50 protein-coding genes, 1 tRNA gene, 2 pseudogenes and 1 riboswitch (2 of these 54 running past the window's edge) are annotated in these 55,976 nt (G+C 72.0%); of the genes and pseudogenes, 11 read left to right on the plus strand and 42 right to left on the minus strand.

The annotated features are described in order from the left end of the window. The 3 genes from ACFWBY_RS22080 to ACFWBY_RS22090 form a co-directional block, all read left to right on the plus strand. On the plus strand, window positions 1–747 hold the 3' portion of the coding sequence (locus tag ACFWBY_RS22080; protein WP_385333533.1) for a S8 family serine peptidase. 69 nt of this gene lie to the left of the window's left edge; 747 of the gene's 816 nt are visible here — the last part of the coding sequence; its start codon lies beyond the left edge, outside the window; its stop codon occupies window positions 745–747. After that, window positions 744–1,379: a GAF domain-containing protein gene (locus ACFWBY_RS22085; RefSeq protein ID WP_385333530.1), complete on the plus strand. Its 636-nt coding sequence runs from the start codon at window positions 744–746 to the stop codon at window positions 1,377–1,379. The genes ACFWBY_RS22080 and ACFWBY_RS22085 overlap by 4 nt, the downstream gene beginning before the upstream one ends. An 82-nt stretch (window positions 1,380–1,461) precedes the next feature. Next, window positions 1,462–2,751: a helix-turn-helix domain-containing protein gene (locus tag ACFWBY_RS22090; RefSeq protein ID WP_385333527.1), complete on the plus strand. Its 1,290-nt coding sequence runs from the start codon at window positions 1,462–1,464 to the stop codon at window positions 2,749–2,751. A 22-nt stretch (window positions 2,752–2,773) separates the two neighbouring features. Here the strand turns inward: ACFWBY_RS22090 and ACFWBY_RS22095 are convergent, their stop codons facing one another. The 5 genes from ACFWBY_RS22095 to ACFWBY_RS22115 form a co-directional block, all read right to left on the minus strand. Further along, a complete protein-coding gene (locus ACFWBY_RS22095; protein ID WP_385333525.1) occupies window positions 2,774–4,621 on the minus strand; it encodes a S9 family peptidase in 1,848 nt (615 codons plus the stop codon). After that, a complete protein-coding gene (locus ACFWBY_RS22100) occupies window positions 4,611–6,047 on the minus strand; it encodes an NAD(P)/FAD-dependent oxidoreductase (RefSeq protein ID WP_385333522.1) in 1,437 nt (478 codons plus the stop codon). The genes ACFWBY_RS22095 and ACFWBY_RS22100 overlap by 11 nt, the downstream gene beginning before the upstream one ends. After that, window positions 6,044–6,364, minus strand: coding sequence for a PqqD family protein (locus tag ACFWBY_RS22105; protein ID WP_385333520.1), 321 nt, complete (start codon window positions 6,362–6,364; stop codon window positions 6,044–6,046). Before ACFWBY_RS22105 ends, ACFWBY_RS22100 begins: the two co-directional genes overlap by 4 nt. Continuing rightward, entirely contained in the window at window positions 6,345–7,844 is a 1,500-nt protein-coding gene (gene stsB, locus ACFWBY_RS22110; protein WP_385333517.1) for a StsB family radical SAM/SPASM domain sactipeptide maturase, read from the minus strand. Before stsB ends, ACFWBY_RS22105 begins: the two co-directional genes overlap by 20 nt. Before the next feature lie 74 nt (window positions 7,845–7,918). Further along, window positions 7,919–8,182, minus strand: a complete 264-nt coding sequence (locus tag ACFWBY_RS22115) for a StsA-related sactipeptide RiPP (protein ID WP_214956904.1) — start codon at window positions 8,180–8,182, stop codon at window positions 7,919–7,921. 313 nt (window positions 8,183–8,495) lie between these two features. On the opposite strand from ACFWBY_RS22115, the gene ACFWBY_RS22120 reads away from it, so the two are divergent. Continuing rightward, entirely contained in the window at window positions 8,496–9,248 is a 753-nt protein-coding gene (locus ACFWBY_RS22120; RefSeq protein ID WP_385333514.1) for a BTAD domain-containing putative transcriptional regulator, read from the plus strand. Between the two features lie 32 nt (window positions 9,249–9,280). On the opposite strand, the gene ACFWBY_RS22125 is transcribed toward ACFWBY_RS22120, so the two are convergent. The 3 genes from ACFWBY_RS22125 to ACFWBY_RS22135 all read right to left on the minus strand — a co-directional run bounded on the left by ACFWBY_RS22125 (window position 9,281) and on the right by ACFWBY_RS22135 (window position 12,714). Next, a complete protein-coding gene (locus tag ACFWBY_RS22125; RefSeq protein ID WP_385333509.1) occupies window positions 9,281–10,555 on the minus strand; it encodes a glycosyltransferase in 1,275 nt (424 codons plus the stop codon). Between the two features lie 287 nt (window positions 10,556–10,842). After that, window positions 10,843–12,015 carry a hypothetical protein gene (locus ACFWBY_RS22130; protein WP_385333507.1) on the minus strand — a complete coding sequence of 391 codons (1,173 nt, stop codon included), beginning with the start codon at window positions 12,013–12,015 and terminating at the stop codon, window positions 10,843–10,845. A gap of 625 nt (window positions 12,016–12,640) precedes the next feature. Beyond that, window positions 12,641–12,714: transfer RNA gene (locus ACFWBY_RS22135), tRNA-Pro, on the minus strand. A 183-nt stretch (window positions 12,715–12,897) separates the two neighbouring features. Between ACFWBY_RS22135 and ACFWBY_RS22140 the strand changes: the two genes are divergently transcribed. Then, entirely contained in the window at window positions 12,898–13,599 is a 702-nt protein-coding gene (locus ACFWBY_RS22140) for a transketolase (protein ID WP_385333505.1), read from the plus strand. Window positions 13,600–13,655: 56 nt separating this feature from the next. Beyond that, window positions 13,656–14,555: a transketolase family protein gene (locus tag ACFWBY_RS22145; protein WP_385333502.1), complete on the plus strand. Its 900-nt coding sequence runs from the start codon at window positions 13,656–13,658 to the stop codon at window positions 14,553–14,555. A 57-nt stretch (window positions 14,556–14,612) separates the two neighbouring features. Here ACFWBY_RS22145 and ACFWBY_RS22150 read toward each other — a convergent pair whose 3' ends face one another. The 10 genes from ACFWBY_RS22150 to ACFWBY_RS22195 form a co-directional block, all read right to left on the minus strand. Next, window positions 14,613–14,984, minus strand: coding sequence for an MmcQ/YjbR family DNA-binding protein (locus ACFWBY_RS22150; protein ID WP_385333500.1), 372 nt, complete (start codon window positions 14,982–14,984; stop codon window positions 14,613–14,615). A 107-nt stretch (window positions 14,985–15,091) separates the two neighbouring features. Then, window positions 15,092–15,637: a GAF domain-containing protein gene (locus ACFWBY_RS22155; protein WP_385333497.1), complete on the minus strand. Its 546-nt coding sequence runs from the start codon at window positions 15,635–15,637 to the stop codon at window positions 15,092–15,094. 65 nt (window positions 15,638–15,702) lie between these two features. Beyond that, entirely contained in the window at window positions 15,703–16,305 is a 603-nt protein-coding gene (locus ACFWBY_RS22160) for an ATP/GTP-binding protein (protein WP_385333495.1), read from the minus strand. Then, window positions 16,283–16,708 carry a DUF742 domain-containing protein gene (locus ACFWBY_RS22165; RefSeq protein WP_385333493.1) on the minus strand — a complete coding sequence of 142 codons (426 nt, stop codon included), beginning with the start codon at window positions 16,706–16,708 and terminating at the stop codon, window positions 16,283–16,285. Before ACFWBY_RS22165 ends, ACFWBY_RS22160 begins: the two co-directional genes overlap by 23 nt. Then, window positions 16,705–17,136, minus strand: coding sequence for a roadblock/LC7 domain-containing protein (locus ACFWBY_RS22170; RefSeq protein WP_385333490.1), 432 nt, complete (start codon window positions 17,134–17,136; stop codon window positions 16,705–16,707). Before ACFWBY_RS22170 ends, ACFWBY_RS22165 begins: the two co-directional genes overlap by 4 nt. 38 nt (window positions 17,137–17,174) lie before the next feature. Next, entirely contained in the window at window positions 17,175–18,920 is a 1,746-nt protein-coding gene (locus tag ACFWBY_RS22175; RefSeq protein ID WP_385333488.1) for an ATP-binding protein, read from the minus strand. A 282-nt stretch (window positions 18,921–19,202) separates the two neighbouring features. Further along, window positions 19,203–20,429: an MBL fold metallo-hydrolase gene (locus ACFWBY_RS22180; protein ID WP_385333485.1), complete on the minus strand. Its 1,227-nt coding sequence runs from the start codon at window positions 20,427–20,429 to the stop codon at window positions 19,203–19,205. A gap of 198 nt (window positions 20,430–20,627) precedes the next feature. After that, window positions 20,628–21,413 (minus strand): SGNH/GDSL hydrolase family protein, encoded by a 786-nt coding sequence (locus tag ACFWBY_RS22185; RefSeq protein WP_385333482.1) that lies wholly within the window; start codon window positions 21,411–21,413, stop codon window positions 20,628–20,630. 147 nt (window positions 21,414–21,560) lie between these two features. Beyond that, entirely contained in the window at window positions 21,561–22,712 is a 1,152-nt protein-coding gene (locus ACFWBY_RS22190) for a winged helix DNA-binding domain-containing protein (RefSeq protein WP_385333479.1), read from the minus strand. A 360-nt stretch (window positions 22,713–23,072) separates the two neighbouring features. Then, window positions 23,073–24,167, minus strand: a complete 1,095-nt coding sequence (locus ACFWBY_RS22195) for a peptidoglycan DD-metalloendopeptidase family protein (protein ID WP_385333476.1) — start codon at window positions 24,165–24,167, stop codon at window positions 23,073–23,075. Window positions 24,168–24,171: 4 nt separating this feature from the next. Then, a riboswitch (cyclic di-AMP (ydaO/yuaA leader) is annotated at window positions 24,172–24,366 on the minus strand. Window positions 24,367–24,679: 313 nt separating this feature from the next. On the opposite strand from ACFWBY_RS22195, the gene ACFWBY_RS22200 reads away from it, so the two are divergent. Then, window positions 24,680–25,486: a tyrosine-protein phosphatase gene (locus tag ACFWBY_RS22200; RefSeq protein ID WP_385333473.1), complete on the plus strand. Its 807-nt coding sequence runs from the start codon at window positions 24,680–24,682 to the stop codon at window positions 25,484–25,486. Window positions 25,487–25,577: 91 nt separating this feature from the next. On the opposite strand, the gene ACFWBY_RS22205 is transcribed toward ACFWBY_RS22200, so the two are convergent. From ACFWBY_RS22205 to ACFWBY_RS22275, 15 genes are all read right to left on the minus strand, one after another. After that, window positions 25,578–27,002: an aspartate aminotransferase family protein gene (locus ACFWBY_RS22205; RefSeq protein ID WP_385340779.1), complete on the minus strand. Its 1,425-nt coding sequence runs from the start codon at window positions 27,000–27,002 to the stop codon at window positions 25,578–25,580. After that, complete coding sequence (hpnH, locus tag ACFWBY_RS22210) at window positions 26,999–28,030, minus strand: adenosyl-hopene transferase HpnH (protein ID WP_385340777.1); 1,032 nt, start codon at window positions 28,028–28,030, stop codon at window positions 26,999–27,001. The genes ACFWBY_RS22205 and hpnH overlap by 4 nt, the downstream gene beginning before the upstream one ends. 5 nt (window positions 28,031–28,035) lie before the next feature. Further along, window positions 28,036–28,701 carry a 1-hydroxy-2-methyl-2-butenyl 4-diphosphate reductase gene (locus tag ACFWBY_RS22215; RefSeq protein WP_385340775.1) on the minus strand — a complete coding sequence of 222 codons (666 nt, stop codon included), beginning with the start codon at window positions 28,699–28,701 and terminating at the stop codon, window positions 28,036–28,038. Next, window positions 28,701–30,710: a squalene--hopene cyclase gene (gene shc / locus ACFWBY_RS22220; protein WP_385340774.1), complete on the minus strand. Its 2,010-nt coding sequence runs from the start codon at window positions 30,708–30,710 to the stop codon at window positions 28,701–28,703. The genes ACFWBY_RS22215 and shc overlap by 1 nt, the downstream gene beginning before the upstream one ends. A 115-nt stretch (window positions 30,711–30,825) precedes the next feature. Beyond that, window positions 30,826–31,920, minus strand: coding sequence for a polyprenyl synthetase family protein (locus tag ACFWBY_RS22225; RefSeq protein WP_385340772.1), 1,095 nt, complete (start codon window positions 31,918–31,920; stop codon window positions 30,826–30,828). 101 nt (window positions 31,921–32,021) lie between these two features. Then, entirely contained in the window at window positions 32,022–33,395 is a 1,374-nt protein-coding gene (gene hpnE, locus ACFWBY_RS22230) for a hydroxysqualene dehydroxylase HpnE (RefSeq protein ID WP_385340770.1), read from the minus strand. 91 nt (window positions 33,396–33,486) lie between these two features. Continuing rightward, entirely contained in the window at window positions 33,487–34,458 is a 972-nt protein-coding gene (gene hpnD / locus ACFWBY_RS22235; protein ID WP_385340769.1) for a presqualene diphosphate synthase HpnD, read from the minus strand. After that, window positions 34,455–35,438: a squalene synthase HpnC gene (hpnC, locus tag ACFWBY_RS22240; RefSeq protein WP_385340767.1), complete on the minus strand. Its 984-nt coding sequence runs from the start codon at window positions 35,436–35,438 to the stop codon at window positions 34,455–34,457. The genes hpnD and hpnC overlap by 4 nt, the downstream gene beginning before the upstream one ends. A 331-nt stretch (window positions 35,439–35,769) precedes the next feature. Continuing rightward, window positions 35,770–36,549, minus strand: coding sequence for an ABC transporter ATP-binding protein (locus ACFWBY_RS22245; RefSeq protein ID WP_385340765.1), 780 nt, complete (start codon window positions 36,547–36,549; stop codon window positions 35,770–35,772). Then, the gene (locus tag ACFWBY_RS22250; protein WP_385340764.1) at window positions 36,542–37,471 is read right to left on the minus strand and encodes an ABC transporter permease; all 930 of its coding nucleotides are present in this window, start codon (window positions 37,469–37,471) and stop codon (window positions 36,542–36,544) included. Before ACFWBY_RS22250 ends, ACFWBY_RS22245 begins: the two co-directional genes overlap by 8 nt. Before the next feature lie 94 nt (window positions 37,472–37,565). Further along, window positions 37,566–38,420: a glycosyltransferase gene (locus ACFWBY_RS22255; RefSeq protein ID WP_385340787.1), complete on the minus strand. Its 855-nt coding sequence runs from the start codon at window positions 38,418–38,420 to the stop codon at window positions 37,566–37,568. Window positions 38,421–38,455: 35 nt separating this feature from the next. Further along, complete coding sequence (locus ACFWBY_RS22260; protein ID WP_385340762.1) at window positions 38,456–39,235, minus strand: CDP-alcohol phosphatidyltransferase family protein; 780 nt, start codon at window positions 39,233–39,235, stop codon at window positions 38,456–38,458. Beyond that, window positions 39,213–40,274, minus strand: coding sequence for an iron-containing alcohol dehydrogenase family protein (locus tag ACFWBY_RS22265; protein ID WP_385340760.1), 1,062 nt, complete (start codon window positions 40,272–40,274; stop codon window positions 39,213–39,215). Before ACFWBY_RS22265 ends, ACFWBY_RS22260 begins: the two co-directional genes overlap by 23 nt. Beyond that, the gene (locus tag ACFWBY_RS22270; RefSeq protein ID WP_385340758.1) at window positions 40,262–41,014 is read right to left on the minus strand and encodes a sugar phosphate nucleotidyltransferase; all 753 of its coding nucleotides are present in this window, start codon (window positions 41,012–41,014) and stop codon (window positions 40,262–40,264) included. The genes ACFWBY_RS22265 and ACFWBY_RS22270 overlap by 13 nt, the downstream gene beginning before the upstream one ends. After that, window positions 41,011–42,807 carry a DUF5941 domain-containing protein gene (locus ACFWBY_RS22275; protein ID WP_385340785.1) on the minus strand — a complete coding sequence of 599 codons (1,797 nt, stop codon included), beginning with the start codon at window positions 42,805–42,807 and terminating at the stop codon, window positions 41,011–41,013. The genes ACFWBY_RS22270 and ACFWBY_RS22275 overlap by 4 nt, the downstream gene beginning before the upstream one ends. 436 nt (window positions 42,808–43,243) lie before the next feature. Here ACFWBY_RS22275 and ACFWBY_RS22280 point away from each other — a divergent pair. Further along, a pseudogene (locus tag ACFWBY_RS22280) lies at window positions 43,244–43,960 on the plus strand (class I SAM-dependent methyltransferase); the annotation flags it as partial. 183 nt (window positions 43,961–44,143) lie between these two features. Next, the gene (idi, locus tag ACFWBY_RS22285) at window positions 44,144–44,743 is read left to right on the plus strand and encodes an isopentenyl-diphosphate Delta-isomerase (RefSeq protein ID WP_385340756.1); all 600 of its coding nucleotides are present in this window, start codon (window positions 44,144–44,146) and stop codon (window positions 44,741–44,743) included. A 60-nt stretch (window positions 44,744–44,803) separates the two neighbouring features. On the opposite strand, the gene ACFWBY_RS22290 is transcribed toward idi, so the two are convergent. Further along, the gene (locus ACFWBY_RS22290) at window positions 44,804–45,322 is read right to left on the minus strand and encodes an ATP-binding protein (RefSeq protein ID WP_385340783.1); all 519 of its coding nucleotides are present in this window, start codon (window positions 45,320–45,322) and stop codon (window positions 44,804–44,806) included. 142 nt (window positions 45,323–45,464) lie between these two features. Beyond that, a pseudogene (locus ACFWBY_RS22295) lies at window positions 45,465–45,854 on the minus strand (HdeD family acid-resistance protein); the annotation flags it as partial. A 31-nt stretch (window positions 45,855–45,885) separates the two neighbouring features. Between ACFWBY_RS22295 and ACFWBY_RS22300 the strand changes: the two are divergent. Next, window positions 45,886–46,638 carry an enoyl-CoA hydratase/isomerase family protein gene (locus tag ACFWBY_RS22300; protein ID WP_385340754.1) on the plus strand — a complete coding sequence of 251 codons (753 nt, stop codon included), beginning with the start codon at window positions 45,886–45,888 and terminating at the stop codon, window positions 46,636–46,638. Here ACFWBY_RS22300 and ACFWBY_RS22305 read toward each other — a convergent pair. Both ACFWBY_RS22305 and ACFWBY_RS22310 read right to left on the minus strand, forming a co-directional pair. After that, the gene (locus ACFWBY_RS22305) at window positions 46,613–47,251 is read right to left on the minus strand and encodes a DJ-1/PfpI family protein (protein ID WP_385340752.1); all 639 of its coding nucleotides are present in this window, start codon (window positions 47,249–47,251) and stop codon (window positions 46,613–46,615) included. The genes ACFWBY_RS22300 and ACFWBY_RS22305 overlap by 26 nt on opposite strands. Window positions 47,252–47,363: 112 nt before the next feature. Next, entirely contained in the window at window positions 47,364–48,341 is a 978-nt protein-coding gene (locus ACFWBY_RS22310) for a GlxA family transcriptional regulator (protein WP_385340750.1), read from the minus strand. Window positions 48,342–48,477: 136 nt separating this feature from the next. On the opposite strand from ACFWBY_RS22310, the gene ACFWBY_RS22315 reads away from it, so the two are divergent. Then, the gene (locus tag ACFWBY_RS22315) at window positions 48,478–50,115 is read left to right on the plus strand and encodes an ABC-F family ATP-binding cassette domain-containing protein (RefSeq protein WP_385340748.1); all 1,638 of its coding nucleotides are present in this window, start codon (window positions 48,478–48,480) and stop codon (window positions 50,113–50,115) included. A 45-nt stretch (window positions 50,116–50,160) separates the two neighbouring features. Here the strand turns inward: ACFWBY_RS22315 and ACFWBY_RS22320 are convergent, their stop codons facing one another. The 5 genes from ACFWBY_RS22320 to ACFWBY_RS22340 all read right to left on the minus strand — a co-directional run. Next, window positions 50,161–50,934 carry an SDR family NAD(P)-dependent oxidoreductase gene (locus ACFWBY_RS22320; RefSeq protein WP_385340746.1) on the minus strand — a complete coding sequence of 258 codons (774 nt, stop codon included), beginning with the start codon at window positions 50,932–50,934 and terminating at the stop codon, window positions 50,161–50,163. 21 nt (window positions 50,935–50,955) lie between these two features. After that, a complete protein-coding gene (locus ACFWBY_RS22325; RefSeq protein WP_385340745.1) occupies window positions 50,956–52,137 on the minus strand; it encodes an MAB_1171c family putative transporter in 1,182 nt (393 codons plus the stop codon). Further along, complete coding sequence (locus ACFWBY_RS22330; protein WP_385340743.1) at window positions 52,127–52,690, minus strand: hypothetical protein; 564 nt, start codon at window positions 52,688–52,690, stop codon at window positions 52,127–52,129. The genes ACFWBY_RS22325 and ACFWBY_RS22330 overlap by 11 nt, the downstream gene beginning before the upstream one ends. Before the next feature lie 241 nt (window positions 52,691–52,931). Continuing rightward, window positions 52,932–55,418: a Tex family protein gene (locus tag ACFWBY_RS22335; RefSeq protein ID WP_385340741.1), complete on the minus strand. Its 2,487-nt coding sequence runs from the start codon at window positions 55,416–55,418 to the stop codon at window positions 52,932–52,934. Window positions 55,419–55,539: 121 nt separating this feature from the next. Beyond that, window positions 55,540–55,976, minus strand: the 3' portion of a protein-coding gene (locus ACFWBY_RS22340; protein WP_385340739.1) for a hypothetical protein. Its footprint extends 427 nt past the window's final position; only the last 437 of its 864 coding nucleotides appear in the window; its start codon lies beyond the right edge, outside the window; the stop codon is at window positions 55,540–55,542.

The following is a 55,976-nucleotide window of genomic DNA, read 5'->3' on the forward strand; positions in this document are numbered from 1 at the left end:
ATCGACTCCCGCTGGGCCTGGGAGGGCGCGACGGGCGAGGGGGTTCGCGTCTGTGTGCTCGACAGCGGGGTCGAGGCGGACCATCCGCTGGTCGGGCCGGTCGAGCGGGCGTGGCACGTGGTGACGGCCGAGGGCCGGGCGCCGCGCGTGGAGGAGTGCGAGCCGCTCGACAGTGCCGGGCACGGTACCGCCTGCGCGGGGATCATTCGCGGCATCGCCCCGCGGGTCTCGCTCAGTTCGCTCAAGGTCCTCGGTGACGGGAGGTCGGGCAGTGCCTCCGCGCTGATCGCCGGCCTCGCCTTCGCGATCGAGGAGGGGTTCGACGTCATCAGCATGAGCCTGTCGACGAACAGGATCGAATTCCGCGACCGGCTGGGCGAGTTGTGCGACCGCGCGTACTTCCGCCGGACGGCGGTGGTGGCGGCGGCGCACAACATGCCGATCGAGAGCTTCCCGTGGAACTTCGCGTCGGTGATCTCGGTGGCCAGCCACGCCGAACCGGACGGCATGCGCTTCTACTACAACGCCGCGCCGCCGGTCGAGTTCCGAGCCCGGGGGGTGCGCGTACCGGTGGCGAGCCCGGGCGGCGGCACGGTCCGCAACACCGGCAACAGTTTCGCGGCGCCGCACATGGCCGGGATCGCGGCTCTCGTCCTGAGCAAGCACCCGTGGCTCACGCCGTTCCAGCTCAAGAGCGTCCTCTACCACTGCGCCGCAAACATCTCGGTCCAAGGAGGCGGAGCATGAAGCCCTGGCCGCACGATCTCATGGCCACCGAACGCCAACTGCTGCAGTCCGTCGTCTCGGTGGCCCGGTACATCTACGGAGCCGCCGCCTCGTCGGTGTTCATGGTGAGTCCCGACACCGGCGAGCTGATCTTCGCGGCGGTCGCGGGGGAAGGCGAGCAGGGCCTGGTCGGCAAGCGCTTCGAGCCCGGTACCGGCATCGCCGGCTGGGTGGCTGCCAGCGGTCAGCCCATGATCACGGACGACGTGGCCGGGACCGACCGGTTCGCCCGGGACGCCGCGGCTTCCACCGGCTACGTTCCCGCGAGCATCATGGCCGCCCCGCTCATCGCGGACGGGGAGTGCATCGGCGTCCTGGAGGTGCTGGACCGCCACACCCGCGACCCGGACGCGCCCGGCCGGGAGCTCGACGACATAGAACTGCTCGGCATGCTCGCGACGCAGGCCGCGCTGAGCCTCGCCCTGCTGCGGCGCGGCGAGTCCGCGAGCGCGGCGCCGCGCATGGGCGATCTGGTGGCACGCCTGTCGGAGCACGCGGTCATGGACTCGTCCGACCCGCTGGCCGTCTCGCTGCTCAGCATCTCGCTGAGCCTGCTGGACCGCGGTGCGCACCCCAGTTCGAAGCCGGGCTGACGGCCGACGGAGACGGATCGCAGACGTGCCGGCGACGCACCGGAGACGCGGACGGAACGGGCCCCGCCTACGCTCCTGGCCCATGGTCCACAGTGCCGAGGCCGAGGCTTCGCCGTTTCCCGAGCTGCTCCGCTTCAAGCGCGTTCAGGCCGGACTCACGCAGCGAACGCTCGCCGACTTGTCGACGATCAGCCCGCGGACCATCCGCGCCCTGGAGTCGGGCCGGGCGAACGCCCGGATCCAGACGGTCCGCCTGCTCGCGGACGCCTTGCGGCTCGAGGGGCTGCCCCGGGAGCTGTTCATCAAGGCGGGGGCGGGCAGCCAGCGGCAGGGGCCGAACGGGGTCGATCCTTGCCTCACGGTGCCCAGGCCGGTCAACGCCCTCCTCGGGCGCGACGTCGAGGTACGGGCGATGGTGGGCGCCCTGGAATCGGACCACCGCCGGATGATCTCCCTCTCCGGGCTCCCGGGAGTGGGGAAGTCGAGGGTGGCCGCGGAGGTGGCGGCCCGGCTCAGCTCGCGCCGCGGCTGGCCGGTGCTGTGGATCGGGGCCGGCACGGCGGCCCTCGACGGTCACGGAACGGCCTTCGGATCCCTGCTGAAGTCGTTGCGCCTGCTCGTCGAATCGGGTGCGGAGGACGTCTCGACGGTCTGCCGGCTCATCGGCCGGCACGAAGTGCTGCTCGTGCTCGACGGGCTGGCCGACGTGAGGACGCCGGTCGGTGTGGAGGAACTGCTGGCGTACTGTCCGGGCATCCGTGTGGTCAGCGCGTCGCGTGCGCCCTGGCACGTCGCGGGCGTCCAGGGGACGGTGATCTCGCCGCTGGCCACGCCGGCGGCCGAGGGGGACGCGGGGGGTTCCCTCGACGACCTCACCTGCGTGCCCTCGGTACGGCTGCTCCTGGACAGGCTCTGCGAGGTCCGGCCGGGCTTCGCGCTCGGCCGGGCGGACGCCGGGGCGGTGGCCACGCTCTGCCGCAGGCTCGACGGTCTGCCCGTCGCCCTGGAGGCGGCGGCCTCCCGGTTCCGGGTGCTGAGCCTGCGACAGCTCGCGGACACGCCCGCTCCGGACCTGCTCGACCTGCCGGCTCCGACGCGCTCCGCCGGTGTCCCCGAGACGGTCGGCCGCCTGATCCGGTCCGGCTTCGAGCACCTGGACCTCGCCCACCGCGCGATCTTGTCGGAACTGGTGCGCTTCGACCGGGCGTTGACCGTCTCCGAGGCTGCCGACGCGCTGCACCGGCCGCTGCACCAGGTGGTGGACGAGCTGGGCACGCTGATGGGCCGCGGACTCGTCCGGGCGTCGCACGAGGAGGCGGAGACCCGCCTGCACCTGCCGAACCTGCTGCGGGCCGCTCTGACCCGGCAGTGACGGACCCGCTACCGCGGACCCGTCATGCCATGTGCTCGGCGAGGAACCGTTCGACCGCCGCGTAGTAGGTCTGGCGGTTGGCGGGCCGGGCCAGGCCGTGGCCCTCGTCGGGAAAGAGCAGGTACTCGTGCGCGAGACCCTTGGCGGCCAGCGCCGCGACGATCTGCTCGGCCTCCTCCCGGGGCACCCGGACGTCGTTCGCCCCCTGGACCACCAGGACGGGGATGCGGATGTCGTCGACCCGCGACAGCGGAGACCTCTCCCACAGCATGTCGCGCTCGGTCTGCGGATCCCCGACGTGCGCGTACATGAACGACCGCAGCGGAGTCCGGTAGGGCGCCCCGGCGGCCAGCAGCGTCAGCAGGTTCGAGGGACCGCAGAGGTCTATCGCGCAGGTGAACACCTCCGGGGTGAACGCCGCACCGACCAGCGCGGCATAACCGCCGTACGAGCAGCCCATGATCGCGACCCGCGAACCGTCGACGCTCCCGTCGGAGACGAGATGGGCGAGCGCGTCGAGCAGATCGTCCTGCATCGCGGCACCCCACTGCTTGGCGCCCAGGTTGCGGAAGTGCTTGCCGTAGCCCGTCGAACCGCGGAAGTTGACCTGCACGCAGGCGTACCCGCGGTTGGCCAGGAGCTGCGCCTCCTCGTCGAACGCGAACGTGTGACGGGCCCAGGGTCCGCCGTGCACGTTGACCACCGCCGGAAGGCCCCGGCGCTCGGCCCCGGGCGGCCAGGTCACGTAGCCGTGCACTTCGACCCCGTCGCGCGCGCAGAACCGGAAGGGCTCCATCCTGGCCAGCCGGTAGCGTTCGAGCTCCGTCTGGTGGCTGAAGAGGTAGCGGAGCCGGCCGGCCGCCCGGTCGTAGACGTAGTAGAGGACCGGGCCGGCTCCGGTCACCACGGAGACGGTCCACAGCCGGTCGCGGCGGTCGGTGCGGTCGAGGTAGACCTCGCCGTCGATCGCCTGGAGCGCGAGCTCGCCGCGGATCCGCCCGACGTCCTTGCCGAACTCCTCGTCGAGGAAGACCCACTCGTCGCGGTCCTTGGCGAACAGCACCGCTTGCGGCCGACGGGTCACCGGGTCCATCTCGACCTGCTTGACGTCGTACACCGGGTCGGCGGCGAGCAGGGTGCGCCGCCCGGTCGCGACCTCGACCTCGAAGAGCCGGCCGGCGTTGGCCCCGATGGAGGACAGGAGGTGGCACGTGGCGCCGTCGCGGGAGAAGCCGATGACCCGCGTCCCCACGGCGTCCTCGTACGGCACGTCGAGCCACGGGGGCGCTCCCTCCGGCGCGTCCGGCGGGTCGAGGAAGACGGACGTGCCTCCGTCGGGCTTCATCGCCGTGCCGCCGCGGACCCGCAGGTCGGTGTCGATGATCCAGCTCAGGTAGCCGGGATTCTCCGCGACCATGGTGAGTCGGCCCGTCACCAGGTCCAGGGCGTAGACGTCGTGCAGGCCCGGCCGGTCCTTGTTCAGCCCGATCAGGACGGTGGTCGGGTGCCACCGGTTGTGCGCCAGTACGCGTGCCTGGACACCGTCGAACGGTGTGGCGCAGCGCTCCTCGCCGGAGACGAGGTCGACGAGGTACACCCGCCAGCTCTCGTCGCCGTTCTCGTCCCGCAGGTAGAACAGCGTGCGGTCGTCGTGGCACAGGCCGTACGTCCGGATGCCGCGCCCCCGGTCGTGCGTCACGACCGTCGCCTCGTGCGGCCGGTCCACCGGCGCCACCCATACGTTCAGCACGCCGTCGTCCGGAGCCAGGTAGACCAGGCGGGTCCCGTCCGGGGAGATCTCGGGTACGAGGTACGAGGGGTTGCCGAAGAGGACGGAGTGCGGGATCAGCGGTACGGCTTCAGTCGTCACGGTTCTCTTCCCGGGTGGGTCGGTGGTGCCGGGGCCCCGAGAACCACCACTCGCGGAGGCCGGGGAACTGGGCGACCGCCTCGTCGGTGTCGCGCGGCGGGTTCGCGTCGCCGGACACCCCGCTCGGCAGGGGCGGCTCCGCGGCCCAGAGCGAGGGGACCGGTACGGGGGCAGGCGCGGAAACCAGCGTCTGCGAACGGAAGAGCTGCGTCATCAGAGCCGGACTGGTGAGCACTGCCTTGGAGACCCTGGCCCTCATCCGGTGCCCGGCGTCGGACGCGGAACCGTGCGCTCCGGCCCGCGCGCGCACCCGGTCCTGGTCGGTCGCCATCTTCCATGACCCGGCCGCCACGTGCGCCACCGCGGCCTGGAGTCCGGGGAGGACGCGCGGGTCTGCGCCGCGCCGTGCAAGCTCTCGGTCCAGTCGCACGGCGCTGAGCAGGGCGACGGACATCCCGTGCGAGTAGACGGGGTTGACCGCCGTCAGCGCGTCGCCGACGACCAGGAAGCCGTCGGGCATCGCCGCGCGTTCGTAGAACCTCCTGCGGTTGGCGGTGGCCCGGTACGGCCGCACTCCCCCGAGGGGTTCGCCCGCGCCCAGGAGCTCCGCCACGATCGGCGAGCGCAGCGCGCGGGCGCAGCCCGTGAACCCCCGCTCGTCGGTGGGCGGGGCGGCGGCGCGCGTGCCGGTCAGCGTGAAGATCCACCGGCCGCCCTCGATGGGGAACACCGTCGCGCCGAAAGCGGGCCGGCCGTTCTCGGGACGCGGGTGCACCATGACCGCGGGGATGCCGGCGGCGAGGCCGGGGGGCGCCCGGTAGATCCGGGTGGAATACGCCTGGCCCGAGTCGACGACCTCCTCCTCGACGCCGGGCCCGCCGATCGCGGCCAGCCAGCGTACGGCCCGCGACCGCCGGCCCGTCGCGTCGACCACGATGTCGGCGTGCAGGGTCTCGGCGGAGCCGTCCTCCCCCGCGACCACGACACCACTGACCCGCGACGCGTCCCCCACGAGTCCCAGGACCCGGGTGCGCTCCCGCACGGACACCGCGCCGTCGGCCAGGGCCCGCTGCCGGATGACGTGGTCCATGAGCCACCGGCTGCACGAGACCAGGAAGGCCCCGGTCTCGTGGCGCCGGAACCAGCCGTCCGCGCTCAGGATCAGTGCGCCGTCCGCGAGGCCCCGCCGGTGCGCTCCCTGGTCCAGGAGCGCCCGCAGTGTTCCCGGGAGCACCGTTTCCAAGGCTTCGGCGCCGGCGGTCACGAGCACGTGGCTGTGGAACGCCTGGGGCAGCCCCGTCCGGGCCCCCGGGCCCACCGGGTACCGGCCGCCCTCGACGACGGTGACCTCGTCGACGTGCCGGGAGAGCACCTTGGCCACCAGTACGCCCGCGAAGCCCCCGCCGAGGACGACGGCCCTGGTCATGACCGCGCGGCCGGCTCGCTCCGCGTCTCGGCCCGCATGTCGGCCGGCGTCTCCTGGATCAGATCGGCCTCGACCATGGAGCTGATGAACGCGTCCACTTCGGCGCGGATGCGAGCGGTCATCACGGTGTTGTGACCCGCGAACAGGAGGGACAGGTTCCTGATGACCGTCTCCCGGTCCCCGTCGCTCTCCACGAGCGCCCAGATCTGGGCGGCGGTCGAGTTCAGGGTGCGGAAGTCGCCGGACTCGCTGTGATAGAGCGAGATGCCGTCCGGGGTCTCCTGCCAGATCACCGCGTCATTTATGCGCAGGGACATCGCCCAGCCTCCTGTTCACCGGCATGATGGGAATCAGTTCACCGACCTTGATCCCGGGCACGGGCGCGGGCGGGCGGACGTAGGTCTTCCACTGGTCGTGGACCGCGTGCACCTCGCCGGTGGCGACCATCCGGGGGATCGTCATGTCGAGGTCCTTCTCGGCGAGCTCCGCGCGGGTCACCCCGGTCTCCTGCCACAGCTGCGTCGTGACGCCGTGCCGCAGGATCCGGCACAGGTGCCGGCTGTTGCGCCGCAGGTCCCCGGACTCCGACATGTGCGCGGCCCGGCATCCGCCGCCGCAGTTCGCCTTGATGTAGCACTTCTCGCAGTCGGAGTGGAACTCCCCGCCGTACACGGTGCTCTGGCGCATCGCGCTCAGCACCGGACTGGCGAAGATCTCGGACAGCCGCTGCTTGCGGATGTTGCCGGCGTACTCCCCCTTGCCCGTGATGAGCTTGCACGGGTAGACGTCACCGAGGGAGTTGATGTAGATCTCGTTCCCGCCCATGCCGCAGTTGCCCTTGACCGAGCACGGGGTCACCGGCCTCGGGCCGTCCGGCTTGAACTTCCCGGCGACCGGCGAGGTCCAGACGAGCTGCTGCACCCGCAGGTGGTCCTGCCAGCCGAAGTCGTAGTCGTCGCCGACGCCCCGGCCCAGGTCGTTGTGGTTCATCAGGCGGACGCTGTGGATCTCGATGCCGTCGAGGAAGGAGGCGAAGTCCTCCAGCTCGTCGACGTTGTCCGAGGTGACGATGTGGTTGATGGCCGGCGCCACGCCGACGTCGTTGAGCAACTGGATCGCCCGGTGCGTCTTGGCGAACGCGCCCTTGCCGCGGGTGCGGTCGTGCGTCTCGGCCGTGCCTCCGTCGAGGCTCACCGTGACGGCGTCGAACAGCTCGGCGAACCGCTTCGCCGTCGCCGCGCTCCGGATCATCGTCGCGTTGGTGATGACGTTGGCCTTCAGGCCGCTGCGCTTGGCGTGCTCGACGATCTCGAACAGGTCCTTGCGGAGCATCGGTTCGCCGCCGGTGAAGATGATGGTCTTGGTGCCGAAGTCGGCGATCTGCGAGACCAGGTCCAGCGACTCGGCGGTGCCGAGCTCGCCTGGAAGGCACTTCTCCGACGACGCGTAGCAGTAGGGGCAGCGGAGGTTGCAGCCGTCGGTGATGGCGTAGTAGGCGACGTTCAGGGGCGGTTCACCGAGCTTGACCTTGGGCCTGTTGCCGTTGAAGTACACGATCCAGTTCAAGATGAGCTTGGCGAGGACGCGCTCCGTCTCGTCGTTCGCCTCCAGTGACGCCTGCTCCCCGCGGGCCTGGGCGGCGGCCAGGGCTTGGAGGACCCGGAACTCACGTCCGGTCAGGACGCACCGTGCGGCCACCTCCGGGTTGACCACGAGGTGGTCCTCGTCGTGCACAAAGTACGTCAGGTCGTTCGGCACCTCGAACAACGACAGGTTCCGGACCAGATTCCCGCGCATCCCGCTCCTCTCTGGGCTGGCACAGGCGCGGCCCGACGCGATGGGCCGTCGGACCCCGCCTGTGGACTGTCGGACTACTCGGCCTGGCCGGAGCCCGACCAGAGGCCGCACGCACAGAGCATCGCGGCGTCGAAGCCCTCCTTCGTGGCCTCGGGCGAGGTCCAGTCCTGAGAGTGCGCCGCCACGTCCGGGAGGATCGCCGCAAGGCGGGTCTTGGTCGAGATGAGGACCTTGGTCTCCTCGGCGGTCAGGCTGGCGTAGAACTCCTCGAGTGCGGGCGCCATCGTGCCGCCGATGACACCGGCCGCACGGAGGGACTCCAGGGCGTTGAAGGTCATGCTTCCACCTTTCGCTGTCGCGATCGATCCGGGACGCAACCGAGACTGCGCGCGGGAGACCGGTGAAACAACCCCACGATTGTGGGTTGTGCCGGAGCGGGGTCGGGGGACATACGCGTCGCGGGCGACGGCTCTCGCGGCGGCGCATCAGAGCGGCTAGAACGCGCCACGCAGGGGTGTTGACGATCTCCAAGCCTTGCTTCACGCTCATACCACAGCCGTTGTGAAGCTCATGTGAAGCGAACGTGGAAATCGGGATCAATGGAGCGCCCACCCGGCGGCCGGCGGCCCGTCGGACGACCCGAGAGGTGCGATGAATCCCACCGGCTTAGGCATCGTGCACATATCGCTGCTGCCAGGCTTCGTCTGCCGCACTGGTCAGCGGATTGCCGATCTCAGCGACATCCAGCAGCGGCTCGTCGCGGCTCTGGTGCTCAGCGACCGCCCCATGCGACGCGGCGACCTCGCCGCACGCCTGTGGCCCGACGCCCCGCCCGCCCGCGCGGGGGCCAGATTGCGCCAAACTCTGTGGCGGTTGAACCAGGCGACGTCCGGCGGCCTCCTACACGCCTCACACACCACCATCACCCTCGCCGACCACGTCGAGGTGGACTACCGGGCGGCGGCCGGACTGATCTCGACGGCGTCCGGGGCGGGCGGGGCGGCGGTGAGCTACGACCGGCTGCCGCACACCTGGAGCATGCTGCGCCACCCGCTGCTGTACGACTGGGACGACGACTGGCTCGTACCGTTCCAGGAGAAGTGGAAGCTGCAGCGCGTCCAGACCCTGGAGCTCCTCGCCGAGAACTTCCTGCGGCGACGGCAGCACTCCGCCGTGCTCGAACTGGCCGACGCCGCGACCCAGGCCGACCCTCTCCGGGAGGGCCCGCGGCGCATAGCCGTCCAGTCGTGCCTGCACGTCGGCGAAGTCGCCGACGCACACCGCCGCTACCGCGGCTACCGCGAGCTGCTGTTCTCGGAACTGGGCGTGGCCCCGAGCGGCGCCATCCCCCAGCTCCTGAAGCAGGACCGCGACCGCCAGCTCGCCTTGACGGCGGACTACTGACCGGCGGGATCCCGTGACGAGCTCTCAGGGCATCACACCAGCAGGGGCCCACCGCACCGTTCGGCGCCTTCCTTCACGGCGACCAGATTGGCCTGCACATAGGAGATGCGGTTCGCGGAGTGCCAGTCGGTCGGGTAGTAAGTGACCAACCGCGAACGGTGGAACCGCGCCCGGATCTCGGGCACGAAGGCGCGGTACTGGTTGTCGGTGTAGTACCAGAACGAGTTCTCGTTGTAGTAGGCGACGTGCGTCGGGTCCTGGTAGGCGCCCCGGCCGTCGGAGCTGGGAGTCTGACTGAGGAGCAGGCCACCCGGGGCCAGCAGCCGGTACAGCTCGTTGATCAGTGGAATCTTCGCGGGCACGTGCTCCAGGAAGTCCACGGCTCGGAGCAGGCCGACCGAGTCGTCGGGAAGGTCCAGGGGCTCGGGCAGCCTCGCGACGATGTCGACGCCTTCCCGCGCGTACTGGTCCACGCCCAGGTAGCCGGGCGGCTTGCGGTGCGCGGCGCCGAGGTCCAGCGCGAGCAGCCCACGCCGCTTGGTCCACGCGAGCGCGTTGGCCTCGATGTATTTGTCGTACAGGGCTACCGTCTCGCGCTGGATGTGCGCGTTGACCTCGCCGTCGCGCTGGGTGTTGTGGGGATGCATCCGCTGCAGGTACAAGCAGCTGGGGATCCGATGGAAGTCACCCGCCTGGAAGAGACGGCACATCAAGTCCTGGTCGTCGAGCACCGTGCGGGTGGCGTCATACCCGCCAACCTGCTCATAGGCGTCCTTGCGGAAGGCCCGCACGTGGTTGGGGGCGTACCAGATGTACGACACGTTGTGCGGCGTCGGCGCCATGGCGACGGCCTGCAAAAGCCGGCGGCCGTCGACATCCACCTCCTCGTACTGCCAGCCGTGCGCCTCGTTGAACCGCGTGTCGTCGCGGCTTGCGTCCTCCGCGATCTGGGCGGTGTGGCTGTAGACGAAAACGACGTCGGGATTCTCGTCGAAGGCCTCCGCCAGTTTCCCCAGGCAGTCCTTTGCCAGCAGGTCGTCGTGGTCGAGCTCGACGAGGATCTCTCCGCATGCCAATTCGCAGGCACGACGCTTGGCCGCTCCAACGCCGCGGATGTCGTCGGCGATCTCTACCCGGACACGGTCATCGGGGTGTTCCGGCCTCCATCGCGCACCGTTGTTGAGGAGCACGATCCACTCCCAGTCGGAGCAGGTCTGCGCTTGCAGGGTCGCGAGGCATTCGTCCAGGAAGCGCGGTCGGTGGCTGGGAGTGAAGACAGAGAATTTCGGCGTCGGGGAAGAAGTCATCTGCTCGTACCTGTCTGAGTGCCTGTCGGTGCTGCGGTCACGGAATCGCGGAACTGTTCGGGGACGAGCTGTCGGAGCGACCGGGCGGCGCGGACGGCGAGGCGGGAGGCATCCTCGGCCTCGCCGTCACGGTCCTTCCTCACCAGGGCCTGTCCAAGGTGCGAGCGCCGTCCGCTTCTTCACGGGGATCTACCAAACCGATCTGGGTACCGACCGACTCGGCCGACAGGGCCACGCACGGACATCGGTGAGGGCCGGCCGGCCGAGCGAGGCGCGCGGCCCGGGGTTCACGGAGCGCACACCGCATAGACGGTGATCGTGCGCACGTCGGCCGCGGTGGCCTGCCAGCCAGTAGCCGGGGAGCCACCGGTGGGCCGGTTGAAGATCATCTCGAGGTTGCCCGACGCATCGGTGGCGAAGCCGCCGCCGAGGGCGAACCTACCGGCGGGGCACATGACCGCGGCATTGCCCGTAGCGGTGGTGGCCGTGACGACCTGACTCTGCGCCCCCGGGCTTACACCCTGGTTGCCCTGGACACCCTGGTTGCCCTGGAAGCCCTGACTCCCTTGGACGCCCTGGTTCCCCTGGAACCCTTGGAACCCCTGGTTCCCCTGGTTCCCCTGGTTGCCCTGGAACCCCTGATTGCCCTGGTTCCCCTGCGAGCCGGACTCACCCTGACTGCCCTGGTTCCCCTGGAACCCCTGGTTACCCTGGTTCCCCTGCGAGCCGGACTCACCCTGACTGCCCTGGTTGCCCTGGAACCCCTGGTTACCCTGGTTCCCCTGCGAGCCGGACTCACCCTGGTTCCCCTGGAACCCCTGGTTACCCTGGTTCCCCTGCGAGCCGGACTCACCCTGACTGCCCTGGAACCCCTGGTTACCCTGGTTCCCCTGCGAGCCGGACTCACCCTGACTGCCCTGGAACCCCTGGAACCCCTGGTTACCCTGGTTCCCCTGCGAGCCGGACTCACCCTGACTGCCCTGGAACCCCTGGTTGCCCTGGTTGCCCTGGAACCCCTGGTTTCCCTGCGAGCCGGTAGCACCCTGGTTCCCCTGGAACCCTTGGCTCCCCCGGCTGCCCTGGCTTCCCTGGCTGCCCTGCGGACCGTTAGCACCTTGGCTCCCCTGGAACCCCTGCGGCCCGGTGTGGCCCCGGGGCCCTTGCTCGCCCTGCGGACCCTTGTTCTGGTGATACCCGCCGTTGCCGCAACCAGACGGTCCTTCTTCGTCCTCGTCCTCGTCCTCGTCGTCATAGGCCGTCGGCCAAGGGTCGGGGTCGAATGCGATCCCCCGCGCACCGTTCGGGCCTGGCACCGAGTGAGGGCAATCGACACCTGCCGGCTCGATTGAATGAGCCAGAGCGGTCGTCGAGGAGACGAAGTTGACGACCAGGCCAAGAGCCCCCGCCGAGAACATGGCGGCGGTCTGGAGCCAGGACTTGCGAAGCGACTGACGCTTCATCACTGAACCTTCCTGCAGGACCGGAAGCGAACACGCGGACATGCACCGAATTCACGGGGGCGCAGTGGTGTGCCACGCCGCCCCGGAGGGCCACACGGCGGCATGTGGGGGCCTACTCGTGCTGTAGGTATGCCGACTCCAGCCTGTGGCATCCCACAACCTCGCCGTGCTTCATTCCATTGGGTTACGGGCTGGTCCGGGCCACTGCCCTCGACCTCATCGCCCTCGAAATCACCGACTTGGAGGCCGTCCGTACCGCAGTCGCCGACCACGACGTGGTGGCCGACTGCGCCACCTGGACGGATGTCCACGACCGGGACCGCCGAGGCCGCCACCACCGCTTTGAACCCAACGGGCGTCGGCCAGCCGGCCCTTGCGCGCCCGGGATGCCGGCTCGACGTTCGGCGCCCGGCGACGCCGCACGACATCGGCGACGAACGGCAGGGCGCCGGCATGCGCAGCCTGCGCCCGCGTGGCAGCCCGCGGTTCGCGGAGCGGGTCGAATGCGTCGCAGCCGGACAGTCCTCCCCACAACGACGTGCGGCAGAGGCCCAGCCGGTCCCCAAACGATCAAAGGCCGTATCGGATGATTCCGATACGGCCTCTGACCTGCGACTCTTTCGAGTCGGGACGACAGGATTTGAACCTGCGACCCCTTGACCCCCAGTCAAGTGCGCTACCAAGCTGCGCCACGTCCCGATGCCCGCTGACCTGGGATTTCCCCTGGTTTGAACGCGCAGGAGAACAATACCGCACTTCAGGACGTACTCGCGCGCACCTTTCTTTCCGGCCCTCCGGCCCTCCGGCCCTTCCGGCGGCCGGACGGGGGCGGCAAACGCGGACACTTGACCTCAAGCACGCTTGAGGTTGAAAGATCGAGCCATGACACAGGCAGCCGCGGACACCCGGTTCCGCTACGAAGACCTCGGACCGCTCATGGCGCTCATGACCGGAGCCGAGAAGCACGGCCCCGCCGCCACCTCCACGCTCGACGCGCTGTGGGTGCTCTACGACCGGGTGCTGCGGGTCGGACCCGCCACCGCCGGGGATCCCGGGCGGGACCGGTTCCTGCTCTCCAAGGGACACGGGCCGATGGCCTACTACGCCGTACTCGCCGCCAAGGGGTTCTTTCCCGTCGGCTGGCTGAGCGGGTTCGGCGCCTACGACTCCCCCCTCGGGCACCACCCGGACCGCACGCTGATCCCCGGCGTGGAGATCGGCAGCGGCTCGCTGGGTCACGGGCTGCCGCTCGCCGTCGGCAGCGCGCTCGGGCTGCGGGCGCAGGGGCTGACCGAGTCGGCGGTGTGGGTGCTGATAGGCGACGCCGAGCTGGACGAGGGAAGCAATCACGAGGCGATCGCCTACGCGGGCCCGGCGGGTCTGGAGCGGCTGCACACGGTCGTGATCGACAACGACTCCGCCACGCACGGCTGGCGGGGCGGCATCGCCTCCCGCTTCGAGGCGGCCGGCTGGTCGGCGCTCACGGTGGACGGCCGGGACCACGCGGCCCTGCACGCCGCTTTCACCGCACCGCACCCGGGCCGGCCGCACGCCGTCGTCGCCCGTGTCGAGAAGAAGCAGTGAAGAAGCAGGAACGAAGCAAACGAGCAAGTACGCAGGCAGCGAGATCAGGGGGAGACATGGACACCATGCGCGAACGGTTCATATCAGTCACATCGGACGCACTCGACGAGGATCCCCGGCTGGCCCTCGTGCTCGCCGAGATCACCATGGACGGCTTTCGCCCCGCCCAGGAGCGCCACCCGGACCGAGTGGTCAACGTCGGCATCCGTGAGCAGCTGCTGATCGGTGTGGGCGGCGGGCTGGCTCTCACCGGACTGCGGCCCGTCGTGCACACCTTTGCCAGCTTCCTCGTGGAGCGGCCCTTCGAGCAGGTCAAGCTCGACTTCGGGCACCAGGGCACGGGCGGGGTCCTCGTCAGCGCGAGCGCCAGTTACGACTGGCCGGCCGGCGGCTTCACCCATATGGCTCCGGGTGACGTGGCCCTGCTGGACACCCTGGACGGCTGGACCGTCCACGTCCCGGGCCACCCGGACGAGGCCGAGGCGCTGTTGCGCCACGCCTACGCCGCCGGGGACGACAAGGTCTACGTCCGGCTCTCCGCTCAGTCGAACGCGCGGGCCCGGCCCGTCACCGGCCTCGGCTTCCAGACCGTTCGGGAGGGCCGCGCGGGCGTCGTCGTCGCCGTCGGCCCGCTGCTCGACAACGTCCTCGCCGCGACGCGGGGCATGGACGTGACCGTCCTGTACGCCCCGACCGTGCGGCCCCTGGACGACGAGGCGCTCCGCTCCGCCGTCGGGCGCGCCGCTGCCGACGTGGTCCTGGTCGAGCCCTACCTCGCCGGGACCTCCGCGGCGGCCGCGGGCGAAGCGCTCGTCGAGGTGCCCCACCGGGTGCTCGGGCTCGGCGTCGGCCGCGCCGAGCTGCGGCGCTACGGAACGATCGAGGAGCACACGGCCGCCCACGGCCTGGACCCGGCGTCGTTGCACACCCGGATCGCCGCCCACCTCCGCGCCTGACACCGGAGCCCGGGCCGGCTCGGCACCCCGGCCGAGCCGCCTCGTACGGCCGCGCCCTCAGCCGCCCAGTTCCGGGTGGGCCGCGGCGAGGCGTTTGGGTGCCGCCTGGAGCCAGGAGTCGGTCAGGATCGAGCGCAGCTCAGCCGCGTCCCGCACCGCCGCCAGCCGCACGCGCAGCCACGCGTAGTTGTCGTCGTGGCCCGGTCGTATGAAGAACTTCTCCGGCTCCGCCGCGATCAGCTCCGCCCGCTCCTCCCTCGGGCACTTCACGCCGATCGACGTGTCGTCGTCGGCGAGCGCGACGAAGATCTTCCCGGTCTTCCCGTTCTTCCCGCCCACCCGGAAGGTCGGCATGCCCCAGGCGGGCTTCTCGCAGCTGTCCGGAAGCGACAGTGCGATCGTTCTGACGTCCTGCGCTGTCGTGGCCATCCCCGCGACTCCTCTCCGGATACCGGTGTCCCTCGTCTCCGACCGTAAACCCGGCCACTGACAACCGCCCGGGCCGCCCGGGCCGACGGCCCGGGCGGCGGGACCGCTCACCCGCGGCGGTCCTCCCGCTCGTGCACCAGCTCCACCAGCTCGGCCGCCAGCGCCTTCACCGCCGCCAGCCCGTCCAGCCCCCACCGTCTGGGCGTCACGTCCACCGCGCACACCGTGCCCAGGACGATCCCGCGCCGGTCGGTCACCGGCGCGCCCGCGTAGGAGCGCACGCCGCTCTCGTCCACGACGGCATTGCCCGCGAAGCGCGCGAAGTCCCGTACGTCCTCCAGGACCAGCGCCCGCCGCCGGGCCACCACGTGCGGGCAGTAGCCGTGGTCGCGGGCGAGCACCCGTGCCGGGTAGCCGCTCGCCGGCGCGCCGGGCGCGTGGTGCAGGCCGGCGAAGAACTGACGTTCCTCGCCGATGAAGTTGACCCCGGCGTAGGGCGCGCCCAGCGCGTCCGCCACCCGTCGCGCGAAGGCGTCGAGCTCTCCGTCCGCCCGCTCCCCCAGCCCCAGCTCACGCAGTCGCACCACGCGTGCGGGGGCCTCCCGGTCCACTGGTGTGAGCAGCAGGTGCCCGGTCGATTCGAAGTAGGTCATGGCGTCTCCCCCGCATCCCGTTTCCGACGAATTCCGTTACTCCGAGCACTTCAACTCCGAGTACTTCACGATGTCGCGCGCGGCGGGGGCTCCGCCGTCGACAGCAGGTGGTGGACGAGGGCGGCCAGTGCGCCCGTGCCGGAGCTCGGCAGCCGCGCGTCGCACCGTACGACGGGCACCTCCGGCGCGAGCCCCACCGCTTCCCGCACCTCGTCGGCCGCGTAGCGGTGCCCGCCGTCGAACTCGTTGACGGCGACGACGAAGCCGATCCCGCGCCGCTCGAAGAAGTCCACGGCGGGGAAGCAGTCGGCGAGGCGGCGCGTGTCGGCGAGTACCACCGCCCCCAGCGCTCCCGCGCACAACTCCTCCCACAGGAACCAGAAGCGCTCCTGGCCGGGCGTGCCGAAGAGGTAGAGCACGTGCCGCTCGTCGAGCGTGATGCGGCCGAAGTCCAGCGCCACGGTCGTGGACGTCTTCGACTCGACGCCGTCCAGCGGGTCGGCGGCCTCGCTCAGTCCGCTCAGCAGCTCCTCCGTGCTCAGCGGTTCGATCTCGCTCACCGCGCCCACGAAGGTGGTCTTGCCCGCCCCGAAACCGCCCGCGACCAGGATCTTCAAGGTCGCGGGGGCCCCGTGGCCGGGGGCCTCAGAGCCTCTTGCGCAGGCCATCGAGCACCGCCAGGAGAAGGGACCGGTCGTCATCTGCGAACGCGCCGGCGGCCGGACTCGGGAAGCGCGGGGCCCGCACCGTCACCGCCCCGTGTTCCATCAAGTCGGACAGGAGCACCTTGACCACCACGGCGGGCAGTCGAAGCTGTCCAGCCACCTCGGCGACGGTGACCGCCGCCGCGCCGGCGCACAGTCGCAGCGCGAGGGCGTGCTCGGCGCCCAGCGGTCCGCGCGGTCGGACGCCGGTGGCCGTCACCAGCGACAGCAGGTCGAGCGCGACGGCGGGCCGGGTACGACCACCGCTCGCCGTGTACGGGCGCGTCACGCGGCCCGCCGAACCGTCCAGCCACGGCGTGTCACGCGGCGCCCCCGGTGCCGTTGCCCCCCTCGCCCGGGCCCTCATCGCTCCGCGTCGGCGGCGGGCCGCCTCGGCGGAGCAGCCAGGTACGGGCGCACGCTCTTGACCAGCATCGCCATCTCGTATCCGAGAACGCCCGCGTCGGCCTCCCGGTCCGCGAGCACCGCGAGGCAGGTGCCCGATCCGGCCGCCGACACGAAGACGAGGGCCGTGTCGAGCTCGACCACCACTTGGCGCACCTCCGCGCCGTCCGCGAACCGGGACCCGGCGCTGCGCCCCAGCGAGTACAGCCCGGAGGCGAGCGCGGCCAGGTGGTCGGCGCTGTCCGCGTCGAGCCCGTGGACGCACGAGACGAGGCCGTCGGAGGTCAGCAGCACCGCGCTGCGCGTGTACGGCACCCGCTGGACCAGGCCGCCGAGCAGCCAGTCGAGGTCCGAGAGCCGACTGGTCGTGGTCGCCACTTCGCCGCCCATGGGGATGCGCTCCTTCGCTTTCGGGTGAGAGGCCGGGGTCACGTCTGGTGCTCCGACTGGGCGAGGCCGAAGCCCCGTTGGAAGGCGGCCATCAGGCCGGGATCGTGCACGGGCTGATCCGCGCGCGCGTCCCCGGCCGGCCGGGGTACGGGTGCCTCGCGCAGCTGGCGGGCGACGTGCTGCTGGGCGCTGCGCCGGGGCAGCGACGGCCGCTCCTCGCCGGCCCGGGCGGCCGGCACGCTCACGGTCACGGGCGCGGTCACGGGCGCGGCCAGGGGCGCACCCCCCGGCAGCGGCCCGGCCCCGGACTCCGGCGCGGTCACGGGCACCGGCACCGGCACCGGCACCGGCACCGGCCCGAACGCGGTCACCGGCCCCGCCGCGGCTTCCGCCGCTTCCCCGGCGTCCGGTTCCGTACGGGGCGCGGCGGCCGGGACGCCGACGGCCCATCCCGGCACGGCCGGTGGAGCGCAGGAGGACGCCCCGGGCGGGCTCACGCGCACCGGCTCCAGAGGCGGCGCGCCCGCCCCCTCACCCGTGCCCCACGAGGTGGCCCTGGAGCCGCCCAGGGCATCGGCCGCACCCGGCGCTTCGGCCCCCAACAGCTCCTGCGGCAGGACGAGCACGGCGAGCACGCCACCGTAGATGTTGGACTTCAGCTCGACGGCGATCCCGTGCCGTCGGGCCAGCGCCGAGACGACGAACAGGCCGATCCGCCCGTCCGCCAGCAGGTTCCGGACGCTGATCTGGTCGGGGTCGCCGAGCAGGGCGTTCATCCGGCGGGCTTCCTCGGACGGCATGCCGAGGCCCCGGTCCTCCACCTCGACCGCGATCCCGGCCGTGACCCGCTCCGCGCGCACCACGACGTCGGTGTCGGGGGCGGAGAACACCGTGGCGTTCTCGACGAGTTCGGCCAGCAGGTGCACGACGTCGGCGACGGCGTGGCCGCGCACCGTGCCGCCCGCCGGGGGCACCACCTTGACCCGGGTGTACTGCTCGACCTCCGCGACGGAGGAGCGCAGTACCTCGCTCAGGTCGATGGGCCGGGTCCACTGGCGGCGCGAGGCGGCGCCGCCGAGGACGGCGAGGTTCTCGGCGTGCCGGCGGATCCGGGTGGCGAGGTGGTCGACGTGGAAGAGCTCCTTGAGCAGGTCCGGGTCCTCGACCGCGTCCTCCAGGTCGTCGAGCAGCGAGATCTCCCGGTGCACGAGGGACTGGAGGCGGCGGGCGAGGTTGACGAAGACCTCGACCTTGCGGTCGCTGTCGGAGGGCGCGACGGGACCCCCGAGGCGGACCAGGGTCGCGTGGGCCTGTTCGCGGGCTCCGCGCAACTCCTGGGCGAGCAGCCAGAACTCGTCCACTCCCCCGTCCGAGCCGGAGGCCGGCCCGGCCGGTCCGGCGCGCACCGGGAGGGCGGACGGCTCGCCGCGCTCCAGCCGGTCGGCGGCGGTGAGCAGCTCCTGGCGGCCGCGCACGCTGGAGCGGCGCAGCGACTCGCAGCGGTCGCGGACGGTCTTGGCGGCGCGCTGGGCCCCGAGCAGGGCCGCCGCGAGCGCTCCTACGACGAGCAGGGCGCATCCGGCGAGCACCGGCCACAGCCGGACGTCCCGGGCGCCCGCGCCGCCGCCGAGCTGGAGCGTGAAGATCACCGCTGCGGCGCCGCTGAGCCCGGCGGCGAGGGTGGGCAGTACGGCGGCACGGACCAGCTGGGGGCGTATCTGCCGGCTGGGACCGGTGACGGCGTGTCTCGACGGGGAGTGGCGGGCGGCGCGGAGTCCGGACATCGGCGTCCTCGGTCAGTGGGGCCCGGCCCCCGGGCGTCCCGGGATCCGGTGTTGATCACCGGATACCCACGCTAGACCGCTCGCTCCCGCCCGGGACGGCCAGTTGGGGAACTTCGCCCGGGTGCTTCCCCCTCCCGGTGGAGCGCTCGCACGCGAGCCCGAATGCGCCGGGAGCGCGCACGCCCGCACAGCCCGGGTCGCTCACCACCCGTCCCCGGCGCCCCGTGCTCCCCGTCGGCCCCGCCGGGCGCCGTGGGCGGCACGTCACCCGGCGGCAGCCCGCTACGAACCGACCGCCTCCGGCTCCTCGCGCGTCTCGCCCCGCGCGCGGCCTGCCGCGCCGACCGGCCCGGCCGCACCGCCCGCGGCGTCCGGCGCCACCGCCGCACGCACGCCCGTGCCACCGGCCACGAACGGCCGCCACCAGGGCGAGCTCGGGGCGTCTGCCGCACCCGGCTCGAACGGCTGGCCCGGAATCGGCAGCGCGATCGCCGCCCCGGCCCCCTCGGCCGCGGCGACCGTGCCCTCGCCGGGCTCGTCCCACGGGTGCGGAGCCAGGTTGAAGGTTCCCCAGTGGATCGGCAGCATCGTGCCGTGCGGGGTGCCGCCCTGGAGGTCGAGGTGGGCGCGCATGCCCTCCTCCGGGGTCATGTGGATGTCGGGCCAGTACTCGCTGTACGCCCCGATCTGGATCATCGTCGCGTCGAAGGGCCCGTGCTCCGCGCCGATCTCCTCGAACCCGGGGAAGTACCCCGTGTCCCCGCTGTGGAAGACCCGGTGCTCGTCCCCCGCGACGACCCAGGAAGCCCAGAGGGTGAACTGCTGGTTGCGCAGGCCGCGGCCGCAGAAGTGACGGGCCGGGGTGGCCGTGAGGGAGAGGCCGGCGACCTTGGTGGTCTCGTTCCAGTCGAGCTCGCGCAGCCGGTCCGCCGGGACGCCCCAGCGCTCCAGGTGCGCGCCGACGCCGAGCGGCACGGCGAAGACCGTGTCCGTGCCCGCCAGCTCCTTGATGGTCGGCAGGTCGAGGTGGTCGTAGTGGTCGTGCGAGATCACCACGACGTCGACCTCGCCCAGCGAGGCGAGCGGCACCGGGACGCGGTGCAGCCGCTTGGGCCCGGCGAAGGGGAAGGGGGAGCACCGCTCGCCCCAGACCGGGTCGAAGAGCACCCGTCGTCCGTCGATCTCGACGAGCACGCTGGAGTGCCCCATCCAGGTCAGCCGCAGTCCGCCGGCCGGAGGCTTCGCCAGCTCGGCGAGCGTCGTCGGGTAGACCGGGATGGGGGCGCCGGGGTTGCGCCGGAGCCGCTGCTCCTTGTGGAAGTAGATCTTGGCGAACTCCGCCATCGACCCGGAAGGCCTGGTGCGGGCCCCCACCGGATTCTGGAACACGCCGTCGGCGAAGTTCGGCGAGCGCCGGATCCGCTCCAGCCGGGCACCGGACGGATCCGCGCCGAAGGCTTCGGGCCGCAGGGCGCGCAGCCGTGGACGCAAGGGACGGGAGCCGGTCAAGGCGCCTCCTGGGTGGGGTGCGGGCAGGGTGTTCTCATGGCTTACCACCTTCCCAACGCGCAGCACTCCCGAAGGATTCCGCTACGCGTCCGCGAAGGGTTCCGTTCCCGGTTCCCGGAGGATCGTGTTCCGCGCCCCCGGTGCCGCCCCGCCCGCTCCCCCGTCCCGCCCCTCGCGCCCGGGCGCCCCCGTCCGCTTCTACAGCGGCAGCAGGTCCGGCCGCTTCGCCTCGACGTGGTCACCGGAGGACTCCCCGCGCAGCCGCCGTCCGATCCAGGGCACCAGGTACTCGCGCGCCCACTGGATGTTGTCGCGGGTCACGTCCACCGACCCGCGCGGCCGCAGCGGCGGCCAGGGCTGGTCGGGGTCGGCGGGCACCTCCAGGCCGAGCACCTGCGCGGCGCGCAGCGCGACCCGGGTGTGGCCCTCGGGCGAGAGGTGCAGCCGGTCGGCGTCCCAGGCCCGCCGGTCCTGTACGGACTTCAGCGACCACAGGTCGAGCACCGGGCAGCCGTACCGGTCGGCGATGGAGTGGACGTGCGCGCTGAAGGTCGCGATCTTGCCCCGGATGTGCTTGAGGACGGGCACGTCCCGCGTGTCGAAGCCGGTGGTGATGACGACCAGGCCGACCGCTCCGGTGAGGTCGCGCACGGCCGCCTCGTACCGTTCGGCCACGGCGTCCGGGTCGCTGCCGGGCCGGATGATGTCGTTTCCGCCCGCGCAGAAAGTCACCAGGTCCGGTGCGAGCTCCTTGGCCCGGGGGACCTGCTCGGCCACGATCTGGTCCAGGAGGCGGCCGCGCACCGCCAGGTTCGCGTACCGGAAGTCGTGCTCGTCGCGCTGATCGGCGAGGAGTACGGCCAGCCGGTCCGCCCATCCAAGAAACGTTTCCCCGGGTCCCGGGTCCCCAACGCCCTCGGTGAAGCTGTCCCCGATCGCCGCGTACGAGCCGATGGTCTTGAGTGTCGTCGTCGTCGCTGCCACGGGACCACATCTTTCACCCCGGGCGACCACCTACGCGACCGTAGCCACGGACTTACGTACCGTGATCTTCACCACCCGTCAGACGAGGAATAAAGGACCGGCGCCGGAAGGGGCGGCGACCCCCCTCCGGTCGCCGCCCCGCCGGGGTCATACGAGTAGCCGGGTCTCGGCGCTCGGCAGCTTGCCCCACCAGTGGCCGTACCGGCGGTAGACCTCCGGGTCGCGACCGGCGAGGAAGGCCGTCAGCGACCGGGCCTCGGCGGCGAGCGCCTCCCAGACCGGCTCGGGCAGCGGGTGGAAGGCCGTCGCCTCCACACCCCCGCGCGCCGGGCGCCACACTCCGGCCACGTACCCGTCGACCAGCAGGGCCGCCAGCGTGTCGCCGTTCACCCGGGTGACGAGCCTGCGGTACTGCGGCGGGACGATCCGGGCGCGGTCGGAGTAGGCGAGCAGGACGCTGTCCCACATGGCCATCAGCCGGGGCGGCGCCGGCGTGTCGCCGTCCGGCAGGGGCGCGCCGGGAACGTCGAACAGCTCCTGGCCGTCCGGGCCTTCCAGCCGCTGGACGGCGCCGCGGAGCCCGGCCTCCCGGAGCGCCTTCCTCACCCTGGCCCGCTGGACCATCGAGAACTGCGCCACGTCCGCCACCGACGCCGGACCGAAACCCTCCAGGTAGCGCACGACGAGTGTCCGCAGGGACTCCTCGGAGGCCTCCGGGTCCGCGGGCACCGCCCGCGTCGTCCCGTGCGGGAAGGCGATGTAGGAGGGACGCTCGCCGAAGGACCACGGCGGCGCGGTGGGCGCGTGCAGCAGCGGCGCGTACTGCCGCAGCCCCCACCACGCTCCGGGCTCCGGCGGCGCGCCCAGCCGCCGTCCGAGCCACTCCTGGCACTCCGCGGCCGTACGGGGCCGGTCGGCGAAGGCCAGCAGTTGCGGCACCAGCGCGTCGGCGTCCTCGGCGGTCAGCCCCGACGCCGTGAACCGCCCGCCCAGCCGGGCAGCCCGCACGCCCGGCTGCACCGCCTCCCGGAACGCCGGGAAGTCATCGGCGTGCACGGCGTGCAGGGTGATCCGCATCAAAGTCGACTTGACGACTTCGTGGCCGCTGAAAGCCGCGTCGAGTTCGGCCGGGTCGAAGTCCGCGAGCCGGTTCCACAGGGCGAGGTACGGCGAGGCGGCCTGCTGCGCCTGCAGCGCGACCACCCGCCGGATCCCGTCGCCGACGCCGAGCGCCTCCCGCCCGAGCAGCAACTGCCGTGCGAGCGTGGAGCGGTTGAGCTCCCTTGCCGTGACCCTCATGCCGTGAACCCCGTTCCGTGGCCGCCTCGTCCCCCGTCTCGTGGACCGGTGACGGCGACGTCCACGAAGGCCGGACGAGCAGCTTAGGTCGTCTCTTTCGGATCGTGGCGGCCGAGCCCGCGGCGTCTGGTGCCGTGCATGGCAAGGCGGAGGCGCCGTGCCGCGTACTGGTACGTACTGGGGCGCCCCGACAACGCGGCCAGGTGCGGTGCCAGGCGTCGCGGGCCCGGCAAGATCCGAAGGAGACGGCTTCGTGCCGCGGCAGGTGGACCTTCCCGGACACAGCACCAGGCCGTCCCTTGCGGATCTTGCCGGCTCGGCAAGATCCGAAGGGACGGCCTGGCGGCGGGCCGGCTCGGCTCAGATGCTGACGCCCTTCGACCGCAGGTAGGCCAGCGGATCGATGTCCGAGCCGTACGACGGCCCCGTGCGGATCTCGAAGTGCAGGTGCGGGCCGGTCACGTTGCCGGTGGCACCGGAGAGGCCGACGCGCTGCCCGGCGGTGACGCTCTGGCCGGTCGAGACGGAGAGCTGGGAGAGGTGCGCGTACTGGCTGTACTTGCCGTCGGCGTGCCGGATGACGACCTCGTTGCCGTACGCGCCGCCCCAGCCGGCGGACACGACGGTGCCCGCCCCGACCGCCTTGACGGTGGTGCCGGTGCTCGCGGAGAAGTCGACGCCGGTGTGGTAGCCGCTGGACCACATGGAGCCGGCCGTCTTGTACGCGGTGGAGGCGCCACCGCTGACCGGGGCGACGAATCCGGCGGAAGCGGGCGCGGCGGCCTGCTCCTGCTCGGCGGGGGCCTCGGGAGCGGGCGCGGCGGCCTGCTCCTGCTCGGCGGGGGCCTCGGGAGCGGGCGCCGCCGGGGCCCCGGCCTCGTCGGACACACCCCGGCCCGAGCCGTTGTCGCCGGAGGAGGCCTCGTCGCCCTCGGACTCGATGCCGGCCTCGCCCCCGGAGGAGTAGGAGGCGGAATCGGCGGAGGAGTCGGCGGCGGAGTCCGGGGAGCCGGCGGGGGCGGAGGACTGCTCGACCGGAGCCTTCGCGCGGCTCGGAGCGCTCTCGCCGGCGCCCTTCGCGCCGAGCGTCAGCCTGAGGCCCGGGTGGATCAGCGACGGGTCGGAGCCGACTGCCTCGCGGTTGTCCGCGTAGAGCCGCTGCCAGCCACCGCTGAGGTGCTGGCGCTCGGCGATCTTGGAGAGGTAGTCCCCGGGCACCACCGTGTAGACCGTAAGGGTGACCCGCGGGGCGGCGGGCGCGGCCCGGAGCGAGGCCGGAACCTGCGGAGCCTGGACCGGGACGGCGGCGGGCGCGGTGGCCGGGGCGCCGGCCGCGTGGGCTCCGGCGGCCCCGAGCAGCGGGAGCGCAAGGGCCGCGCCACCGGTGCCGGCGGCCGCGAAACCGCGGGATATCGAGCGGGACTTCGGACGGCGGTGCTTACCCGTTGCAGGCATGTCGAATTCCTCTCCGGCGCCTGCGAGGTGAGCTGTCGGGTTCGGACTGGAGATGTCCGGCCTCCCATGTGCCGGCGGACTGCACATGGACGGCTTCACCCCGAGCTGTCCCGTTGTAAAGATCTCGGCGGAGATCCGGGACAGCGGCTTACCTGGTTCCCCCGCTCCTGCCACGCGCGTGAATAGTCGAGTGCGGTTTCCGGTCGGCGGCAGGATTAGGCGGTCCGTCCGGATCGATCGCGAACGTAATCGAGGCCGGGCGCAGGGAACAAGTCATGAATTCCCCAACAGAATCTTGAAGATGACGGGCCGCCGGAATTCCGGTCACCCTCCGTCCATTCCCCACCTGCAACAACCGCCCCGGCAAGGCAATTCGCCATTCGTGATCAGGCACTCACGGTCACCGTATGATCTGGCTCACGGGGACGTGTCCGATCTCGCCCCTCGCTATGGCAAGTTGGCCGGAAGTAGCGTAATTCGGACACTCACGACGAAGACACGGAGGAGCCCCTGTGACCCAGCTGATACCCGGAACCCCCCACGCGGAGCCGACTCTGGCCGGCGTGCGCAACTTCCGTGACGTGGGCGGATTGCCGACCACGGACGGCCGGCAGGTCAAGACGGGACGACTGTTCCGAAGCGGACATCTCGCGCATGCCACCGATACCGACGCGGCATTCCTCGAATCGCTCGGGCTGCACACCGTCTTCGACTTCCGCAACGGCGCCGACCAGGCGCTGGAGGGACCGGACGTGGAGCTCGCCGGCGTGCGGAACGTCAACATCCCGCTGTCGGACCCGGCCGACGGCCGGGAGTTCTGGAAGATGGTCCGCGACGGGGACCTCGCCCAGCTCCGCGAGGTCCTGGGGGACGGCAAGGGGATCGCGCGGATGTCGCGTTCGTACCGCACGATCATCAAGACCCGCACCGCCGAACACAGCCGGGTGGTGCACGCCCTCGCCGACGACAGCGTTCCCGCCCTGATGCACTGCGCGGCCGGGAAGGACCGGGCCGGCCTGTCGATCGCCGTCACCCTGCTCGCGCTGGGCGTCGAGCGCGAGGCCATCGTCGCCGACTACCTGGAGTCGAACGCCCCCCACAACCGCTACCGGGTCCGCCGGGGCAGCGAAGCGGCGCGGCCCCGCACCGCCGAGGTGACCGAGCTGCTGGCCCCGCTCTTCGACGCCCGCGCCCCGTATCTGAGCGCGGCCTTCGAAACCATCGACGAGGAGTGGGGCGGGGTGGAGCGCTACCTCGCCGAGGGCCTCGGACTCGCGCCCCAGACCCTGGAGCGGCTCCGCGACCGGCTCCTGGACTGACATCCCGGGGGCGGGCGGGCCGCCGGATCACCGACCCGGCGGCCCGCCCGCGAACCCGCCGGCCCGCTCCACCAACGGCCCGCCGCACGGCTCAGCGGTTGGCGACGGCCTGCTTCACCAGCGTCCTGCCGAAGTCCCACATCAGCGCGCCGCCGCCGTGCGCCTCGTCCATGACCTCGCGGAAGGCTCCCACGAACCGGTCGACGTCCGCCTCGTCCACGATCAGCGGGGGGATCAGCTTGATGACTTCGAGGTGGTCGCCGGAGACCTGTGTGAGGATCCGGTGCTTCTGCAGCAGCGGCACCACGACCATCTGCGCGAACAACCCCTTGCGTGCGGCCTGCAGCATGGTCCACCGGCTCCGCAGCCCCAGCGAGGAGGGCCGGCCGAACTCGATGCCGATCATCAGCCCGCGTCCCCGTACCTCGTGCAGCAGCTCGTACTCGTCCACGAGCCCCGCGAGCCGGCCGCGCAGCAGATCGCCCATCGAGCGGGCGTTGGCCACCACCTGCTCGTCCTCCATGACGCCGAGCACCGCGAGGCCGGCCGCCATCGCCTGGGCGTTCGAGCCGAAGCTCGCCGAGTGGACGAGCACGCGGTCCATGGACGAGTAGACCTTCTTGAAGATCCAGTCCTTGCCCAGGGTCGCGCCGACCGGAACGTACCCGCCCGAGAGGGCCTTGGCCACGCACACCAGGTCCGGTTCCACCCCGGCCTCGTGCTGGTACGCGTAGAAGTCGCCGGTCCGCCCGAGGCCGGTCTGCACCTCGTCCGCGATCAGCAGCGCCTTGTGCCGGCGCAGCAGCTCCTGCGCGGCGGCGAGGAAGCCGGGCGGGGCGGCGATCACCCCCTTGCCCTGGACCGGCTCGACGACGAAGGCCGCCACGTCGCCCTTCGACAGCTCCCGCTCTAGGGCTGCCAGATCACCGAGCGCGATCTTGGTGTCGGGCAGCAGGGGTGCGAAGCCCTCCCTGAAGCCGCCCTCGCCGTTGACCGACAGCGACCCCGCCGTGAGCCCGTGGAAGGCGTGGTCGCAGTAGAGGACCCTGGGGCGCCCGGTGGCGTACCGGGCGAACTTCAGGGCGGTCTCCACCGCCTCGGTGCCGCTGTTGCCGAAGAAGACCCGGTCCAGGTGCGGGCTGTGGGAGAGCAGCTTCTCGGCCAGCAGGCCGGGCAGCGGCTGGCAGTCGAAGCGCGTGAGGTCGGCGAGCTGGGCGTCGAGCACGTCGTGCAGGGCCTGGCGGACCACCGGGTGGTGGCGGCCCAGGCCCATCACCCCGAACCCCGCCAGCATGTCGAGGTAGTCGTTGCCCTCCGCGTCCCAGAAGTGGGCTCCCTCGGCCCGCTCGTAGAACTTGTCGAAGCCGATGGTGTGCAGCATCCGGGGCAGCTGGTGGTTGAGGTGGCGTGCGTGCAGCTCGTACCGCTCGCCGCCGCGCTCGGCCAGCAGGGCGCCGAGGTCGAAGCCCTTCGCCCTGCCACCCCGGCCGCCCTCCCCCGCGTGGCCCGCGCTCATGCCGACTTGCCCCGGTTTCCGCCCACGGTCTCGCGGGCCGCCCTCAGCGACTCCTTCAGCGACCCCATGGTGGCGAGGACGGCGGTGGGTTCGTACCCGCAGTGCGCCATGCAGTTCGCGCAGCGCGGGTCCTTTCCGCGGCCGTACTTGCTCCAGTCGGTGTCCTCGATCAATTCCCGGTACGAGGGCACGTATCCGTCGCTCATCAGATAGCAGGGGCGCTGCCAGCCGAAGAGCGAGTAATTCGGAATGGCCCAGGCGGTGCAGGGGAAATCGGCCTTGCCCTCGAGGAAGTCCAGGAACAGCGGGGAGTGGTTGAGCCGCCAGCGCCGCCGGTTGCCGCCCGCGAAGGCCTTCTTGAAGAGTTCACGGGTCTGTTCGACTCCCAGGAAGTGTTCCTGGTCGGGGGCCTTTTCGTAGGCATAGGCCGGCGAGATCATCATCTCGTCCACCTGGAGATCGTCATTGAGGTAGTTCAGCACCTCGATGATGGTCTGCGGGGTGTCCGTGTTGAAGAAGGTGGAGTTGGTCGTCACCCGGAAGCCGCGCCTCTTCGCCTCCTTGATGGCCGCGACGGCTTCGTCGAAGACGCCCTCCTTCGCCACCGACTCGTCGTGGCGTTCGCGCAGTCCGTCGATGTGCACGGCGAAGGCGAAGTACGGGGAGGGCGTGAAATTCTCGATCTTCTTGCGGAGCAGCAGCGCGTTGGTGCAGAGGAAGACGTACTTGCGCCTCGCCACCAACTGGCGCACGATCTCGTCGATCTGCGGGTGCATCAAGGGCTCGCCGCCCGCGATGGACACCATCGGCGCACCGGACTCCAGCACGGCCCCGACGGCCTGGGCCACGGGCATGCGCTGCTTGAGCACCCCGGCCGGGTGCTGGATCTTGCCGCAGCCCTCGCAGGCCAGGTTGCAGGCGTAGAGGGGTTCCAGCTCGACGATCAGCGGGAACTTCTCACGCTTGCGGAGCTTCTGTTCGAGAAGATACGTCCCGACCCTGATGGTCTGTCGCAGTGGCATTGCCATCTGGCTCACCTCCTGGGGAGCAGCAAAGAACGGTGCCAGTCATAAAACGCGGGCAGTACGGCACGCAATACGCGAAAGGCCGATATTCCCCCCCGAACAGTGCCGATACGGACGAGCTCGTGCTCCGGAGCGTCCACGATCACCCGGACGGCCGCAACGGGACGGTCCGCGCCACCGGCAACGGTCCCGCCCCGGGCCGCGGTCCACAAGGTGGCCGCCGACTCCATGTCGACCCCGATGGCGCCGGTGGCGCGCAGCTGCGCGCGCTCCTGGCCCCGGACGACGTGGTCGGAACCGGTCAGTGCGCCGAGGTGTACGGTCCGGCCGGGCAGGACCCGGGCCAGTGCCTCGGCGAGCAGGTCGGTGCCGGCGCACGCGACGGTGCCGCGGGGGTCCCGGGTCTCCTCGGCGACGATCAGGTCGCCGGGGCTCATGCCGGGCAGCAGTCCGGCGCAGAATCCCGTCGCGAGGACGGCGGCCCCGCGCAGCGCCGGCTCGCCGAGGGCCCGGCCGACGGCGCGGTCGGCCGCGCGCGGACCCATGCCGGTGCGCAGGACCTCGTACCGCCCGGGCGCGCCGGGCCCCCGGCCACTGCGCAGGGCCGCCCGCTCGATGCGCAGCGCGCAGGCGACCAGCAGCGGGGGCGGTACGCCGGCGGGGCCGGACCTCATCAGGCCTCCCCCGGCAGCGGGGCCGCGAGCCCGGCGGCGGCCGGATCCGCGTGCCGGCCCTCCGGGCCGAACGGTTCGCCGTACAGGTAGCGGCCGAGCGCGGTGAGCGGGAAGACCTGCCGGTACAGGTGGTAGTTGATGGAGAAGTCCCAGGGGAAGCCTGTCCCGGTGAAGTACGGCTCGTCCCAGCCGCCGTCCTCGCGCTGCGTGGAGACGAGGTACGCGATGCCCCGCTCGACGCTGTCGCCGTCGCGCTCCCCCGCCGAGAGCAGCGCCATCAGCGCCCACCCCGTCTGGGAGGCGGTCGAGGTGCCCTTCCCGGCCCAGGACGGGTCCTTGTAGGAGCGCTGGTCCTCGCCCCACCCGCCGTCCTCGTTCTGTACGGATTCCAGCCAGCGCACGGCCCGCCGGATCGCGGGGTGCGAGGGGGCGAGGCCGGCGGCCGTCAGGGCCGGGACCACCGAGCCGGTCCCGTAGACGTAGTTCGTGCCCCAGCGCCCGAACCAGCCGCCCTCCGCCTCCTGTTCGGCGAGCAGCCAGGCGATGCCGCGCCGGGTGCGCGCGTCGCCCGCCTTCCCCTCGACGGCGAGCATCTCCACGACGTGGGCGGTGACGTCGGCCGAGGGCGGGTCGGTGACCTCGCCGAAGTCGCAGAAGGGCAGTTTGTTGGGCAGGCGGCTGGTGTTGTCCGCGTCGAAGGCGCCCCAGGCGCCGTTCTTCGACTGCATGCCGAGGTTCCAGGACACTCCCCGGGCGATGGCCGCCTCGACGCGCGCCGGATCGGGGTGCTCGACGCGGCGCAGTGCGAGGACGACCTCGGCGGTGTCGTCGATGTCGGGGTAGGTGTCGTTGTGGAACTCGAACGCCCAGCCGCCCGGGGCCAGTCCGGGCCGGCGGACGGCCCAGTCGCCGCTGCGCGTGATCTCCTCGCCCAGCATCCAGTCGGCGGCCCTCACCAGGGCCGGGTGGTCGCAGGGCACCCCCGCGTCGGCCAGTGCGATGACTGCCAGGCAGGTGTCCCACACCGGGGACTGGCAGGCCTCGATCATGCGGGCGCCGTCCGGGCGCCACACCGCGAACCGGTCCAACGACTCCAGTCCGGCCCGCATCACCGGGTGGCCGAGGTCGTAGCCGAGCAGGTGCAGGGCGATGACGGAGTACACGGCGGGCGGCTGGATCCCGCCCCAGCAGCCGTCGTTCTCCTGCCGCTCCACGATCCAGCGGCCGGCGCTCACCATGGCCGCCTTGCGCAGGCGGTGCGGGGCGAGCCTGCGGTAGACGTGCAGGGCCTTGTCCATCCGCTGGAAAGCGCCGCCCCAACTGGTCAGCGGGGCAAGCCGCTTGGCGGGGTAGGGGTTGCGCGGGTCGGCGTGCAGCTCGTCCAGCGCGAAGGGGGCCGGGCGGACCGGGCGCAGCGCGGAGACGATGGTGAGGGGGACGATGGTCTGCCGGGCCCAGCAGCCGAAGTCGTAGATGTTCAGCGGCACCCAGTGCGGCAGGAAGACCAGTTCGGGCGGGAGTTCGGGCAGGTGGTCCCACTTCCACCAGCCGAAGAGGGCGAGCCAGATGCGGGTGAAGACGCGGGCGGCGGCGATCCCCCCGTGGCCGCGGATCCACGCCGAGGCGCGGGCCATGTGCGGCGCGTCGGGGGCGTCACCGGCCAGGCGCAGGGCCACGTAGGCCTCGATGGTGGCGGACAGGTCGCTGGGGCCTCCGTGGAAGGTGGCCCAGGTGCCGTCGGACCTCTGCTCGCCGCGGATGAACAGGGCGGCGGCCCACGTGGTGGCCTCGTCGCGGATCCCGAGGAACTGGCGCAGCAGCAAGTCCTCGGCGTCCATGGTGACGTTGGTCTCCAGGTCGCCCTTCCACCAGCCGGCTTCGTCCTGCCGGTCGAGCAGGTGGCGCACGGCCCTGGCCGTGGCTTCGTGGACGACGGACGGCCCGGCGGCCGTACTGTCGTCCGGGTCGGCGGCGCGTGCATCGGCTCCGCCGTCGGTCGTCGCTGTCATGGCTTCCCCTTTGCGTGCAGTGTCCTCTGCTGTCCTGGGGTCCGCCGTCGGCCGGTACCGCCTTCAGGCGGTACCGGCCGGCGACTCGCGATTCATATGCGTGACCGAGTGGCGATCACCTCTTGCGCACGACGACGAAGTCGGCGAGCGCCACGAGCTGGTCGCGCACCCGCTGGTCCATGTCCACGTCGTCGAGGGCCTTGATCGCCACCGCGTGCTGGCGCCGTGCCTCGTCGGCGGTCCACTGGCGGCCGCCGGCCGCCTCGATGAGGGCCGCGCGGGCAGCGAACTCCTCCTCGGAGAAGTTCTCGAAGTCGTTGCTCTTGGCGTCGGCGGCGAGCAGTTCGGCGAGCTGCTCACAGGCCGGTCCGCCGGCCGCGAGGGCGGCGACGACGGGCAGCGACTTCTTGCGCTGGCGCAGGTCGCTCCAGGTCTGCTTGCCGGTGGACTCCGGGTCGCCCCAGATGCCGAGGAGGTCGTCGACGGCCTGGAAGGCGAGGCCGAGGTGGTAGCCGTACTCCTCCAGCTTGTCGGCCGTACGGTCGTCCGCGCCGCCGAGCACGGCGCCGATGGAGACCGCGCAGGCGAGCAGGGCGCCGGTCTTGTTGCCCTCCATCTCCAGGCACTCCTCGACGCTCACGCTCTCGCGGTGCTCGTAGGAGATGTCCTGCGCCTGGCCGTCGATGAGCTTGCGGCTGGCGGTGGTCAGCCGGCGCGCGGCGCGCCCCGCCTCGACCGTGCCGAGCTCCAGCAGGACCTCGTTGGCCAGGGCGAACAGCGCGTCGCCGACGAGGATGGCCAGGGCCGGGCCGTGGACCTTCCACACCGTGTCGCGGTGGCGGCGCTGCTCGTCCCCGTCCATCAGGTCGTCGTGCAGGAGCGAGAAGTTGTGCACGAGCTCGACGGCGACGGCTCCCGGGACGCCGACCTCGGCCGCGGCGCCGGCGGCCTCGGCGGAGAGCAGGGCGAGGGCGGGGCGGACGGCCTTGCCGCCGTCACCGTCCGCCGCGTTGCCCTGGGCGTCGATCCAGCCGAAGTGATAGGCGGCGACGGTGTCCATGGGCGCGGCGAGCCGGTCCACGGCGGCGCGGAGCGCGGGCGTCGAGAGCGTGCGGCCGCGCTCCAGGAGGGCGAGCGTGTCCGCCTTCTCCCCGCCGGCCGGGCCCGTACTGGCGCCCGAGTTCTCGACGGCCGGATTCCCCGGGTTCACTGGCTCTCCTCTGGTTCCTGTACGTACTGCGGTGCGTGTTGCTGCGGTACCGGTGGTGCTCGAGTTGCCGGTGGTGCTGGTACCGATGGTGCCGGTGGTCGTCATACCGCCTCCTGCAAGGGGTGTACGCGGTGGCGGCCCAGCATGACGAGTGCGGCATGAGCCGCGCTCAGTCCACTGCGGACGGCGCCCTCCATGGTCGCGGGCCAACCCGTCGCGGTCCACGCACCGGCGAGGTAGAGCCCCGGCGTGTCGGTCCGCGTGCCCGGCCGCAGGCGCCCGACACCGGGCGTGGGAGCGAAGGTCGCGGTCCGCTCCCGGGTGACGAAGAAGTCCCGCACCTTGGCGCCGCGCGCCGCGGGAAGCAGCCGCTCCAGCTCGGGCAGGTACTTGGCGCGCAGGACCGTTACGGGCTCGTCGATGTCCTCGTGGGCGACCGACTGGGACAGGGCCAGGTACTGGCCGCCGTCCGGGAGCCCGGAGGAGTCGGTGCGGTCGAAGACCCACTGGACGGGAGAGCCGAGCGCCGCGAAGAACGGCTGCTTGAGCACCTTGCGGTCATAGACGACGTGCACGTTGAGGATCGGCGCGGTGCCGATGTCCAGGAGCTTGTCCGGGTCGGCGAGGGCCCCGGCCGGGAGCAGCCCGTGCGCTTCGCGCTGCGGGACGGCGAGGACGACGGTGCCGGCCTCCAGCGACTCCCGCTCCGTGTCGACCCGCCAGCCGCCTTCCGCCGTACGGGAGATGCCGGTGACCCGGGTGCGCAGTTCGGTGCGGACGCCGGCCGCGTCGAGGGCCTTGCGGGCGAGGGTGTCGTGCAGGTCCCCGAGCGGTACGCGGGCCCAGCCGATGTCGGCCGCGCCGTTCTCGGAGAGCAGGCCGGTCTTGAAGACCATGGCGGCCAGGCCCAGCGAGGACTGCGCGGCGGTCGCGTTGAGGGTGGCGATGCCGACGAGGTCCCACAACGCCTCGATGGTGCGCGGGCTCTGGCCGTAGCGGCCGAGCCAGGTCGCGAAGTCCAGGCCGTCGAGCGCCGGGTCGGCCGGGTCGAGGCGGCGCAGCGCGAGGGCGGCGCGCCCGACGCTCGCCCGCTCGGCGAGCGAGAGGTGGGGGTAGCGGGCGAGGGAGCCCGCCAGGTGCAGCGGTACGGGCAGGGCGCTGCGGCGCAGCCGGCCGAGCCGGGGGCCGCCGGGGTGGGCGACGTCGAGGACGGGTACGTCGAGCCGGTCCTGGAGGGGTGCCAGGCCGGCGCCCCCGACGCGGTCGAGGAACCAGCGGTAGGCGGTGCAGCAGCGCAGGTAGACGTGCTGGCCGTTGTCCACGGTCAGGTCGCCGCGCTTGAAGGAGAAGGCGAGGCCGCCGAGCCTGGGCCGGCCCTCCAGCAGGGTCACCCGCAGGCCCGCGCCGGCGAGTTCCAGCGCGGTGGTGACACCGGCCAGGCCGCCGCCGACGACCACGGCGTGGTGCGCGGTCATACGTCCTCCTCCGTCTCTTCGACAGACGCCGCCGCGGGCGTCGGGGTTGCTCCCGTTCGGTTCGCGGGCGAGGGCGGCCCGCCCGCCGCCATCAGAGCCGCCTCCGGGCACTCTGGCGCGCGATGGTCCGCGCGTCGAGGCCGGAGAGTCCGCGGACGGCCACGTACGCCTTCTCGTGCGGCGGCAGCGAGACCCGGCCGCGGAGCACGGCCTCGGGCTCGCGCTCGATGCGGTCCAGGAGCCGCCGGTAGATGCCGGCCATGGCGGCGACGCACGCGCCGCTGCGCCGGTCGAGCATGGGCAGCAGACGGTAGCCCTCGACGAACAGCGCGCGGGCGCGGCGGACCTCGTGGTGGACGAGCCCGGCGAAGTCGGAGCCGGCCGGCATCCGGTCGCCGAGGAAGCCCTCCGAGCAGCCGAACTTGGCCAGGTCCTCGGCGGGCAGGTAGGTGCGCCCGTTGGCCGCGTCCTCCCGGACGTCCCGCAGGATGTTGGTGAGCTGCAACGCCAGGCCGAGGGTGTCGGCGTACTCGCCGGCGCGTGCCTCGTCGCGGGCGCCGGGGTTCGCCGTGCCGAACACGCCGAGCGAGAGGCGGCCGATGGCACCGGCCACGCAGCGGCAGTAGACCTTGAGTTCGTCCCAGCTCTCGTACGTCTCGCCGCGCACGTCCATCAGGACGCCGTCGATGAGCTCGTCGAGACCTTCGAGCGGGATCGGGAAGCGGCGGGCGGCGTGCGTGAGGGCGACGGCGACCGGGTCGGTGTCGTCCTCGTCGATCCCCTCGGCGCGGATCCGGCCGAGGACCGCGCGCGTCTCCTCCAGCCGGGCCAGTTTGACCTCGGGCGCAAGCGTGCCGTCGCCGATGTCGTCGACCCGCCGGGAGAAGGCGTAGAGCGCGGACATCGCCTGCCGCTTGTCGGCGGGGAGCAGCCGGATACCGTAGGCGAAGTTGCGCGCCTGCGCGCCGGTGACGGCCTCGCAGTAGCTGTACGCCGCCAGGACCGGTGCGGACGGGGCGCCCGGTGCGGACGCGTGTGTGGGGCCCTCCACGGTCGGGCTCACCCCTTTCTCGGCGCTGTGCGCAGGACGGCGGCCACCTCGCGGAGCAGGCCGCTCTTGGTGGGCTTGGGCGGGCCGGGCAGGACGTCGAAGCCGGCGGCGGTGACGGCTCGAAGGGCGGCGCGCCCTCCTCCCACGAAGCCCGCGAGCAGCAGCCGGAGCCTTCCGTGGACGCTGCCCACGAGCGGTGTGCCCTCGTCCAGGAGGTCCCGCGCGCGCTCGGTCTCGAAGGCGACCAGGGAGCGTACGGACGCTCCGGCGGACGGTGCGGCCAGGTCGGCCTCGGACACGTGGAAGCGGCGCATGTCCTCGCCCGGGAGGTAGATCCGGTCGCGGCCGAGGTCCTCGGCGACGTCCTGGAGGTGTTCGGCGATCTGCAGGGCCGTGCAGATGGCGTCGGAGCGGCGGATCCGCTCGGGGGTCGCGGTGCCGGTGAGCTGGAGCACGAGGCGGCCCACCGGGTTGGCGGAGAGCTCGCAGTAGCCGAGGAGGTCGCGGTACGTGGCGTAGCGCGCGACCCGCTGGTCCTGGCGGTTGGCCTCGATGAGTCCGAGGAACGGCTCGGGAGTGAGCCCGTGGGTCCGTACGACGGGCTGCAGGGCCAGCATCAGGGGGTGGCGCGGGGGGCCGTCGGTGCCGCCGAACACGCGCTTCAGGTCGGCCTCGAAGGCGTCGAGCACGGCGAGCCGGTCGTCCGCGGCGGAGGGGTCGAGGCCGAGGAGGGCCGCGTCGCGGCCGCCGGGGGCGAGGTCTCCGTCGCCGATGTCGTCGACCAGGCGGGCGTACCCGTAGACCGCCATCAGGCCCTCGCGCCAGGCGCGGGGCAGGAAGGCGGGGGCGACGGGGAAGTTCTCGGAGCGGGCTTTGGCGAGGGTCGCGCCGGCGACGGCGGAAAAGGGGTCGCGGACGCCGGTGGCGTCGAAAGCACCGGAGGTTTCGGGAACCGCGTGCGGCCGGGGGCTGATGCCGTGCCCCGGGATCACCGCCCGCCGCCCGCGGCGGGGACGGCCGTCGTGCGTGGGGGCCGGAGAATTCCCGTAGCCATTGCCGTCACATCTCCCGTTCTACACTGCAAACCCAATACATCCTATTTCGGACACGCCGCCAGGCTTTCCGCGGAGTGTCCCAGGCTTTCACCTGTATGGAATCGTCCCCTCTTGCCCGCGATTGCGGCCCGGCCCAGCTTACGCTGTACAACGGCGCGGCGACTCGAGGGGTATTCGGTCCGCTACCGGATGTCGCCCGCGCGCAGGGCGCCCCGCGGCATGGCGAGGCCCCCGCCGCGTGAAGCGGCGGGGGCCCGGCGGTGTTCCGTCAGCTGGTCGCCTTCTCGTATGCCGAGACGACTTCCTCGGTGGGGCCGTCCATCAGGAGTTCGCCCCGCTCCAGCCACAGCACCCGGTCGCAGGTGTCGCGGATGGAGTTGTTGTTGTGACTCACCAGGAATACCGTGCCGGCGCTCTTGCGGAGTTCCCGGATCCGGTCCTCGGAACGCACCTGGAACTTCCGGTCACCGGTGGCCAGCGCCTCGTCGATCATCAGGACGTCGTGGTCCTTGGCCGCGGCGATGGAGAAGCGCAGTCGCGCGGCCATGCCCGAGGAATAGGTGCGCATCGGCAGGGAGATGAAGTCCCCCTTCTCGTTGATGCCCGAGAAGTCGACGATGCCCTGGTAGCGGTCCCTGACCTGCTCGCGGCTCATGCCCATCGCGAGACCGCCGAGGACCACGTTGCGCTCACCGGTGAGGTCGTTCATGAGCGCCGCGTTGACACCCAGCAGCGAGGGCTGGCCGTCGGTGTAGACCTTGCCGGCCTCGCAGGGCAGCAGACCCGCGATGGCGCGCAGCAGCGTCGACTTGCCGGAGCCGTTGGAGCCGATGAGGCCGATGGCCTCGCCCCGGTACGCGGTGAAGGAGACTCCGCGTACGGCGTGGACCCGGCGGACGCCGGGGGAGTCGCCCTTGCCCCGGCGGACTATCTTGCTCAGCGCGGCAGTGGCGCTGCCCTTGCCGGAGCTGCCGGTGTTGACCCGGTAGACGATGTGCACGTCGTCGGCGATGACGGTGGGGACGTGCCCCCGGTTGTTCTCAGCCACGGCCGTAACGCTCCTCAGCCTTCCAGAAGTACACGAAACCGCCGAGGCCGATCAGGACGGCCCAGCCGACGGCGAAAGCCCAGACGTGCGGCGGGAGGTTCTCCCGGCCGTAGCCGTCGATGAGCGCGAAGCGGACCAGGTCCATGTAGATCGCGGCGGGGTTCCACTGGAGGACGTCCGCGATCCACTCGGGCTTGCCCTTGAGCATCTCGCTGATCGAGAACATGACGCCGGAGGCGTACATCCACGTGCGCGTGACGAACGGCATGAGCTGCGCGAGGTCGGGGGTCTTGGAGCCCATCCGGCCGAAGATCAGCGCGAGGCCGGTGTTGAAGGCGAACTGGAGGACCAGCGCCGGGATGACCAGCAGCCAGGACAGCTTCGGGTAGTTGCCGAAGCCGACCGCGACGAAGAACACGACGATCATCGAGAACATCAGCTGCTGGAGCTGCTGCAGCGAGAAGGAGATCGGCAGCGAGGCGCGCGGGAAGTGCAGGGCGCGGACCAGGCCGATGTTGGCCGGAATCGCTCTGACACCCGCCATCAGCGAGCTCTGCGTGAAGGTGAAGACGAAGACGCCGATCACCAGGAAGGGGATGTAGTCGTCCTTGTCGATGCCGCGGCCGGCGTCCAGGATCAGACCGAAGATCAGGTAGTAGACCAGTGCGTTCAGCAGTGGGGTCGCCACCTGCCAGATCTGGCCGAGCTTCGCCTGGCTGTACTGGGCCATCAGCTTGGCGCGGGAGAACGCCACGATGAAGTGGCGCCGGTCCCACAGCTGCCGCACGTATTCGGCCAGACCGGGCCGCGCGCCGCTGACGGACAGGCCGTACTTCCTGGCGAGCTCCGCGGGGGTCAGCCCCGCGTCTTCGGACGGCGGCTTGCTCGTGGCGAGGGCGCCGTCCTGGGTTGTGTCACTCACAAGATGAAACTTTCCGTCTTCATGATGCGGCAGAAGTGGCATCGGGCCTGAGGCATCGGATCGTGATCGCGTCATGTTCTCAGACGCGAGCCTGCTAGATGACGGGCGGCCGGCCCAGCCGGGTCAGCCGCCAGACCGTACGCCACTTCATGGGGCGCCGGGGACCGCAGGAGGTGGTCCATCCCTCCTTGAACCCGCCGAACCACGCCTTGAGCGCCGGCGCCGAGGGCCTGCGCAGGAGCGTCAGTACGAGCCAGACGCCCACGTAGACCGGGACCAGCGGGGCGGGCAGGTTGCGGCGGGCGAGCCACACCCGGTTGCGGGCCACCATACGGTGGTAGACCGCGTGCCGGGAGGGGGCCGTCGTGGGGTGCAGCAGCACCATGTCCGCGCGGTAGTCGATCAGCCACCCGGCGTCGAGCGCCCGCCAGGCCAGATCGGTCTCCTCGTGGGCGTAGAAGAACTCCCCCGGCAGAACTCCGACCTGCTCGAACACCTTCGTGCGGACGGCGTTGGCGCCGCCGAGGAAGGTGGTCACGCGGGAGGAGCGCATCGGGTCGGAGGCACGCAGCCGGGGCACGTGGCGGCGCTGCGTCTCGCCCGTCTGCGGATCGGCGATGCGGAAGCTGACGATCCCGAGCGCGGGGTCCTCGGCGAAGGCCTGCCGGCACAGCTCGGCGGTGTCGGTGCGCTCGAGCAGCCCGTCGTCGTCGAGGAAGAGCAGGGCGTCCACGTCGCTGCCGCCGGGGCCGAAGGCCTCGATGCCGACGTTGCGTCCGCCCGGGATGCCCAGGTTCTCGGGAAGGTCGACCGTACGGACGCCCATCGGCAGGTCCGTGATCCCGGTGACCTTCACGCCCTGGCCGACGACGACCACCTCGACGGGGTCGCCGTCCTGGCGGGCCACCGACTCGAGGAGCGCCTTGAGGTCGTCGGGACGGTTGCCCATGGTGATGATGACGGCGCCCAGGCGCACCGGGGCGCTCACTTCAGCCTGCTCGACGCGAGGACCGACACCAGGTGCAGCACGGTCTGCAGCATCGCGATGCCCGCGAGTACGGCGACACCCAGCCGGGAGAAGTACAGGTCGCCGTGGATCTGGTCCAGGACGGCCAGCACCAGGATGAGCAGCGACGCCTCGATGCCGAGGACCAGGCGGTGGAACTTGAGCGCGGCGGCGGCCCGGCGGGCGAACGCCATGCCGGAGGAGCGCGGCTCGGCCGCCGCGTCCTTGACCACGGGCTTGCCGGCCTGGTGGCGGGCGACGCCGACCAGGTCGGTCTCGGCCTTGATCAGGATCGCGCCGAGCGCGGCCAGGGTGCCCAGGAAGGCCCACAGCCAGTCGACGCGCCCGCCGCCCCACAGGTCCGAGGCGCGCAGGCCGAAACCGACCAGCACCGCCGCGTCGCACAGGTAGGCGCCGACGCGGTCCAGGTAGACGCCGGACAGCGAGAACTGCTGCTTCCAGCGGGCGACCTCTCCGTCGACGCAGTCGAGGAGCAGGTACAGCTGGACCGCGACCACGCCGAGGACGGCGCCCCAGATGCCCGGCACCAGCAGGGCCGGGGCGGCGAGGACGCCGGCGAAGGTCATCACGTAGGTCAGCTGGTTCGGCGTGACCTTGGTGGTGACCAGGAGGCGGGTGATGCGCAGGGAGATCTCGCGCATGTAGAGGCGCCCGCCCCAGTGCTCGCCGCTGACCCGGTCCTTGACGCCCGCCGGGTGAACGACGGGCCGGAGTTCAGCTACGGATGGTCTTGGCATAGTCGGCGTAAGCGTCCCTGATCTCGGCTGCGGACAAGTTGAGGTGCTCCAGGATCGTGAAGCGTCCCGGACGGGTCTGGGGGGCGTACTCGACGGCCGCGACGAACTCCTCGACGCTGAACCCGATCTCCTCGGGGAGGACGGGCAGGCCGTGCCGGCGCAGCACCTCGACGAAGAGCCCGGACTGCTCGGCGGCGCCGCGCAGGTGCATGGCGAAGGCCGCGCCGAGGCCGACCTGCTCGCCGTGGAGCGCGGAGCGCCCGGGGTACAGCAGGTCGAAGGCGTGGCTGATCTCGTGGCAGGCGCCGGACGACGGGCGGGTGTCCCCGCTGATCGACATGGCGATCCCGGAGAGGACGAGCGCCTCGGACAGCACGGTGAGGAACTCGTCGTCGCCGACGTTGCCCGGGTGGCGCAGCACGGATTCGCCGGCGGTGCGGGCCATGGCGGCGGCGAGGCCGTCGACGGACTCGCCGTTGAGGCGGTGCGAGAGCTCCCAGTCGGCGATGGCCGAGATGTTGGAGATGGCGTCGCCGACGCCGGCCCGGACGAACCGCGCCGGGGCCTCCTTGATGACGTCGAGGTCGACGACCATCGCGATCGGCATGGGGACTCCGTAGGAGCCCCGCCCGTTGTCGTTGTCCAGGATGGACACCGGCGAGCAGATGCCGTCGTGGGAGAGGTTCGTGGCGACGGCCACCATGGGCAGCCCGACCCGCGCCGCGGCGTACTTCGCCACGTCGATGATCTTGCCGCCGCCCAGGCCCACGACGGCGTCGTAGCGGCGGCCCTTTATGTCGTCCGCGAGCTTGACCGCGGAGTCGATGGTCCCGTCGACGACGGGGTACCAGTCGGCGTGCGGCAGTACGGGCTCCAGCTTGGCGCGCAGCACCGCGCCGGACCCGCCGCTGATCGCGATCGCGAGCTTGCCCGAGGTGGAGACGCGCTGGTCGGCCAGGAGGCCGGCCAGATCGTCCATCGCCCCGCGGCTGATGTCGACGACGACGGGCGAGGGGATGAGCCGTGTCAGTACTGGCATGCGATCGTCCGGCCCTTGGCGAGGTCGTCGTGGTTGTCGATCTCGACCCACTTGACGTCGCCGATGGGGGCCACGTCGATGGTGAAACCGTCATCGACGAGCTGCTGGTAGCCGTCCTCGTAGTAGAGGTCGGGGTCGCGCTCGAAGGTGGTCTTCAGGGCCTCGGCGAGCGCCTCGGCCGCCTCGGGCTCGATGAGGGTGACGCCGATGTACTCGCCGGTCGCGGTGGCGGGGTCCATCAGCTTGGTGATCCGCCGGACGCCGTTCTCACCGTCCGTGATGACCTTCATCTCCTCGTCGGCCAGGTGCTTGACCGTGTCGAGGGCGAGGATGATCTTCTGGCCCTTGCCGCGGGCGGCGAGCAGGGTCTTCTCGACGGAGACGGGGTGGACGGTGTCGCCGTTGGCGAGGATCACACCCTGGGCCAGGACGTCCCGCGCGCACCACAGGGAGTAGGCGTTGTTCCACTCCTCGGCCTTGTCGTTGTCGATCAGCGTGATCTTGACGCCGTACTTGGCCTCCAGGGCCTCCCGGCGCTCGTAGACGGCTTCCTTGCGGTAGCCGACGACGACGGCGACCTCGGTGAGGCCGACCTCGGCGAAGTTGCCGAGCGTCAGGTCGAGGACCGTGATGCTCTCCTCGTCGCCTTCGGGGCCGACGGGCACGAGGGCCTTGGGCAGGGTGTCGGTGTAGGGACGCAGGCGGCGTCCGGCACCGGCAGCGAGGACGAGGCCGATCATGCTGGTTCTCCTTCGTCATGTACGGCGGGTGCCCCGGAGGAAACCCAGAAGCGGATGCTCTCCACGAGCACCACCAGTGCCACGAACCCGGCCATGGCCGTGAGCGCGACGGGGAAGTCTGCGGCGCGCGAGGCCAGGACGGAGGCCAGGACCGCGGTCAGCAGCACCCGGCCCTCGTGCCCGCCGGTCGTCCGCACCAGCCAGCGCGGGGGCGCGCCGGTGCCACCGCGGATGCGGTACACCGTGTCGTAGTGATGGTAGGCGACCGCCGCGACCAGTCCGAATGCCGCCGGAAGGGCCCCGGGGACGTCCGCCTTGACGGCGAGGATCAGGACCGTCGTGTATTCGGCGGCCCGGAAGACGGGCGGCACGAGCCAGTCGAGGGCGCCCTTGAGGGGGGCCATGACGGCGCCGCCGGCGAAGAAGGCGTAGAGGCCGGCCGCGGCGACGAAGGTCCAGCTGCCGAACGGCAGCTGCCAGGCGCCGTAGAGGAGCTGCGCCGAGGCCAGCACCGCGAGCCCGAGGGCACCCGGCGACTTGGCGCCGACGCGGATCAGTGCGCGGCTGACCAGCTCGGCGACGGGACCCGAGTCGGTGAGGTCCGCGAGCGCCTGGGCGGCCCGGTCGGTGCGCGTGGCCTTGCGGGTCAGCGAGCGCAGGATCCGGCCCGCGGTGGTGTAGAGCGCGCCGAAGGCGCAGCCGACGAGCAGCGCGTAGAAGACGATCCGGGGGGTGGTCACGGCGGTCAGCACCGCGATCATGGCCCAGCGCTCGCCGATCGGGAGGATGATCATCCGCCGCACCCACACCGTCCAGCCGACGCTGTCCAGCTTGTCGGACAGGGCTGCCGTGGGACTCGTATTCGCCGTGGCGTCGTGGTTGGCCTCGTTGAAGGCGAAGTCCACGACGTGGCGGCAGGTCATGAGGATCATCGCGCCGAGCGCGAGGGCCCAGACGTCGTCGCCGTCGCGCGCCGCGCCGAGCGCGAGGCCCGCGTAGAAGGAGTACTCCTTGGCGCGGTCGAAGGTCGCGTCGAGCCAGGCGCCCATCGTCGAGTACTGGAGCGAGTAGCGGGCGAGCTGCCCGTCGGTGCAGTCCAGGACGAAGGAGAAGAGGAGCAGCACCCCGGCCGCGACGTAGCCCCAGCGGTCGCCGGTGGCGGCGCAGCCGGCCGCTATCAGCGCGGTGACCAGGGAGGCGGTGGTGACCTGGTTCGGTGTCAGGCCGCGGCGCGCGCACCAGCGGGCGATGTAGCGCGAGTACGGGCTGATGAAGAAGGTGGTGAAGAACCCGTCCCGGGACTTCACGGCGGTGCGCAGCCGGACGGCCTCGTCGTCGACGGCGGCCACGGCGGCGGACGCCGCGTCGCGCTCGGCGGTGGTCAGCGGGACGGCCGCGACGAGGCTGCCCAGCTCGGGGCGCTGGACGGTGGTGCCGGCGGCCTCGACGGCGGCGGCCAGGCGGTCGGGGTACGGACCGGTCCCCGCGGGATCGGCGGTGTCCAGTGCGGCGGCCCGGTCCAGGGCGGCGCGGGCGCCCGGCTGGACGGCGAGGGCTCCGGTGACCGCGCACGCGTCGAACCGCGGGTCGGTCAGCGCGAGGCGCAGCGCGTGCGCGTGGCCCACGAACTCGCTGTCCACCACGGCGACCCGCTGGTCGGCGGGTACGAGGGCCAGCGCGGCCGCGGTGTCGCGCGGGGTGGCGGCGGGGCGGACGTCGAAGCCGAGGGAGCGCAGCTCGTCGGTGAGCGGTGATCCGGGCACCGGCAGGCCGGTAAGGATGACGGTCGGCAGACGAACTCACTCCTTGCACGAACACGGGACGTGCGCCATGGGGCGGCGACACGTCGGCAGAGGCTATCGGATGAACGGAAGGAGGGGTTCACCACCCGTTTGCGCCCCGACGAGCCGGATGTTCCGGGGCCGAGCGCCCGGTGGCGATCATCATCGACGACAATTCCGGGGGACTCAAACCACCTCGATGCTAGGCTGCTCGCAGAGGTGTACGAGCATCGTCCGTACATCTCCTACGGAACCGAGAGAGGAAGAGGTGGGTTGATGACCGTCGCAGGGGTCGCGGCCAAGGGCAGCGACGCACTCCGGTACATCCCCTCTCCTTCCTTCCGGGCATCCGGCCGGGCCTGATCTTCGCGGCCCGTCGGCCGGAGCCCCCGTCCAAGGGTTCACGTTGACCGACACCACCGGTAACACCACGTTCTTCGAGTCCTTCATGGAGCTGCACCGGGGTCTGCCCCGGCAGTCCCCCGGATCCGAGGCCACCACCCGTCACCTGCTGTCCCTGTGCGGACCGCTGCCCGAGCGGCCGCGCGTCCTCGATCTGGGCTGCGGTCCGGGGCCCAGCGCACTGCTGCTCGCCGCCGAGGCCGGCGCCCGGGGCGCCGACGTCACGGCCGTCGACCTGCACGAGGGCTTCCTCGACGAGCTGCGCGCCGCCGCCGCGGCCCGCGGGCTCGCCGACCGGATCCGCACGGTGAACGCGGACATGGCCGACCTCCCCTGTCCGGACGGGTCCTTCGACCTCCTGTGGGCCGAGGGCTCCGCCTACACCATCGGCTTCGCCACCGCGCTCCAGCGGTGGAGGCGGCTCCTCGCACCCGGCGGCACCCTCGTGCTCAGCGAGTGCGAATGGACCGTCGAGGAGCCCTCCGCCGGGGCCCGCGCCTTCTGGGACCCGCACTACGCGCTGCGTTCCACCGCCCGCAACCTGGCCACAGTCCGGGCCGCCGGGTACCGGGTGCTCGCCGTCCACCGCCAGCCCGACTCCGACTGGGACGCGTATTACGGTCCCCTCGGCGAGCGGGTCGCCGCGGCACCGGAGCCGGCCGGGCCGCAGGCCGCGGCCGCGCTGGACTTCGTACGCGAGGAGCTCGGCGTACGGGAGCGGTACGGGCACGAGTACGGCTATACGGCCTACGTCCTGCGCCCGGTCACGGCCGGCGACGCGACGGTGTCCCGTTCGGAATCCGACGCGTAGCCCTGTGGGCTGAATCTCCTCCGCCCCCCGCCGCCTATCACGTGGCGGGGGGCGGACATGCGCGGATCACCGAAGTCAGGGGTATCCGCTTTTGTACGGCAGACTGAAGGTCGAAGTCCGAAGCGAAGGATGGGTATGCCGACCACACCAGCCACCGCCGAGAACAGCGCGTCCACCGGCACCGGTACTCAAGAACCGATCATGCTCGAACTGGTCGACGAGTCCGGCAGCACCATCGGCACGGCGGAGAAGCTCTCCGCCCACCAGGCCCCCGGTCTGCTGCACCGCGCGTTCTCCGTGTTCCTCTTCGACGAGCAGGGCCGCATGCTGCTCCAGCAGCGCGCCCTCGGGAAGTACCACTCCCCCGGCGTCTGGTCGAACACGTGCTGCGGTCACCCCTATCCCGGGGAGTCGCCCTTCGCGGCGGCGGCCCGGCGGACCCACGAGGAGCTGGGGCTGTCGCCCACACTGCTCGCCGAGGCGGGGACGGTGCGCTACAACCACCCGGACCCCGCGTCGGGTCTGGTGGAGCAGGAGTACAACCACCTGTTCGTGGGACTCGCGCAGTCGACGGTGCGGCCCGACCCGGAGGAGATCGCGGACACCGCTTTCGTCACCGCCGAGGAGCTGGCCAAGCGGCACGCCGAGGTGCCGTTCTCGGCCTGGTTCATGACGGTGCTGGACGCGGCGCGCCCCGCGATCCGCGAACTGACGGGTGACGCCGCGGGCTGGTAGGCCCGGTGGCAGGCCGGTGTCGCCGTGCGCCGTGCCGTGCCCGTGTCGCCGTACGGCGTGTCAGACCGCCGAGGTCGGAGTGGCGGCCGGCGCCGCGGACGGCGTGGTGAGGGGCAGGGCGGCCCAGATCACCTTCCCGCCCGTCGAGGTGTGCTCCACGTCGCAGACCCCGCCGGCCTCCAGGGTGATCTCCCTGACGAGGAGCAGCCCGCGGCCGCCGGTCTGGCCGAAGTCGGCCTCAAGGGCCTTGGGCCGGTACGGGTGGTTGTCCTCGACCGCCACCCGTACCCACTCCCGGCCGATCGCGACCTCGACCGCGACCTCCGGCGAGAGCAGGGCCGCGTGCCGGACCGAATTCGTCACGAGTTCGGAGACGATCAGCAGCAGGGAGTACACGAGGTCCCGGTCGGCCGGGACCTCCTGGCGGCCGAGCAGGTCACGGACCGCCCGGCGGGCCTGGGGAACGGATTCTTCTACGGCAGGAGCTGTGAAACGCCACACTCCCTCATATGCGAGGGGGGCAGCCGCGACCTCCGGCCCACCCCCCTTGGCTGGCGGGACGTTCCCGCTGACATCCATTTCCCGGCCCCCGTCTTCACGCTCGATCGTCTCCACGCGTCAAGAGTGGGGACCTGAGCGCACCGGGCCGGACCACTGACCAGAAGTCAGCGTCAATCGGACACTTTCTGACCACTGGCGTATGACAGAGTCAGTTGTTCGACTACTCCTGATCTTCTGACGATCGCTTCCCCGTGGTCCCGCCCGCCCCGGCTGCCGCGTCCGGCACCCCCTCGGGAGCCCTCGGCTCGTCGTCGTCGCTGACCAACCCCAGGATGCGGCGCGCTCCCACGCCCAGGGCGATCGGACTCAGACCGTCGAACAGCAGCGCGAGGGAGAAGAAGGATCCGATCACGTACAGACTGCTGCCGGGCCGGTCGGCGAGGATCAGGAGGCCCAGCAGGATGCCGAAGGCCCCCTGGACGAGGGTCAGCCCGAAGTGCGCGCCGCGCACCACGACGGCCCCGGCCAGCCGGAACACCCCGCTGGTGAGGAACAGCAGCGCGGCGAACAGCCGGTCCACCGACCTGCCGGGTCCCGGTCTTTTGATCATAGGTTTGACCGTCCGGGATAGCATCCGGCGCATGGACGCAGCAGCCCTCCTCCCCTCCGTCGCCGACGGGGTCGCCACCGTCGTGATCTCGCACCCCGCCAAGCGCAACGCCATGACGGCGGCGATGTGGCGCGGCCTGCCCGGGCTGCTGGCAGGGCTCGCGGCCGACCCCGCCGTAAGGGTGCTCGTCCTCACGGGCGCCGGCGAGACCTTCTGCGCGGGAGCCGACATCTCCTCCCTGACCGGTGACGACGACCCGCAGGCCCTGGCCGTGGCGGCCGAGGAGGCCCTGGCCGCGTTCCCCAAGCCCACGCTCGCCGCGATCCGCGGCTTCTGCGTGGGCGGCGGCAGCCAGCTGGCGGCCGCCTGCGACCTGCGCTTCGCACAGGAGGGCGCCTCCTTCGGCGTGACGCCCGCGAAGCTTGGCATCGTGTACCCGGCCTCCTCGACGCGGCGGCTCGCGGCACTGGTCGGCCCGGCAACCGCCAAGTACCTCCTCTTCTCCGCGGAGTTGATCGACGCGGACCGGGCGCTGCGGACCGGTTTCCTGGACGAGCTGCTGCCGGCCGGCCAACTGGACAAGCGGGTGGCGGAGTTCACCCGGATCCTGGCCTCGCGCTCACAGCTCACCCAGGCCGCGGCGAAGGAGTTCGCGAACGGCCGCACCGACCGGGACGCCTACTGGGCGGCGCAGGCCGCCGCAAGCGGCGACGTCACGGAAGGTGTCGCCGCGTTCCTGGGGCGTCGGCCGCCCGTCTTCACCTGGACCCCTCCAACGGGTTGAACGCGCGCAGCCGCGCGACGATGTCGGCGGGCGCCTTCTCCGGGGAACCCGCGTCGTAGGGCGGCTGCGGATCGTACTCGGTCATCAGCTGCACGGTCTGCGCGTACTCGTCCCCCGCGATGCGGCCGAGGAGCGTGAGCCCCATGTCGATCCCCGAGGAGACCCCGGCGGCGGTCACGTACTTCCCGTCGAAGACCACCCGCTCCCCGGTGGGGTCGGCCCCGAACGCGGGCAGCTGGTCCAGGTACAGCCAGTGGCCGGCGGCCCGCCGCCCGTCGAGCAGGCCGGCGGCGGCGAGCAGCAGCGAACCGGTGCAGACGGACGTGGTCCAAGTGGTGGTGGCGTCGACGGCCCGCAGCCAGTCGAGGACGACCGGGTTCGCCATCTGCACGTCGGGGTGCGGGCCGCCGGGCACGATGACGATGTCGGGCCGCGTCACCTCGCCGAGCCCCTTGTCGGCGACGAGGGCGAGCGATCCGTTGTCGGTGCGTACGGGTCCGGGCCGCTCGGAGACGAAGACGGTCTCGGCGCCCTGGAGACGGCCCAGGGTGTCGAAGGGCCCGATGGCGTCGAGGGCGGTGAACCGGTCGTAGAGCAGTACGGCGATCTGCATGGCTCCTCCGGAGCTGTTGACGGGACTGTCGGGGTGCAGGCCGGCGCCCCGCCTTCGGGGCGCCGGCCTGTTCGAGCTGTATTCGCGGTAACGAGCCCCTCATCGGGGGCCGCTACCGGTTCAGGCCGTCTCGGGGTATGCCGAACCGGCGGCGGTACTCGGCCGGCGGCTGGCCCAAGGTCTTCACGAAGGCACGGCGGAGGGCTTCGGGCGTGCCGTAGCCGCAGGCCCGGGAGATCTGGGCGACGCCCTCGCCGCCCTCTTCCAGCAGCCTCCGCGCGTGCTCCACCCTGACCCGTTCGACGTACCGCCCCGGCGTCACCCCCGTCTCCGCCTGGAAGGCACGCGCGAAGTGCCGGGGCGACAGGGCCGCACGTTCCGCGAGCGCCTCCACGCTCAGGTCCGCCCCCGGATGCTCCGTGATCCAGTGCTGCACGTCCCGCAGCGGCTCCCGGACCGCCGTCTGCGCCGCCAGCTGCGCGCTGAACTGCGCTTGGTTCCCGGGGCGCCGCAAGAAGACCACCAGGTGCCGGGCGATCGACAGGGCGAGCTCCCGCCCGTGGTCCTCCTCGACCAGAGCCAGGGCCAGGTCGATGCCGGCCGTCACCCCGGCCGAGGTGGCCACCGGCCCGTCCCGGACGTAGATCGGATCCGGTTCGACGATGACGGCGGGGTAGTCGCGGGCCATCCGCTCGCACACGTACCAGTGGGTCGTGGCCCGCCGGCCGTCCAGGAGACCGGCCTCGGCCAGCAGCAGCCCGCCGGTGCACACCGACACCAGCCGCTCCGCGCGCCCCCCGTACGCGCGCAGCCAGTCGGTGAGCCGGGGCTCGAAGTCGCCCGTGTACCGGCCGCCGGGTACGAGCAGCGTGGTTCCGGCGCCCGGGCGCTCGCTTTCCAGGTCGCCGTCCGGCGTGAGCGTCAGCCCGCTGCTCGTGCGGACCGGGGCGCCGCCCGGGGAGACGGTCCGGATGACGTACCGGGCCGGGCCGGGGTGACGGTCGGCGCCGGCGAACACCTCCACCGGCCCGGTGACGTCCAGGCTCTGCACCCCGTCGTAGAGGACGACGAGCACGTTTGGCAACGACATGACCTCATCCTGTGACACCGCCCCCCATGGCCGCAATGACGTACATCCCACCTATCCGGACAGCGCGCGTCCCCCGCTGCCGCGGAGAGGCCGACCGGAGACCGGAGGGCGGGGCCACCGATAGGATCGGCAGATCATGACTGCAACCCTCGTCGCCAAGAAACTCACCGCCGCGCACGGTGAGCGCACGCTCTTCGCCGATCTCGACCTCGTCGTCGCGCCCGGCGACGTCATCGGCCTCGTCGGCGTCAACGGCGCCGGGAAGTCGACCCTGCTGCGGATGCTCGCCGGGCTGGACGCCCCCGAGACGGGCGAGCTGCGGCTGTCCCCGCCCGGCGCGGCCGTCGGGCACCTTCCGCAGGAGCCGGAGCGGCGCCCGGGCGAGTCGATCCGCGCGTTCCTGGCCCGCAGGACCGGTGTCGCCGCCGCGCAGGCCGAGCTGGACGCGGCGACCCAGGGCCTCGTGGACGGCACGCCCGGCGCCGACGACGCGTACGCCGACGCCCTCGACCGGTGGCTGAACCTGGGTGGCGCCGACCTCGACGAGCGGGCCCAGGAGGTCGCGGACGACCTCGGGCTGGCGGTGGGCCTCGATCTGCCGATGGCCGCGCTGTCCGGCGGCCAGGCCGCCCGTGCCGGACTGGCCTCGCTGCTCCTGTCCCGGTACGACGTCTTCCTGCTCGACGAGCCGACCAACGACCTCGACCTCGACGGTCTGGAGCGCCTCGAGCAGTTCGTGAAGGGGCTGCGCGCCGGCACGGTCGTCATCAGCCACGACCGCGAGTTCCTCACCCGCACCGTGACCAAGGTCCTCGAACTCGACCTCGCCCAGCAGCAGATCAACCTCTACGGCGGCGGATACGACGCGTACCTGGAGGAGCGCGAGCGGGCCCGCACCCACGCCCGCGAGGAGTTCGACGAGTACGCCGACAAGCGCTCCGCGCTGGAGGGCCGGGCCGCGATGCAGCGCGGCTGGATGGACAAGGGCGTCAAGAACGCCCGGCGCAAGGCCACCGACAACGACAAGATCGGCAAGAAGTTCCGCAGCGAGGCGAGCGAGAAGCAGGCCTCCAAGGCCCGTCAGACGCAGCGTGCGATCGAGCGTCTGGACGTCGTCGACGAGCCGCGCAAGGAGTGGGAGCTGCGCATGGAGATCGCGGCGGCTCCGCGCTCCGGGTCCGTGGTCGCCACCCTGCGCGAAGCGGCCGTCCGGCGCGGGGACTTCGCCTTCGGACCGGCGAGCCTGCAGATCGACTGGGCGGACCGGGTCGCGATCACCGGCGCCAACGGGGCCGGCAAGTCGACCCTGCTGGCCGTGCTCCTGGGCCGCCTGGCACCGGACTCCGGCTCCGCGACCCTCGGGTCGGGCGTACTGGTCGGCGAAGTCGACCAGGCCCGCGGCCTGTTCCTCGGTGACGAGCCGCTGCTGGAGGCCTTCTGCACGGCGGTTCCCGACACCGAGCCGGCCGAAGTCCGTACCCTGCTGGCCAAGTTCGGTCTGAAGGCCGCGCACGTGACCCGCCCGGCGGCGACCCTTTCCCCCGGCGAGCGCACGCGGGCCGCCCTGGCCCTGCTCCAGGGGCGCGGAGTGAACCTGCTGGTGCTGGACGAGCCGACGAACCACCTGGACCTGCCGGCGATCGAGCAGCTGGAGTCCGCCCTGGAGGCCTACGAGGGCACCTTGCTGCTCGTCACGCACGACCGCCGGATGCTCGACGCGGTCCACGTGACCCGCCGCCTGGCGGTCTCGGACGGCAAGGTCACCGAGCTCTGACGCGTGGCGCCCGCAAGCCCGCTCGGGCGGGCTCGCGTCACAGCACTAGACGCCTGCAGGGGGGCGGCGCTCGCGGGCCATCTTGCGGGCCACGAAAGCGCGTGGGAGGTGGCGGGCGGCGAGGGCGTACACCTGGTAGCGCCGGCCGGTGATGCTCACGGGGCGGCGCCGGGCCAGGTCCTTCAGGGCCCGGGCCACCACGTCGTCCGGCTCCAGCCACACCGCGTCGCGCAGGCCGCTGACGTCCATCCCGGCCCGCTCCTGGAACTCGGTGCGGGTGAACCCGGGCACCACCGCCAGCACGCGGACCCCGTACGGCTCCATGTCCACGCGCAGCGACTCGCTGAAGGCCGTGACCCAGGCCTTCGCGGCCCCGTAGGTGCCGGTCGGGAGCAGTCCGGCGACCGAGGAGACGTTGAGCACCGCGCCCCGGCGGCGCTCGCGCAGGCCCGGCAGCACCGCGTGCGTGAGCCGGAGCGGGACCTTGACCAGCAGGTCGAGCATCCGCTCCTCGTCCTCGACCGGGTTGTAGGGGAAGGGCGCGGGGAGACCGAAGCCGGCGTTGTTGACCAGGATGTCGACGGGCCGGGCCGGGTCGGCGAGCCGCTCGGCGACGGCCCCGAGGCCGTCGGCATCGAGCAGGTCGGCGGGCAACACCTGGCAGACGGCGCCGAAGGTGCGGGCGAGCTCCTCGGCGACCTCCTCCAGGCGGCCCTTGTCACGGGCGACGAGGACGAGGTCGCAGCCCTTGGCGGCGAAGCCGCGGGCGAAGGCCGCGCCGAGTCCGGCGCTGGCCCCTGTGATCAGTACGGTGGTCAAGAGACGTTCACTTCCTGGCGGTTACGGGGTGAAAGCGGTGGTGGCCGGTGAGCCGTAGGCCCGGGCGACGTCCACGAGGAAGCGTGCCTCGCCCTCCAGGTCTCCCCTGTCCGCCGAGATCTGGATGGCCGCGGGAAGCTCCAACGCGTCGGCTTCCCCCCGCTGTTGCGGGATCCCTGCCAGCTTCGCCCGGCGCGCCTCCTTCAGTACGCAGGCCAGCGCGGCCGCGGTGTGCCGCGGCTCGGGGACCCCGCTCACGGTGACGTGGCCGCGGGCGAGCTCCGGAACGCCCGGGGCGACGTACCCCCCCAGGATCAAGATGGCGTCGCGGGTCTCGATGACCTTGCGGTAGACGAGCAGGTTGCGCGGGACCGGCGGCCACAGCAGCTCCAGCACGCGGGCGGCGCGCGGCTTGTTGAGGGCGACGTGCGGAACGGCGTGGACCAGGTCGCGCCAGAGCGGCCAGAGCCGCCAGGCGGTGGCGATGTCGGCGGCGGTGGTGCGGAAGGTGAACAGCGTCGGGACCAGGATCGCGGCGGCGCGCAGCAGCCCGTGCGTGTTCATCAGCAGCGGGTTGGCGGGCATCGCCCACGTGGCGCCGAAGAGCGCCTTCAGCAGGTACACGAACCAGAACACCCCGGCGAGTGCGGTGCCGAGGCCGAACAGCCGCAGCCCTGCGGCCAGTCCACGGCTCTCGGTGCGCCGGCCGTAGCGCCAGCAGACGGACACGCAGATGGTGTTGGCGAGGAGGTGCGCGGAGATCAGCACCAGCCAGTAGAAGAGGGAGGGGACGGGATCGCCCGCCGGCGGGATGGTGTGCGTGCCGTGGTCCGGCGCGGCCGTGTCCGCCACGACGAGGGTGGCCAGCCAGATCAGGGTGCCGGCGCCGGAGGCGATCTGGAGCCTGCGGCCCCGGGTGGCGGAGGCCACGAAGTAGAGGACGGCGCCCGCCGACAGGACGCCGATGAGGTTGCGGACCAGCCCGATGGTGTGCGCGTAGCCCGGGTCGCGTCCCATGGCGTACGCGACGACATCGGGCAGGTTCAGGGTCATCGCGGCGGCCGCGGTGGCGACGGCGAGCCACAGGCCCCGCTGGTGCGGGGAGCGCAGGGCGCCCGGGGCACGGAGCAGGACGGCCACCCAGAGGCACACGACGCTGGGGACGGCGAGCGCGTCGCCGAGGGCCATGAGGTCAGAAGCCATGGCGGCCCAGCCCCCGTCCGCGCCGCTCGTAGCCCATCGCGGACTCCAGCCGGGCGAGGGTGTCCCGGTCGCCGGAGCCGTGGGCGCGGTGCGCGCCGGGCGTCGTCGTGCGGGTGCGGATCATGCTGGCGAGCATCTCCGCCTCCTGCTCCTGGCGGGTGGTGTAGTTCGTGCGCCCGAGGACCGTGGGGATCTGCCCGTCCTCGGCGGCCCCCGTGCTCCCCCCGGCCCGTTCGGTGTCCCCGGTGTCTTCGGGGTCCAGCGAGTGGTGCCCGAAGAGGATGTGGCCGATCTCGTGGAGCACGATGTGCTCCCTGTGCAGGGCAGTGGTCTGCGCCTCGTAGAAGACGTAGTCGACGCTGGCGGTGCCGACCCACAGTCCGCACACCCCGGATTCGGCCGCTTCCTTGGGCAGCGGGTGAAGCCGGATGGGACGGCCCCTCTGCTCGGCTATCCGATCGCACAGCGCGTCGAGCGAGAACGGGTGCGTCAGCTCAAGACGGCCGAGAATCGCCTCGCAGCGTTTACGCAGGCTGAGTTGCGGGTGGCGCATGTGTTCCCTCTTCGGACCCTTTCTCGGGCAACGTCGATAGGCGTGCGGGGGCAGGGGCATGACGTCCTTTGCCTCAGAGGCGAACTCGGGAGTGCGGTCCCGAGCGGGAAACACGAACGCCCGCTCGCCGAAAGACGAACGGGCGTTCCACCATGCCTACAGATCTTGTCAGGGGGTTGGCAAGGCAGGTCCCCATGTGACGTGCCTATTCGGCCAACCCGTCACTCGCTGCCACGAACCGTCAGCGCTTGCGCCCGCCCCGCTCGTCGGGAGCGGTGAGCCCGGCACGGCGCAGGGCGTCGGCCATCGCACTGTTGGCGGGGGCCGGAGCCGTGCCCCCCTGGCCGCCTTGGCGCTGGCCGCCGCCCTGGCTGCGCTGACCCTGGCCGCCGCCCTGGCCGCGCTGACCCTGGCCGCTTTGACCGCCCTGACCGCCCTGACCGCCCGACGCCCCTCGCTGCTGCGGCGGCCGGCCGCCACCGCGCCGCTCGCCGCGCTCGCCCCGCTCCTCGCGCTGCTGCGGCGTGGCGCCGCCGCCGCGCTCCGCTTCGTCGTCCAGCCGCAGCGTCAGCGAGATCCTCTTGCGCGCGATGTCCACGTCCATGACTTTCACGCGGACGATGTCGCCCGGCTTGACCACGTCCCTGGGGTCCTTGACGAAGGTCTTCGACAGCGCCGAGACATGGGCCAGGCCGTCCTGGTGGACGCCGATGTCGATGAAGGCGCCGAAGGCCGCCACATTGGTGACCACGCCCTCCAGGATCATCCCCGGAGCCAGGTCGCCGATCTTCTCGACGCCCTCCTTGAAGGTCGCCGTCTTGAAGGCGGGACGCGGGTCGCGGCCCGGCTTCTCCAGCTCGCGCAGGATGTCGGTGACCGTCGGCAGGCCGAAGGAGTCGGTGACGAACTGCTCCGGCCGCAGCGAGCGCAGTACGCCGGTGTTGCCGATCAGGGCCGCCACCTCGCTGCCCGCCGTCTTGCCCATGGAGCGGACCACGGGATACGCCTCGGGGTGCACGCTGGAGGAGTCCAGCGGGTCGTCCCCGCCGCGGATCCGCAGGAAGCCCGCGCACTGCTCGTACGCCTTCGGTCCGAGCCGGGCCACGTCCTTGAGGCCCTTGCGGTTGCGGAAGGGACCGTTGGCGTCGCGGTGCGCGACGATGTTCTCGGCGAGTCCTCCGCTGATGCCCGACACGCGCGAAAGCAGCGGTGCGGACGCGGTGTTGACGTCGACGCCGACGCCGTTCACACAGTCCTCGACGACCGCGTCGAGCGAACGCGAGAGCTTCACCTCGGACAGGTCGTGCTGGTACTGGCCGACCCCGATCGACTTCGGGTCGATCTTGACCAGTTCCGCGAGCGGGTCCTGCAGGCGCCGGGCGATGGAGACGGCGCCGCGCAACGACACGTCCATGTCGGGGAGTTCCTGCGAGGCGAAGGCGGACGCCGAGTACACGGAGGCGCCGGCCTCCGAGACCATCACCTTGGTGAGCTTCAGCTCGGGGTGACGGGTGATGAGGTCCCCGGCGAGCTTGTCGGTCTCCCGGGAAGCGGTGCCGTTGCCGATGGCGACGAGCTCGACCGCGTGCTCCGCGGCGAGCCGGGCCAGCTTGGCGAGCGCCTCGTCCCACTTGTTGGCGGGCACGTGCGGGTAGATCACCTCGGTGGCGACCACCTTGCCGGTGGCGTCCACGACGGCGACCTTCACCCCGGTGCGGAAACCCGGGTCCAGGCCGAGCGTCGCGCGGGTGCCGGCGGGCGCCGCGAGCAGCAGGTCGCGCAGGTTCGAGGCGAAGACCCGTACGGCCTCGTCCTCGGCGGCCTGGCGCAGCCGCGTCCGCAGGTCGATGCCGAGGTGCACTTGGATCTTCGTGCGCCAGGCCCAGCGGACGGTGTCGGCGAGCCACTTGTCGCCGGGGCGGCCGTGTTCGCCCGGAGCCTTGATCCCGAAGCGGCGGGCCACCATGCCCTCGTACGTCGAGGGTCCGGGCGTGTCGCTCGGCTCCTCGGGTTCCAGGGTGAGGTCGAGCACGTCCTCCTTCTCGCCGCGCAGCATGGCGAGCACGCGGTGCGAGGGGAGCGCGGTGAACGGCTCGGTGAAGTCGAAGTAGTCGGCGAACTTGGCCCCCGCCTCCTCCTTGCCCTCGCGGACCTTCGCGGCGAGCCGGCCGCGGCCCCACATGCGTTCGCGCAGTTCACCGATGAGGTCGGCGTCCTCGGCGAACTTCTCGGTGAGGATGGCGCGGGCGCCTTCCAGGGCGGCGGCCGGGTCGGCGACGCCCTTGTCGGCGTCCACGAAGGCGGCCGCCCGGACGGCCGGTTCCACCGAGGGGTCGGCCAGCAGGCCTTCGGCGAGCGGCGCCAGGCCGGCCTCGCGGGCGATCTGCGCCTTGGTGCGGCGCTTGGTCTTGAAGGGGAGGTAGATGTCCTCCAGCCGGGCCTTGGTGTCGGCCGCGTTGATGCGGGCCTCCAGCTCGGCGTCGAGCTTGCCCTGCTCCCGGACGGAGTCGAGGATCGACGCGCGCCGGTCCTCCAGCTCGCGCAGGTAGCGCAGCCGCTCCTCCAGGGTGCGCAGCTGGGCGTCGTCGAGCATCTCGGTCGCTTCCTTGCGGTAGCGAGCGATGAACGGCACGGTGGAGCCGCCGTCGAGCAGCTCGACGGCGGACTTGACCTGCCGCTCCCGTACGCCGAGTTCCTCGGCGATCCTGCCTTCGATGGACATCGTCACTGTGCGGTCCCGCCTGCCTTCGTACGTGTACGTGATGCCGCGTGCGGCGTGCTGCGTCTGAAGGCTGCCAATTGTGGCAGGTGGCGGCGGCGGACGCCGGGAGCCGTGTCCGCCCCGCGTCTCAGGCCGTGCCCACGAGGTCCGCGGGGAAGGCTCCGGCGCCGAAGGTCGTCATGGCGAAACCGCCGCCGAGCTTGGCGAGCCGGGCGAGTCCGGCCGCGCCGAGGTGCTCGTACGGCGCGGCGTCCAGGCGGTCGGTCTCCGCTTCCAGCTCTTCGCGCAGCTCCGCTCCCCCGGCGGTGAGCACGCCCTCGGCGTCGAGGATGCCGCGGGTCCGCAGCCGGTCGGCCGCCGCGTCGAGATCGGACTGGTCCCAGCCGCGGATGATCTTGAGGTACTTCGGGGTCATGCCCCGGCCGGTGGCCGTGTGGCTGAGCAGGGCCTCGACGGGGTCCAGGCCGACGGTGAGCAGGGCGACGAGGTGGCCGTCGCCGCGGTGCTCGCGCAGGAGGGTGGTGGCGTGCCAGAGCTTGAGGTGCGGCTCCTCGGGTACGGGGA

Source organism: Streptomyces sp. NPDC060049 (assembly GCF_042736715.1).
Lineage (GTDB): Bacteria > Actinomycetota > Actinomycetes > Streptomycetales > Streptomycetaceae > Streptomyces.

Excerpts from the sequence above, each read along its gene's own strand:
- ACFWBY_RS22085 (WP_385333530.1), top strand. The coding sequence starts at position 744 with ATGAAGCCCTGGCCGCACGATCTCATGGCCACCGAACGCCAACTGCTG.
- ACFWBY_RS22090 (WP_385333527.1), top strand. The coding sequence starts at position 1,462 with ATGGTCCACAGTGCCGAGGCCGAGGCTTCGCCGTTTCCCGAGCTGCTC.
- ACFWBY_RS22100 (WP_385333522.1), bottom strand. The coding sequence starts at position 6,047 with ATGACCAGGGCCGTCGTCCTCGGCGGGGGCTTCGCGGGCGTACTGGTG.
- ACFWBY_RS22105 (WP_385333520.1), bottom strand. The coding sequence starts at position 6,364 with ATGTCCCTGCGCATAAATGACGCGGTGATCTGGCAGGAGACCCCGGAC.
- stsB (WP_385333517.1), bottom strand. The coding sequence starts at position 7,844 with ATGCGCGGGAATCTGGTCCGGAACCTGTCGTTGTTCGAGGTGCCGAAC.
- ACFWBY_RS22115 (WP_214956904.1), bottom strand. The coding sequence starts at position 8,182 with ATGACCTTCAACGCCCTGGAGTCCCTCCGTGCGGCCGGTGTCATCGGC.
- ACFWBY_RS22120 (WP_385333514.1), top strand. The coding sequence starts at position 8,496 with ATGAATCCCACCGGCTTAGGCATCGTGCACATATCGCTGCTGCCAGGC.
- ACFWBY_RS22125 (WP_385333509.1), bottom strand. The coding sequence starts at position 10,555 with ATGACTTCTTCCCCGACGCCGAAATTCTCTGTCTTCACTCCCAGCCAC.
- ACFWBY_RS22130 (WP_385333507.1), bottom strand. The coding sequence starts at position 12,015 with ATGAAGCGTCAGTCGCTTCGCAAGTCCTGGCTCCAGACCGCCGCCATG.
- ACFWBY_RS22140 (WP_385333505.1), top strand. The coding sequence starts at position 12,898 with ATGACACAGGCAGCCGCGGACACCCGGTTCCGCTACGAAGACCTCGGA.
- ACFWBY_RS22145 (WP_385333502.1), top strand. The coding sequence starts at position 13,656 with ATGGACACCATGCGCGAACGGTTCATATCAGTCACATCGGACGCACTC.
- ACFWBY_RS22150 (WP_385333500.1), bottom strand. The coding sequence starts at position 14,984 with ATGGCCACGACAGCGCAGGACGTCAGAACGATCGCACTGTCGCTTCCG.
- ACFWBY_RS22155 (WP_385333497.1), bottom strand. The coding sequence starts at position 15,637 with ATGACCTACTTCGAATCGACCGGGCACCTGCTGCTCACACCAGTGGAC.
- ACFWBY_RS22160 (WP_385333495.1), bottom strand. The coding sequence starts at position 16,305 with ATGGCCTGCGCAAGAGGCTCTGAGGCCCCCGGCCACGGGGCCCCCGCG.
- ACFWBY_RS22165 (WP_385333493.1), bottom strand. The coding sequence starts at position 16,708 with ATGAGGGCCCGGGCGAGGGGGGCAACGGCACCGGGGGCGCCGCGTGAC.
- ACFWBY_RS22170 (WP_385333490.1), bottom strand. The coding sequence starts at position 17,136 with ATGGGCGGCGAAGTGGCGACCACGACCAGTCGGCTCTCGGACCTCGAC.
- ACFWBY_RS22175 (WP_385333488.1), bottom strand. The coding sequence starts at position 18,920 with ATGTCCGGACTCCGCGCCGCCCGCCACTCCCCGTCGAGACACGCCGTC.
- ACFWBY_RS22190 (WP_385333479.1), bottom strand. The coding sequence starts at position 22,712 with ATGAGGGTCACGGCAAGGGAGCTCAACCGCTCCACGCTCGCACGGCAG.
- ACFWBY_RS22195 (WP_385333476.1), bottom strand. The coding sequence starts at position 24,167 with ATGCCTGCAACGGGTAAGCACCGCCGTCCGAAGTCCCGCTCGATATCC.
- ACFWBY_RS22205 (WP_385340779.1), bottom strand. The coding sequence starts at position 27,002 with ATGAGCGCGGGCCACGCGGGGGAGGGCGGCCGGGGTGGCAGGGCGAAG.
- hpnH (WP_385340777.1), bottom strand. The coding sequence starts at position 28,030 with ATGGCAATGCCACTGCGACAGACCATCAGGGTCGGGACGTATCTTCTC.
- ACFWBY_RS22215 (WP_385340775.1), bottom strand. The coding sequence starts at position 28,701 with ATGAGGTCCGGCCCCGCCGGCGTACCGCCCCCGCTGCTGGTCGCCTGC.
- shc (WP_385340774.1), bottom strand. The coding sequence starts at position 30,710 with ATGACAGCGACGACCGACGGCGGAGCCGATGCACGCGCCGCCGACCCG.
- hpnE (WP_385340770.1), bottom strand. The coding sequence starts at position 33,395 with ATGACCGCGCACCACGCCGTGGTCGTCGGCGGCGGCCTGGCCGGTGTC.
- ACFWBY_RS22255 (WP_385340787.1), bottom strand. The coding sequence starts at position 38,420 with ATGGGCAACCGTCCCGACGACCTCAAGGCGCTCCTCGAGTCGGTGGCC.
- ACFWBY_RS22260 (WP_385340762.1), bottom strand. The coding sequence starts at position 39,235 with ATGCCAAGACCATCCGTAGCTGAACTCCGGCCCGTCGTTCACCCGGCG.
- ACFWBY_RS22265 (WP_385340760.1), bottom strand. The coding sequence starts at position 40,274 with ATGCCAGTACTGACACGGCTCATCCCCTCGCCCGTCGTCGTCGACATC.
- ACFWBY_RS22270 (WP_385340758.1), bottom strand. The coding sequence starts at position 41,014 with ATGATCGGCCTCGTCCTCGCTGCCGGTGCCGGACGCCGCCTGCGTCCC.
- idi (WP_385340756.1), top strand. The coding sequence starts at position 44,144 with ATGCCGACCACACCAGCCACCGCCGAGAACAGCGCGTCCACCGGCACC.
- ACFWBY_RS22290 (WP_385340783.1), bottom strand. The coding sequence starts at position 45,322 with ATGGATGTCAGCGGGAACGTCCCGCCAGCCAAGGGGGGTGGGCCGGAG.
- ACFWBY_RS22300 (WP_385340754.1), top strand. The coding sequence starts at position 45,886 with ATGGACGCAGCAGCCCTCCTCCCCTCCGTCGCCGACGGGGTCGCCACC.
- ACFWBY_RS22305 (WP_385340752.1), bottom strand. The coding sequence starts at position 47,251 with ATGCAGATCGCCGTACTGCTCTACGACCGGTTCACCGCCCTCGACGCC.
- ACFWBY_RS22310 (WP_385340750.1), bottom strand. The coding sequence starts at position 48,341 with ATGTCGTTGCCAAACGTGCTCGTCGTCCTCTACGACGGGGTGCAGAGC.
- ACFWBY_RS22315 (WP_385340748.1), top strand. The coding sequence starts at position 48,478 with ATGACTGCAACCCTCGTCGCCAAGAAACTCACCGCCGCGCACGGTGAG.
- ACFWBY_RS22325 (WP_385340745.1), bottom strand. The coding sequence starts at position 52,137 with ATGGCTTCTGACCTCATGGCCCTCGGCGACGCGCTCGCCGTCCCCAGC.
- ACFWBY_RS22330 (WP_385340743.1), bottom strand. The coding sequence starts at position 52,690 with ATGCGCCACCCGCAACTCAGCCTGCGTAAACGCTGCGAGGCGATTCTC.